This window comes from Pigmentibacter ruber (assembly GCF_009792895.1).
GTDB classification, from domain to species: Bacteria; Bdellovibrionota_B; Oligoflexia; order Silvanigrellales; family Silvanigrellaceae; genus Silvanigrella; species Silvanigrella rubra.
Map to the genome: position 1 here is coordinate 1 of NZ_WSSC01000006.1, position 57,671 is coordinate 57,671.

The 57,671-nt window shown below is 29.9% G+C and carries 60 protein-coding genes, 3 tRNA genes and 1 rRNA gene (1 of these 64 running past the window's edge); 33 read left to right on the plus strand and 31 right to left on the minus strand.

Features of this window, described 5'->3' with window-relative positions:
• Both rrf and GOY08_RS15110 read left to right on the plus strand, forming a co-directional pair.
• Window positions 1–86: ribosomal RNA gene (gene rrf, locus GOY08_RS15105) — 5S ribosomal RNA — on the plus strand; the annotation flags it as partial.
• Window positions 87–366: 280 nt separating this feature from the next.
• Window positions 367–756 (plus strand): substrate-binding periplasmic protein, encoded by a 390-nt coding sequence (locus GOY08_RS15110; RefSeq protein ID WP_158999768.1) that lies wholly within the window; start codon window positions 367–369, stop codon window positions 754–756.
• Between the two features lie 603 nt (window positions 757–1,359).
• Here the strand turns inward: GOY08_RS15110 and GOY08_RS15115 are convergent.
• Entirely contained in the window at window positions 1,360–2,004 is a 645-nt protein-coding gene (locus tag GOY08_RS15115) for a Type 1 glutamine amidotransferase-like domain-containing protein (RefSeq protein ID WP_158999769.1), read from the minus strand.
• A 340-nt stretch (window positions 2,005–2,344) separates the two neighbouring features.
• On the opposite strand from GOY08_RS15115, the gene GOY08_RS15120 reads away from it, so the two are divergent.
• Window positions 2,345–3,745, plus strand: a complete 1,401-nt coding sequence (locus GOY08_RS15120; protein ID WP_158999770.1) for a DEAD/DEAH box helicase — start codon at window positions 2,345–2,347, stop codon at window positions 3,743–3,745.
• Here GOY08_RS15120 and GOY08_RS15125 read toward each other — a convergent pair whose 3' ends face one another.
• Complete coding sequence (locus GOY08_RS15125; protein ID WP_158999771.1) at window positions 3,746–5,026, minus strand: YhjD/YihY/BrkB family envelope integrity protein; 1,281 nt, start codon at window positions 5,024–5,026, stop codon at window positions 3,746–3,748. It abuts the gene before it with no gap.
• A gap of 71 nt (window positions 5,027–5,097) precedes the next feature.
• Window positions 5,098–7,257 (minus strand): DUF455 family protein, encoded by a 2,160-nt coding sequence (locus GOY08_RS15130; RefSeq protein ID WP_158999772.1) that lies wholly within the window; start codon window positions 7,255–7,257, stop codon window positions 5,098–5,100.
• 163 nt (window positions 7,258–7,420) lie between these two features.
• Here GOY08_RS15130 and GOY08_RS15135 point away from each other — a divergent pair, with 163 nt between their 5' ends.
• From GOY08_RS15135 to GOY08_RS15210, 16 genes are all read left to right on the plus strand, one after another.
• Complete coding sequence (locus GOY08_RS15135; protein WP_158999773.1) at window positions 7,421–8,182, plus strand: flagellar basal body-associated FliL family protein; 762 nt, start codon at window positions 7,421–7,423, stop codon at window positions 8,180–8,182.
• A gap of 3 nt (window positions 8,183–8,185) precedes the next feature.
• A complete protein-coding gene (fliM, locus tag GOY08_RS15140) occupies window positions 8,186–9,160 on the plus strand; it encodes a flagellar motor switch protein FliM (protein ID WP_158999774.1) in 975 nt (324 codons plus the stop codon).
• Window positions 9,160–9,603: a flagellar motor switch protein FliN gene (gene fliN, locus GOY08_RS15145; RefSeq protein ID WP_158999775.1), complete on the plus strand. Its 444-nt coding sequence runs from the start codon at window positions 9,160–9,162 to the stop codon at window positions 9,601–9,603. The genes fliM and fliN overlap by 1 nt, the downstream gene beginning before the upstream one ends.
• A 21-nt stretch (window positions 9,604–9,624) precedes the next feature.
• Window positions 9,625–10,662 (plus strand): flagellar biosynthetic protein FliO, encoded by a 1,038-nt coding sequence (locus GOY08_RS15150; RefSeq protein WP_158999776.1) that lies wholly within the window; start codon window positions 9,625–9,627, stop codon window positions 10,660–10,662.
• A 22-nt stretch (window positions 10,663–10,684) separates the two neighbouring features.
• Window positions 10,685–11,530 carry a flagellar type III secretion system pore protein FliP gene (gene fliP / locus GOY08_RS15155; protein WP_158999777.1) on the plus strand — a complete coding sequence of 282 codons (846 nt, stop codon included), beginning with the start codon at window positions 10,685–10,687 and terminating at the stop codon, window positions 11,528–11,530.
• Window positions 11,531–11,538: 8 nt separating this feature from the next.
• Complete coding sequence (gene fliQ, locus GOY08_RS15160) at window positions 11,539–11,814, plus strand: flagellar biosynthesis protein FliQ (protein WP_158999778.1); 276 nt, start codon at window positions 11,539–11,541, stop codon at window positions 11,812–11,814.
• A gap of 9 nt (window positions 11,815–11,823) precedes the next feature.
• Entirely contained in the window at window positions 11,824–12,642 is an 819-nt protein-coding gene (locus GOY08_RS15165; protein WP_158999779.1) for a flagellar biosynthetic protein FliR, read from the plus strand.
• Window positions 12,643–12,654: 12 nt separating this feature from the next.
• Window positions 12,655–13,740, plus strand: a complete 1,086-nt coding sequence (locus tag GOY08_RS15170) for an EscU/YscU/HrcU family type III secretion system export apparatus switch protein (protein WP_158999780.1) — start codon at window positions 12,655–12,657, stop codon at window positions 13,738–13,740.
• Between the two features lie 10 nt (window positions 13,741–13,750).
• Window positions 13,751–15,859 carry a flagellar biosynthesis protein FlhA gene (gene flhA, locus GOY08_RS15175; RefSeq protein WP_158999781.1) on the plus strand — a complete coding sequence of 703 codons (2,109 nt, stop codon included), beginning with the start codon at window positions 13,751–13,753 and terminating at the stop codon, window positions 15,857–15,859.
• 25 nt (window positions 15,860–15,884) lie between these two features.
• Window positions 15,885–17,300 carry a flagellar biosynthesis protein FlhF gene (flhF, locus tag GOY08_RS15180; RefSeq protein WP_158999782.1) on the plus strand — a complete coding sequence of 472 codons (1,416 nt, stop codon included), beginning with the start codon at window positions 15,885–15,887 and terminating at the stop codon, window positions 17,298–17,300.
• A gap of 28 nt (window positions 17,301–17,328) precedes the next feature.
• A complete protein-coding gene (locus GOY08_RS15185) occupies window positions 17,329–18,246 on the plus strand; it encodes a MinD/ParA family protein (RefSeq protein WP_158999783.1) in 918 nt (305 codons plus the stop codon).
• A 26-nt stretch (window positions 18,247–18,272) separates the two neighbouring features.
• The gene (locus tag GOY08_RS15190) at window positions 18,273–19,091 is read left to right on the plus strand and encodes a sigma-70 family RNA polymerase sigma factor (RefSeq protein WP_202914075.1); all 819 of its coding nucleotides are present in this window, start codon (window positions 18,273–18,275) and stop codon (window positions 19,089–19,091) included.
• Between the two features lie 27 nt (window positions 19,092–19,118).
• Window positions 19,119–19,526, plus strand: a complete 408-nt coding sequence (locus tag GOY08_RS15195) for a response regulator (RefSeq protein WP_158999784.1) — start codon at window positions 19,119–19,121, stop codon at window positions 19,524–19,526.
• A 35-nt stretch (window positions 19,527–19,561) separates the two neighbouring features.
• Window positions 19,562–20,026: a hypothetical protein gene (locus GOY08_RS15200; protein WP_158999785.1), complete on the plus strand. Its 465-nt coding sequence runs from the start codon at window positions 19,562–19,564 to the stop codon at window positions 20,024–20,026.
• The gene (locus GOY08_RS15205; protein ID WP_158999786.1) at window positions 20,023–20,631 is read left to right on the plus strand and encodes a hypothetical protein; all 609 of its coding nucleotides are present in this window, start codon (window positions 20,023–20,025) and stop codon (window positions 20,629–20,631) included. The genes GOY08_RS15200 and GOY08_RS15205 overlap by 4 nt, the downstream gene beginning before the upstream one ends.
• 74 nt (window positions 20,632–20,705) lie before the next feature.
• Window positions 20,706–21,440: a substrate-binding periplasmic protein gene (locus tag GOY08_RS15210; RefSeq protein WP_158999787.1), complete on the plus strand. Its 735-nt coding sequence runs from the start codon at window positions 20,706–20,708 to the stop codon at window positions 21,438–21,440.
• A 20-nt stretch (window positions 21,441–21,460) separates the two neighbouring features.
• Here GOY08_RS15210 and GOY08_RS15215 read toward each other — a convergent pair whose 3' ends face one another.
• From GOY08_RS15215 to GOY08_RS15235, 5 genes are all read right to left on the minus strand, one after another.
• A complete protein-coding gene (locus GOY08_RS15215) occupies window positions 21,461–22,108 on the minus strand; it encodes a hypothetical protein (RefSeq protein WP_158999788.1) in 648 nt (215 codons plus the stop codon).
• A 125-nt stretch (window positions 22,109–22,233) separates the two neighbouring features.
• The gene (locus GOY08_RS15220; protein WP_158999789.1) at window positions 22,234–23,538 is read right to left on the minus strand and encodes a hemolysin family protein; all 1,305 of its coding nucleotides are present in this window, start codon (window positions 23,536–23,538) and stop codon (window positions 22,234–22,236) included.
• A gap of 11 nt (window positions 23,539–23,549) precedes the next feature.
• Window positions 23,550–24,116 (minus strand): rRNA maturation RNase YbeY, encoded by a 567-nt coding sequence (gene ybeY / locus GOY08_RS15225; protein ID WP_158999790.1) that lies wholly within the window; start codon window positions 24,114–24,116, stop codon window positions 23,550–23,552.
• Window positions 24,117–24,132: 16 nt separating this feature from the next.
• Window positions 24,133–25,596 carry an outer membrane protein assembly factor BamB family protein gene (locus GOY08_RS15230; protein WP_158999791.1) on the minus strand — a complete coding sequence of 488 codons (1,464 nt, stop codon included), beginning with the start codon at window positions 25,594–25,596 and terminating at the stop codon, window positions 24,133–24,135.
• A gap of 27 nt (window positions 25,597–25,623) precedes the next feature.
• Window positions 25,624–26,418, minus strand: coding sequence for a tetratricopeptide repeat protein (locus GOY08_RS15235; protein ID WP_158999792.1), 795 nt, complete (start codon window positions 26,416–26,418; stop codon window positions 25,624–25,626).
• Between the two features lie 277 nt (window positions 26,419–26,695).
• Here GOY08_RS15235 and csrA point away from each other — a divergent pair, with 277 nt between their 5' ends.
• Window positions 26,696–27,007 carry a carbon storage regulator CsrA gene (gene csrA, locus GOY08_RS15780; RefSeq protein WP_158999793.1) on the plus strand — a complete coding sequence of 104 codons (312 nt, stop codon included), beginning with the start codon at window positions 26,696–26,698 and terminating at the stop codon, window positions 27,005–27,007.
• Between the two features lie 34 nt (window positions 27,008–27,041).
• Here the strand turns inward: csrA and murA are convergent, their stop codons facing one another.
• The 6 genes from murA to GOY08_RS15270 all read right to left on the minus strand — a co-directional run bounded on the left by murA (window position 27,042) and on the right by GOY08_RS15270 (window position 31,474).
• Window positions 27,042–28,388, minus strand: coding sequence for a UDP-N-acetylglucosamine 1-carboxyvinyltransferase (gene murA / locus GOY08_RS15245; protein ID WP_158999794.1), 1,347 nt, complete (start codon window positions 28,386–28,388; stop codon window positions 27,042–27,044).
• A 225-nt stretch (window positions 28,389–28,613) separates the two neighbouring features.
• Window positions 28,614–28,690 (minus strand) — tRNA-Val (locus GOY08_RS15250).
• A 37-nt stretch (window positions 28,691–28,727) separates the two neighbouring features.
• A tRNA-Val gene (locus tag GOY08_RS15255) sits at window positions 28,728–28,804 on the minus strand.
• A 9-nt stretch (window positions 28,805–28,813) separates the two neighbouring features.
• Entirely contained in the window at window positions 28,814–29,812 is a 999-nt protein-coding gene (locus GOY08_RS15260; protein WP_158999795.1) for an amidohydrolase family protein, read from the minus strand.
• 10 nt (window positions 29,813–29,822) lie between these two features.
• A complete protein-coding gene (locus GOY08_RS15265) occupies window positions 29,823–30,503 on the minus strand; it encodes a hypothetical protein (RefSeq protein ID WP_158999796.1) in 681 nt (226 codons plus the stop codon).
• A complete protein-coding gene (locus GOY08_RS15270) occupies window positions 30,479–31,474 on the minus strand; it encodes a hypothetical protein (protein WP_158999797.1) in 996 nt (331 codons plus the stop codon). Before GOY08_RS15270 ends, GOY08_RS15265 begins: the two co-directional genes overlap by 25 nt.
• 150 nt (window positions 31,475–31,624) lie before the next feature.
• On the opposite strand from GOY08_RS15270, the gene GOY08_RS15275 reads away from it, so the two are divergent.
• From GOY08_RS15275 to GOY08_RS15285, 3 genes are all read left to right on the plus strand, one after another.
• Window positions 31,625–32,749 (plus strand): L,D-transpeptidase family protein, encoded by a 1,125-nt coding sequence (locus GOY08_RS15275; protein ID WP_158999798.1) that lies wholly within the window; start codon window positions 31,625–31,627, stop codon window positions 32,747–32,749.
• The gene (locus GOY08_RS15280; protein WP_158999799.1) at window positions 32,736–33,560 is read left to right on the plus strand and encodes a hypothetical protein; all 825 of its coding nucleotides are present in this window, start codon (window positions 32,736–32,738) and stop codon (window positions 33,558–33,560) included. Before GOY08_RS15275 ends, GOY08_RS15280 begins: the two co-directional genes overlap by 14 nt.
• Window positions 33,561–33,642: 82 nt before the next feature.
• The gene (locus GOY08_RS15285; RefSeq protein ID WP_158999800.1) at window positions 33,643–34,404 is read left to right on the plus strand and encodes a matrixin family metalloprotease; all 762 of its coding nucleotides are present in this window, start codon (window positions 33,643–33,645) and stop codon (window positions 34,402–34,404) included.
• Here GOY08_RS15285 and GOY08_RS15290 read toward each other — a convergent pair.
• From GOY08_RS15290 to GOY08_RS15300, 3 genes are read right to left on the minus strand one after another with little or no spacing between them, the layout of a single operon-like run.
• Complete coding sequence (locus tag GOY08_RS15290) at window positions 34,393–35,334, minus strand: class I SAM-dependent methyltransferase (RefSeq protein ID WP_158999801.1); 942 nt, start codon at window positions 35,332–35,334, stop codon at window positions 34,393–34,395. The two genes, GOY08_RS15285 and GOY08_RS15290, sit on opposite strands and share 12 nt — an antisense overlap.
• Window positions 35,335–35,364: 30 nt before the next feature.
• Window positions 35,365–36,291: a chemotaxis protein CheX gene (locus GOY08_RS15295; RefSeq protein ID WP_158999802.1), complete on the minus strand. Its 927-nt coding sequence runs from the start codon at window positions 36,289–36,291 to the stop codon at window positions 35,365–35,367.
• A gap of 59 nt (window positions 36,292–36,350) precedes the next feature.
• A complete protein-coding gene (locus GOY08_RS15300) occupies window positions 36,351–36,722 on the minus strand; it encodes a hypothetical protein (protein WP_158999803.1) in 372 nt (123 codons plus the stop codon).
• A 119-nt stretch (window positions 36,723–36,841) separates the two neighbouring features.
• Here GOY08_RS15300 and GOY08_RS15305 point away from each other — a divergent pair, with 119 nt between their 5' ends.
• Entirely contained in the window at window positions 36,842–38,572 is a 1,731-nt protein-coding gene (locus GOY08_RS15305) for a M3 family metallopeptidase (RefSeq protein ID WP_158999804.1), read from the plus strand.
• A gap of 219 nt (window positions 38,573–38,791) precedes the next feature.
• Complete coding sequence (locus GOY08_RS15310) at window positions 38,792–40,105, plus strand: sodium-dependent transporter (RefSeq protein WP_158999805.1); 1,314 nt, start codon at window positions 38,792–38,794, stop codon at window positions 40,103–40,105.
• On the opposite strand, the gene GOY08_RS15315 is transcribed toward GOY08_RS15310, so the two are convergent.
• The 4 genes from GOY08_RS15315 to GOY08_RS15330 form a co-directional block, all read right to left on the minus strand.
• Window positions 40,102–40,863, minus strand: a complete 762-nt coding sequence (locus GOY08_RS15315; RefSeq protein WP_158999806.1) for a substrate-binding periplasmic protein — start codon at window positions 40,861–40,863, stop codon at window positions 40,102–40,104. The two genes, GOY08_RS15310 and GOY08_RS15315, sit on opposite strands and share 4 nt — an antisense overlap.
• A 240-nt stretch (window positions 40,864–41,103) precedes the next feature.
• Window positions 41,104–41,442: a DNA primase gene (locus tag GOY08_RS15320; protein WP_158999807.1), complete on the minus strand. Its 339-nt coding sequence runs from the start codon at window positions 41,440–41,442 to the stop codon at window positions 41,104–41,106.
• A 185-nt stretch (window positions 41,443–41,627) separates the two neighbouring features.
• Window positions 41,628–43,535, minus strand: a complete 1,908-nt coding sequence (dnaX, locus tag GOY08_RS15325; protein ID WP_158999808.1) for a DNA polymerase III subunit gamma/tau — start codon at window positions 43,533–43,535, stop codon at window positions 41,628–41,630.
• A 323-nt stretch (window positions 43,536–43,858) separates the two neighbouring features.
• A tRNA-Ser gene (locus GOY08_RS15330) sits at window positions 43,859–43,949 on the minus strand.
• A gap of 174 nt (window positions 43,950–44,123) precedes the next feature.
• Between GOY08_RS15330 and rplU the strand changes: the two genes are divergently transcribed.
• The 7 genes from rplU (at window position 44,124) to GOY08_RS15365 (ending at window position 48,629) form a co-directional block, all read left to right on the plus strand.
• Window positions 44,124–44,489, plus strand: a complete 366-nt coding sequence (gene rplU / locus GOY08_RS15335) for a 50S ribosomal protein L21 (RefSeq protein ID WP_158999809.1) — start codon at window positions 44,124–44,126, stop codon at window positions 44,487–44,489.
• 91 nt (window positions 44,490–44,580) lie between these two features.
• Window positions 44,581–44,847 carry a 50S ribosomal protein L27 gene (rpmA, locus tag GOY08_RS15340; RefSeq protein WP_158999810.1) on the plus strand — a complete coding sequence of 89 codons (267 nt, stop codon included), beginning with the start codon at window positions 44,581–44,583 and terminating at the stop codon, window positions 44,845–44,847.
• Between the two features lie 215 nt (window positions 44,848–45,062).
• A complete protein-coding gene (obgE, locus tag GOY08_RS15345) occupies window positions 45,063–46,112 on the plus strand; it encodes a GTPase ObgE (RefSeq protein ID WP_158999811.1) in 1,050 nt (349 codons plus the stop codon).
• The gene (gene rsfS / locus GOY08_RS15350; RefSeq protein WP_158999812.1) at window positions 46,109–46,591 is read left to right on the plus strand and encodes a ribosome silencing factor; all 483 of its coding nucleotides are present in this window, start codon (window positions 46,109–46,111) and stop codon (window positions 46,589–46,591) included. The genes obgE and rsfS overlap by 4 nt, the downstream gene beginning before the upstream one ends.
• A gap of 34 nt (window positions 46,592–46,625) precedes the next feature.
• Window positions 46,626–47,096, plus strand: a complete 471-nt coding sequence (locus GOY08_RS15355; protein WP_158999813.1) for a 23S rRNA (pseudouridine(1915)-N(3))-methyltransferase RlmH — start codon at window positions 46,626–46,628, stop codon at window positions 47,094–47,096.
• A gap of 82 nt (window positions 47,097–47,178) precedes the next feature.
• Window positions 47,179–47,844 (plus strand): hypothetical protein, encoded by a 666-nt coding sequence (locus GOY08_RS15360; RefSeq protein WP_158999814.1) that lies wholly within the window; start codon window positions 47,179–47,181, stop codon window positions 47,842–47,844.
• Window positions 47,845–48,218: 374 nt separating this feature from the next.
• The gene (locus GOY08_RS15365) at window positions 48,219–48,629 is read left to right on the plus strand and encodes a septal ring lytic transglycosylase RlpA family protein (RefSeq protein ID WP_158999815.1); all 411 of its coding nucleotides are present in this window, start codon (window positions 48,219–48,221) and stop codon (window positions 48,627–48,629) included.
• Window positions 48,630–48,673: 44 nt separating this feature from the next.
• Here the strand turns inward: GOY08_RS15365 and lptB are convergent, their stop codons facing one another.
• Genes lptB through GOY08_RS15390 form a run of 5 tightly spaced genes read right to left on the minus strand, consistent with a single transcriptional unit; the run spans window position 48,674 to window position 52,683 of the window.
• Complete coding sequence (gene lptB / locus GOY08_RS15370; RefSeq protein WP_158999816.1) at window positions 48,674–49,405, minus strand: LPS export ABC transporter ATP-binding protein; 732 nt, start codon at window positions 49,403–49,405, stop codon at window positions 48,674–48,676.
• Window positions 49,402–50,124, minus strand: a complete 723-nt coding sequence (locus GOY08_RS15375; protein WP_158999817.1) for an LptA/OstA family protein — start codon at window positions 50,122–50,124, stop codon at window positions 49,402–49,404. Before GOY08_RS15375 ends, lptB begins: the two co-directional genes overlap by 4 nt.
• A gap of 14 nt (window positions 50,125–50,138) precedes the next feature.
• Window positions 50,139–50,762 carry an LPS export ABC transporter periplasmic protein LptC gene (gene lptC / locus GOY08_RS15380; RefSeq protein WP_158999818.1) on the minus strand — a complete coding sequence of 208 codons (624 nt, stop codon included), beginning with the start codon at window positions 50,760–50,762 and terminating at the stop codon, window positions 50,139–50,141.
• The gene (locus tag GOY08_RS15385) at window positions 50,756–51,334 is read right to left on the minus strand and encodes an aminodeoxychorismate/anthranilate synthase component II (protein WP_158999819.1); all 579 of its coding nucleotides are present in this window, start codon (window positions 51,332–51,334) and stop codon (window positions 50,756–50,758) included. The genes lptC and GOY08_RS15385 overlap by 7 nt, the downstream gene beginning before the upstream one ends.
• Window positions 51,331–52,683, minus strand: coding sequence for a chorismate-binding protein (locus tag GOY08_RS15390; protein WP_158999820.1), 1,353 nt, complete (start codon window positions 52,681–52,683; stop codon window positions 51,331–51,333). The genes GOY08_RS15385 and GOY08_RS15390 overlap by 4 nt, the downstream gene beginning before the upstream one ends.
• 271 nt (window positions 52,684–52,954) lie before the next feature.
• Between GOY08_RS15390 and GOY08_RS15395 the strand changes: the two genes are divergently transcribed.
• The gene (locus GOY08_RS15395) at window positions 52,955–53,731 is read left to right on the plus strand and encodes an AMP nucleosidase (protein ID WP_158999821.1); all 777 of its coding nucleotides are present in this window, start codon (window positions 52,955–52,957) and stop codon (window positions 53,729–53,731) included.
• A 22-nt stretch (window positions 53,732–53,753) separates the two neighbouring features.
• Here GOY08_RS15395 and GOY08_RS15400 read toward each other — a convergent pair whose 3' ends face one another.
• The 5 genes from GOY08_RS15400 to GOY08_RS15420 all read right to left on the minus strand — a co-directional run.
• Window positions 53,754–54,563, minus strand: a complete 810-nt coding sequence (locus GOY08_RS15400; protein WP_158999822.1) for a type 2 periplasmic-binding domain-containing protein — start codon at window positions 54,561–54,563, stop codon at window positions 53,754–53,756.
• Between the two features lie 40 nt (window positions 54,564–54,603).
• Window positions 54,604–55,044, minus strand: coding sequence for a hypothetical protein (locus tag GOY08_RS15405; RefSeq protein WP_158999823.1), 441 nt, complete (start codon window positions 55,042–55,044; stop codon window positions 54,604–54,606).
• Between the two features lie 128 nt (window positions 55,045–55,172).
• On the minus strand, window positions 55,173–56,126 hold the full coding sequence (locus GOY08_RS15410; protein WP_158999824.1) for a phosphatase domain-containing protein: 954 nt from the start codon (window positions 56,124–56,126) through the stop codon (window positions 55,173–55,175).
• 134 nt (window positions 56,127–56,260) lie between these two features.
• Window positions 56,261–56,992 (minus strand): 7-carboxy-7-deazaguanine synthase QueE, encoded by a 732-nt coding sequence (locus tag GOY08_RS15415; RefSeq protein ID WP_158999825.1) that lies wholly within the window; start codon window positions 56,990–56,992, stop codon window positions 56,261–56,263.
• Window positions 56,993–57,008: 16 nt separating this feature from the next.
• A protein-coding gene (locus GOY08_RS15420) for a 6-carboxytetrahydropterin synthase (protein WP_158999826.1) crosses the window boundary here: on the minus strand, window positions 57,009–57,671 show its 3' portion. The gene runs 267 nt beyond the window's last position; 663 of the gene's 930 nt are visible here — the last part of the coding sequence; its start codon lies off the right edge, out of view — the gene reads right to left on this strand; its stop codon occupies window positions 57,009–57,011.

A 57,671-nucleotide genomic window follows, 5' to 3' on the forward strand; every position in this document is an offset into this window, starting at 1 on the left:
GGATCCCATTCCGAACTCCGAAGTCAAGCCCGCCTGCGGCAATGGTACTGCACCCTTAGGTGTGGAAGAGTAGCTCTGTGCAGCCTTTCATTTCTAGCCCTCACAAACCGTGAGGGCTTTTTTTTTGATCTATTTTCCTGCTTATTTTTTTTGTTTCTTTTGTTATTTCTTTTTTAATTTGCTATATTAATATAGCATCTTTATTTTTAACCTGTTACTTTAGGTATTCAAAAACATAAACTCCTACTAATAAATATATATTTGACAATTTTTACTTGCAAAGTATCATAACTTTGATTCATCACTCTTAATTATTTTTTGCAACAGAACTTCCTTTGAACCTCTATTGGAAAGGAAATAAAAGTCGTGTCTCTTCCTACTAAATTTTATTTAAGAAATATATTCTTTTTAATCATATTTCTTGCTTTTCCGTTGAAAGTTTTTCCATCAGAAAATATTAAAGTTTGCACTGAACGTAGCCCTCCTTATGTAAAAGTAAATCAAGAAACGAATGAGTTAAAAGGAATAGATATAGAAATTTTTAAGAATATTTTTAATAAACTAAAAATAGATTATTTAATTGAAGAAATGCCATGGGCAAGATGTGAGTTATTTTTGGAAAATGGAATAATTGATGTTGGAATAAAAGTTTCAAAAACTTTGGAAAGGGAAAAGTTTTTATTTTATCCAGATGTATCTTGGGAATCAGTTTTTGTTTTATTCACAAATCTTGAGACAAAAAAAAATATAAAATAAATTCTTATGATGACTTAAAAAAATATAATTTAACAATTGGTGTTATTCATGAAAACTCATATGATGAAGATTTTTGGAAAGCTTTTCCATGGAGAAACAAAGAATACCAACTGTATCACCCACAGATTGAACCCTCAGTTAATATAGAAAGTAATTTAAAGAAACTGTCAGGAAATAGAATTCAAATATATCCTCAAAACAAAACAATTGGCATTTATACAGCTAAATATCTTAATATTTCTAATATTACTTATTATGATTTTGTTTTATTTAAAAAGAATATTTACAATGTTTTTTCAAAAAAATCTAAATTTAGAAACAGTAAATATAAAAATATAATTGAATTAATGAAAGCCTATAATAAAGAATTAAAAAAATTTAAAAAAACAAAGTCCTTTAAAGAAATTTTAGATTCAGAGACAATTTAAAGATAAGCATAAGAGAATTTTTAAATGTATATTTATGAAGTAAAAGTTTATTTTTTTGATTTTCTAAGTAATAGATTAAATAAAGATGCAATGTAAATGTTTAAAATTGTTAAATACCCGTGACTGAATTCTGGTAATTAATTTTTGCAAAAAATTAATTTTTTTTTATTTTTTATTAATTATCATAAAAAAATTCTATATCATCCTCAATTAATATCGCTGATTTATCATTTAATGTATGATGAAAAATGTTTTTCTCTTTGTAAAAATTAATAATTTTATTTATTCCGAAAGCTTCAGACTGCTCAGATTTAAAATGCGGAACAATGCAAAAAGAAATAAGATTTAATCCATCCCAAATTATTTCATTTGGATACCCATTTGGAATTATATTAGGATCATCTGCGAATTCTAGACCTTTTAATGAAGGTGTAACTACGCAAGCACCAGCACTAAAGCCACCATATATAATTTCTTTATTCTTAAGGAGATCAGGTAGAATTTGATCAAGACCGCTTTCATAAAAGGCTCTTCTTAGTATAAAGGTATTCCCTCCTGTTACCCAAATTAAGCCAAAATTTAATAGTTTTAATTTAAGAGAAACAGGATCTTTTTTAAAATAGTTTCTTAAATCAAGTTCAGTGCAATTTAATCCTAAATTATTTAGAATTAATTTACTTTCATTATAATATTTAGTTCTATTATCACCAAGAAAATCATTAGCATTAAGGATAATGGCGACATTTTTATTTTTAGTTAGCATTTTTGAAAGTTTATGAGCCGAATTGCCAAAATACATTGAAGATAAAAAAAGATTCATATAAAAATCACCTATTTTTTAATTTTTAAAGTTACTAGTTTAGAATTTTTTTTTGAAGGAATAGAAATTTTACCAATTTTCCTGCATTTGCTATTATATTCATAGGAAAAAACAAGTTAATGTATTTTTCTATTCTATAAAATATTGCTTTACTAAACTTTTTAAGTCAATTTCTTAGCTTCCTTTGAAATGCTAATAATGCATAAATATGTTGACTAGAAATATAAGTAATAATAAGCCTGTACCTAGTCTGGCTGAACTGTTAGTTTGTCTATCAATTAAAGTGTCTAACTTTTCTCGGTCCAATTGTTAAAATTCCCCTAAATAAAAGCATTTTACTATGATAAATATTGATAAATATTTGAAATTAATGAACTTAACCAAGTTGACTGCAATTCAGGAGAAGTGCATAGAACCAATCTACAATGCAGAATCTGTTTTTGCCCTAGCCCCAACTGGTTCTGGTAAAACTATGGCGTTTCTCTTACCGCTATTATTAAAATTAGATACTTCGATACGATCGCCACAAGTTATCATTCTGGTTCCTACTAGAGAATTAGGCATGCAAATTGCCAATGTAGCTCAAAATATAGCTAATTGTTTGTTAGAAGCTGAGCAAAAAAATATCTTGATCCGTTCTGTTTTTGGGGGAACCGCAATTTCAGCTCAAATTTTAGAAATGCAAAAAAATCCACATGTTATTATTGCCACCCCTGGAAGAATGATAGATCTATTGCAACGTGAATCTATTGAAACTAACCAGCTTAAAACTTTAATCTTAGATGAAGCTGATATAATGGTTGGTATGGGTTTTGCAGATCAAATTGAAGAAATAGTTAATTACGTACCAAGTCATCTGCAAATTGGTTTTTTCTCAGCGACACAAAATGAAAAAATAACTGAGCTAGAAAAACTATTTTTAAAAAATGTGAAATTTGTCAAAATTGATTTAAGAGAAAAAATAGTTAGCAGTGATAAAAATCTAATTAAACATGAATATTTAGTTACCAAAAAAGATGAAAAAAAAGATAAATTAATTCAAATTTTGTCTTCAGAACATTTTAATAAAGGAATTATCTTTTGTCACACTCGAGAAACCGTGCAAAATTTAGTAACTGAAATGAAGCAACATGGTTTAAATATAGATGGTTTGACAGGTGAGTTGGGGCAAGTTCATAGAAACAGTATCATGCGAAATTTCAAGACTGGAAATTTAAAATTTCTAGTCGCAACAAATATAGCTGCCAGAGGTATTGATGTTTCTTTGCTGCCGATAGTAATTCACTATGATATCCCTTACCAAAATGACGAGTATGTCCATCGTTCAGGAAGAACTGGTAGAGCTGGGCACTCAGGTTTATCCTTAGCACTTTGCGAAGAAAAAAATGTTAATTACTATTTAAATATGATGAAAGAATTACAAATAGAATGTTCAGAATTTAAAAAAGAGAATTTATCTAAAAAAATTCAAAAAGAAGTTTCTAGTAAAGTTGAGAAAGTTAAAAACGACATTAAATTTATTAAAGTTTTTATAAATAAAGGTAAAAAAGAAAAAATTAGACCTGCAGATATAGTGGGCTCACTTATTAAAGAACTTAATTTAGAAAAAGAAGATATTGGAAATATATTTATTTTTGATCATTTTACACATGTTGAAATAAATTCAAAAAAATATTCAGAAAAAAAAGCAATAAAAGTTAAAATAAAAAATATGCTAGCTAGTGTGACAATTGCTAAATAATTATTTAAATATTTTTTCTATTTCTTTATATTCTTTCGTCCCAATAAAATTATCTTCTAAAATTACTTTTCGTAAAAATTCAGGATTATCTTTATCATTTAATATAGAAAGATAACTTGGTAAATAATGAGGATCTTTTAATTCATTATCTGCTGAGCAAATAATATTTTTATTTAATAAATATTGAATACAATGTTCTAACTCTATAGTATCAATACCTGTCGAAGAAATTAAAAAAGATTCCGCAATTGGAGCGTTTTGATTTCGATAATAATTACGAATGGTTCTATAAATTAATATACAATCTAGTATAGATTTAACTGGAGAAAACTTTACTCTGAGTAACTCTTTAAAAAAGATAATTTTTTGTGTTGCAATAGCAAAAGAAGCTCCAATTAAAATGATTATCCAAATAAGTCTGATCCAAACAAAGAAAAGAACAGCTATAATAGCAACAGATCCATAAATATGACTTGAATCAGTTACTAGCGCTCTTTTAGCAAAATATAAATTAACAAATTGAAGGAATTCAAATAAGATATTTGAGATAAACCCTCCAACAAATGCAGCTCTTAAATTAACTCTTTTACTGGGTATTATATAAAAAATAAATGCAAAAAAGATCCATTGGAACGATAATCCTAAGCATACTCTTATAAAGTGTAAAATATAACTATTCAAAAAAGTATTTTCTTGAATGTTTATAAGTTTAAGAAAAGTATCCGATTTGAGTGAAGCGAGAGTGAAAAAGAAAGGAGTAATAGTTAAAAGAAGCCAGCACTTGACTATTCTATTAAACAATTTTGATTTATTTTTAAATTCCATGATTTCATCAATATTATCTTCTATTTTAAGGACTAGTAAGATAACTGTAATTAGAAATGTAGCAAATGAAATTATTCCTAATTCTTTTAATTTAAGATTGCTTATAATTAAATTTAAATACTCAATTATTTCATTTCCTGCACGATTGCCAAAATGTTTTGTAATTGTGGGGGCAATAAATTCATTGATTATTGTATTAAAACCTTGGAAAGCATGGATAAAAGAAAAAAGAATTGCAATTAAAGGAACGATTGATAAAATTGATACATAAGTAAGTTGAGCAGATTTTTCTGAAAATTTTGAATTTTTAAGAATAAAAAAAGATTCACGAATAATAATTTCAAATTTTTTTAACCAGATTTTTTTATTAATAGAAAATATAATTTCTCTATGTTTGGGTCTTACATTGAATTTTTTTATATATCCATTGATTTTATTTAATAACTTTAGAAGCAATTTAAATCTCGCTATAATTTTTATAGAATAGGCAGCTACGTTATTTCTATACTATAAGTAGAAATAATAATTTATATTATCTCTAAGGAAGAAAAAGTTGTAAAGTCATTTAGAACTTTTTTACCTACAATAAGAACAGTTAGAACAGAAGTAGCCATTGATGGATCATTAGTAAATAAAATACCTTCTCGAATTAAGGGCTTTGATTCTTCTGTTAAGATAATTGGAAATCTGTTTTCTGTTTCTTTAATAAATTCATTTAGAGAATTAAATCCTGTATTTTTTAAAATATCTGAAATTCGTAAATGAACCCATACTGCAAAAGCACCTGCTTGAATTCTTTTTGAGATTTCAAGAGCCACCCGCCCCATGGTATATCTAGGGTTAATTTCCGATAAAAATTTCAATCTGTAACCATATTCAGAATTTAAATCTTCATAAAGAAAAGCATCTATCCCAAACGGGCCGTAAAAATTATGTTCGATAAGTTTCTCAGCAACTTTTTGTGAAACAAAGTTCAGTATTTCTTCAATATTGGAAAAATTGGAGTATTTTTTGTATAAAAATTTAGTTACATTTTTGGGCAGATCATCTGTCTTTTTACCTACAATAGTTCCTTTATACTGCCCTCTTACATCAGTAAAAAAACGAGTTAAACCTAAATTAATATATTTACCATCATCGTTTATTTTGGCCTGATAAGATAAATCAACAACTTTATTAAACCAAGGCTCAATAATAATAGATTTTTGTGAGTTTAAAATCTTTAAAATCCAGTTTTCTTCAGCTATTGTTAATTTAGAATTATCAATTCGCAGCATATTTTGTCCAGCACATCCAAGCGGAGCTTTCATAACAACTTTTGAAAATTGACAAGATTGGAGAAAATATATGATAGCATCTAGACATTCTTTTTTTGTTAAACACACTTTTGGATTTAAATTAAACTCAGGTAGAATAGATTGAATTGAAGATAATTCTTTATAAATTTCAGGGTACAATATTGCTGAGAATTTTTTAGAATATAAAAGCATAATTTTATTTTGAAATTCTTCATTACAAAATATATTTTCATGAAAATAATTCTTTTTGATTAATTTATTTTGCCATTTAGAGAAAATAGAAATTGTTTCTGGACTCCATCCCCAAGGATAAAAATGACTAATATATTGATGATTTATAGAATTTTCTGAGTTGGATAATTCTTGAAATTCAGGAATAGGAAATCCACATCTTTGGATTTTTTGGAGAAAACCAACCGATGGCTTGTTTTTAAGAAGAATAATATCATCATTTGCAGCAAGAAATTGGAGTAGTGACGAGCAATCATTTTCTAAATTTGTTACAGATTTATTTGGCGTAAATCCAATTTTTTTCCTTGCAATTTCTTGCTCACTTGCTGGATTAAAGTAAAATAAATTAGGAGGTCTTCCTTTAGAAGAATTAAATATTGATAATTCTTTAATAAATAATTCTGATAAACCAGCTTTTTTTCTTCCAGATATATCGAAAATTATTCCCTTCGCGCGTGCTGGAGTTAATGGAAACTCAAGATTTTTTTGATATTCTGACCAATCAGAATCATCATTTTCTCTCCAGCGGTTAAACCAAGTTACTCCATGCTTAACATGTCCAATTTCTTCTTGATAAACTGTATCTAATATTTGAGCAGTTTTAATATCGTTAACTTTTTCCATCAAAGTTTTATAGAATAACGCATAATCTAAATTAGCCTGTTCAAATGTCATACTCATTTTTACAACGAAATCCATTGGTGACTTCATGTCAGATAAACAATTCCAAAAAAAATTATTGACAGGAATTTCTCCAAATGAAACATTTAGTTCTTTCATTCTTTGTATATATAGTTTCATATGCTTTTGTTCTTCAAGAATTGTATTTGCAATTCCCAAGCGAAAATTTTTTGGAGCTTTTGGAAATTTTAATAAAACTAATGCCATAATTTCCATAGCAAGTAATTCATGATTAGCAAAAAAGTGCAGGACGTAACCTCTTTGTTTTTCTTCAATGAGCTGTTGTTGATTGGGGAAAGGAATTTTTTTATTGATAGGGTAATCTTTGAATTGTAAATCTAAATTTCTACCTGGAGATTTAGGGGTAAGAATTGCATTGTATTCAATTGTATCAGTAAGCAAATTTGGTTCCAAAAGTTTGTCACTCAAAATATCTTTACCAAATAAAATAATCTCAGCAAATTCCTTTAATTCCATAAAATCAATCCTTATAAACAGGCAGATATTGCTTATTCTGGAAAAGATTGCCGATAGTTTACACGACATTAAGAACAAACCTGCTTCGTATTTTTATGGCAAACTAGTCTCAAGAAGGCAATAAAAAGTTTATTTTATCCATTAAAAATTGCAGGGTAAGCTAATGGCCGAAAAAGATGAGAAAAAAGCTGAGGCAAAGAAAGATGAAAAGCCTAAGGATCCTAATGAAAAAGAAGAGAAAAAAAGTCGTCTAGCTCTTTTTGCTGGTATTGGCGGTGTTTTGCTTGTGGCTCTTGGAGTAGGTGGTTTTTTTGTATTTAAAACCATTTCGGGAAAGAAAAACACTGAACTCGCAGCTCAAGGCACAAGTCATGATGATCATGACAAAAAAGATTCTAAAGACAGTAAAGATGACCATGGAAAAAAGGACGAAAAGAAAGACGATCAAGCTAAAAAAGACGAAAAAAAAGATGAGAAGAAAGATGATCATGGGAAGAAAGACGAAAAAAAAGATGAGAAGAAAGATGATCATGGGAAGAAAGATGAAAAAAAGGATGATAAAAAAGACGATCCAAATAAAAAAGATGATGGAAAAAAAGAAGAGCCTAAAGGAACAGCAAATTTTGGTGATACTTTTATGATCCCAAGACTAGATTTAAATCTAGGGAATTCAATTGAAAATAGATTCATTAGAATTGCAATTGCTATTGAATATCGAGGAGGAGAAAATCAAGGATTTGAATTAAAAAAACGGGAAGCTCAAATTAAAGATATTGTTATAACAGCTGTAACAAGTAAAACAAGATTAGTACTCATATCAGAAAATGGTAAAGAAAATCTTAGAAGAGAAATTTTAAATAGAATAAATGAAGTAACAGATAGGCCAGTTCAAAACGTGTATTTTACCGAATTCTTTGTGGAGTAATGCATGGATCAGGTATTAAGTCAGAATGAAGTCGACGCCTTATTAAATGCAGTTTCTGATGGAAGAAATGATAGCGATGGTGGACAAAAAGATGCATCAGGAATAGTTCATTATGATTTAGCAAATCAAGACAGAATTATTCGTGGGCGCATGCCAACGTTAGATATTATTCATGATCGTTTCATAAGATTGTTTCGTATTTCCTTATCAGCGGCATTGAGAAAAGTTGCAAATATTGGAGTGAATAGTTCGGGGCCAATTAAATTTGGCGAATTTATGAACTCCCTGCCCTTACCGAGTTGTCTTAATATTTTGAGAATAGAACCTCTTCGTGGTTCAGCAGTAATGGTTATTGAAAGTAAGTTACTTTATGCTTTGGTTGACAGTTTATTTGGAGGTTCTGATGTTCCTTACACAAAAATAGAAGGAAAAGATTTTACTCAAATAGAAATTAAAGTTGCCCGTCGTGTTGTAATGTCTGCTGTAGATGATCTTGAAAAAGCATGGGCACCAGTTTTCCCATTAAAAATAACTTATTCACGTACTGAAATTAATCCACAATTTGTTGCCATTGTTCCTCCTAGTGATGTTGTTATTTCAACAGCATTTGATGTCGAATTAGAAAAAATGAGTGGTTCAATAAAACTTGTGTTTCCTTATTCAACTCTTGAACCTATAAAATCAAAACTAAGCGTTGGATTTCAAAATGAGCAACTAGAAGTAGATCATATTTGGATAAATAGAATTAAAACTCAATTAATGGGTACCAGTGTAAATATGATTTGTAATTTAGGAAATTGTTGGATCAATTTAAGAGATTTAATGGAATTGGGTAAAGGGGATGTTCTTATTTTAGATAGAGATGCTGATAAACCTTTAGATATTATGATTGAAGGAATTCATAAATTTAGAGGAGTTCCTGGAATAATAAGAGGAAATAAAGCAATTAAAATAACAGAAATAATTGGAGATTATTAATGGCTGATTTGAACGAAGGATTTAGACCCGAAGATTTTGGTTTAGAACCAGGTGAAGAAGGAGATGCTGGAGGCACTGCTGAGGCAGCAGGTAGTGAAGCATCACCACCGGCAGCCGCAGGATCTAATCCTCCTATGGCTAAAGATGATGATTCATTAAAAAATATTGATCTTTCCAGAATGAAAATGGTTTTAGACGTCCCACTTAAAGTAACAGTGGAGCTTGGTAGAACAAAACTTCTTGTTAATGATTTACTCCAATTGGGGCAAGGCTCAGTGATTGAGTTAGATAAAATGGCAGGTGAGCCAATGGAAATTTATGTCAATGATAAGCTTGTTGCTATGGGAGAAGTTGTGGTTGTTAATGAAAAATTTGGAGTTCGGTTAACTGATGTAATGAGCGGAGTTGGAATGGATGAGGCTCATTCTGGAGAAAGTGTTTAAAATTTGAAAGAGGTATAAAATATGTCAATTAAAAAATATGGATTTATAGTAGCTTTGCTCCTATCAATTTATAATATAGCCTCTTCTGAGGAGAATTTTGAAAATTCTGTCCCACCAATTCAGTATCCAGAAAAAAAACGTGATGAAATGCAGGTAAGAAAAGAAATTAAAGATTCATTTATAAAAAGTGAGGATTTAAATAATACTTACCCTCAGGTCAATTCATTAAATCAAAATATAAATAATGAAGTCAAAAAAAGTAATTATAATCAAAATAATGATTTTATTAAAAAAGAAACAGAACAGCCGACGGATTTAAAAGGGCAAAAAACTTTTGATGAAATGATAGGACAAAATATTTCTAAAAAGAAAAATGAAGTTTCAAAGAAAAATATGAATGTTGCTCTTAAAGAATCAGAGCAGCCAACAAGACAGTCAGAGCTTTGGAAAGTATTTTTAATTTCTACAATATTTATCGCAATCCTTGCAATTCTTGGATACTTATTAACAAAAATTAGAAAAAAGGGGTTTTTATTTTCTAATAATAAAAATGAAAAAGTTATGGATATTGTGTCGACACTTTCTATTTCACCAAAAAGACAAGTTATGATATTAAAAATTAGAGATCAAGAAATTGTTGTTTCAAATACTGAAGCTGGAATACAATTTCTAACAGATATTAGTCTTTCTAATTCAAATAGGGGTTCCCAAGAAAGAAAGCAATATCAAATTAGTGATAAATTTTTATTACCTAAAAATAATGAAAAATCATTGACTGAAAAAACAGAAATGCAACAAGTACAAGTCGAAAAAATTAATGATAAAAAATCTGATATTTTATTAAGAGCTTTAAAAAGTATTAATTCAAATTCAGTTGGAACAAAAAAACAAGTAGCTAATGAAAATAATAAATCAGAAGCATTTCCAAAATATTTGGCTAATCAATTTGAAAGCGAAGGTAAAAAAGAAATTAAGAAAAAAGAAGAAGAGGTAGATAGTGTTGAAAATGTAACTAATTTGATTAGAGAAAAGTTACGTTCTATGAAACCTTTAAATTAATTTTTTTTCTTTTGGGAGTGGTATGAGAATTTTCATAATTCTAAATTTAATACTCATATCATTATTTTATGCAAATGGATCGAGTGCGCAAAATGCAAAAAATACTCCAGCGCAAGGAAATACTAATTCTATTGAAAAAAATTGGCAAAATGAAAATAGAAATGTGCAAAATAAACTAGATCTAAATAAAAATCCTTTACCAGTTTTTTCTATAAATATTGCTAATGGTGAAAATCAGGATGATTATGTACCTGCTTTAAAAGTCTTAGCTGTTTTAACCTTACTTACATTTGGACCAGCAATTCTTCTTTTAATGAGTGCATTTACAAGAATTTTAATAGTTTTATCTTTTTTAAGACAGGCATTAGGAACACCAACTATGCCACCAAATCAAATTCTAATAGCTTTGTCCCTTTTTTTAACCTACTTTGTGATGTCGCCTGCTATTTCTAAAATCTATGATCAGGCTATTGTGCCATATTTGCAAAAAGATATTACTACACAACAAGCGCTAGAAGTAGGCCAAAAACCTTTGCATGAATTTATGATGGCACAAGTGAAAACTGATGATCTAAAACTATTTTATCAAATGAGTAAAATGGAAAAACCAGTTACAAAAGAAGATGTACCTATGCGAATTTTAGTACCATCTTTTGTAATTAGTGAATTAAAAACAGCATTTCAAATTGGTTTTTTAGTATACTTACCTTTTATTGTTATAGATATGATTGTAAGTAGTGTCTTAATGGCTATGGGTATGATGATGTTACCTCCAACAGTAGTTAGTCTTCCATTAAAATTAATTTTATTTGTTGTTGTTGATGGATGGGGCTTACTAGCTGGATCATTAATTAAAAGTTTTAATTAGGATTAATTATGAACAATCAACAGGTAGTAGATGTTATATTATCCGTTTTATACATAACAGTTGAAATATCCCTACCATTATTAGGTGTTGCGATGATTATCGGGCTGTTAATTAGTATATTTCAAGCTGCAACTCAAATTAATGAATCAACTCTTAGCTTTTTACCTAAAATAGCAGCTATGATAGTTGTTTTAATTATTTTATCACCCTGGATGCTTCGTAAGTTAAATGATTATACTCATAGAATTTATGATAAAATTCCTGAGTATGCTAGGCAAAAGTAAAGAGAAATCATGGATATTTTGTCTGTCATAGAATTAAATCCCCAAACTTGGCCATTTCCTGTGATGGTATTTCTTCGTATCGTAACAATTTTTTTCTTTTTACCTATATTTGGCGATCAAGTTGTACCTGTACGATTACGAATAGTTCTTGGATTAGCTTTTACGTTTTTTGTTTATCCAGTAGTTTCAGAGAAAATATTTCAAAAAGAACATCTTTTGCAGTGGAGTAGTTTTACTTTAGCAATTGCTACTGTTCGTGAGGTTCTGTTCGGATTTGCAGTAGGTTTTGCTGCTAAATTAGTTTTATCAGGTGTATCGATTGCATCACATACAATTGGAATAAATATGGGTTTCCAAGTTGCCTCAATGTTTAGTCCAGGAATAAATGATCATGAATCATCATTCTCTGTTTTTAAAAATTGGTTTGCAATTCTTCTGATATTAACTTTAAACATTCATCATATATTCATTGAGGGACTATTTAAATCTTTCATTTATATCCCAATTGGACCTTCAGCAGATGCAACAAGCATTGCTAAAGTTGCTTTGAATATTGCTCAAGAAGCTTTTGTTCTTGGGTTAAGATTAGCTGCGCCTATAATGACTGTACAAATTCTTATAAATATATCTCTAGGTTTGTTAAATAGAACATTACCATCTCTTAACGTTTTTATAATAAGCTTTCCTATTAGTTTCGTCATTGCCTTAGTTGTTTTGTATTTATCTTTAACCTCTTATTTAAGCATATTAGGAAATTATGGAATGCAAAAAGAAGTGATGTGGTTTGATTCTATGCGGCGTGTTTTTATTCCAACTTCACCTCCTTAAAAGGAAAAAGTAATGGAGAGTAGAGAGGAAAAAGGCTTTCAGGATAAAACTGAAGAAGCGACCGAAGAAAAGAAAAATCAATTTCGTGAAGAAGGGAACGTTGCAAGCCCTAAAGAAGTAGTTTCTTTTGTCACATTAATTTTGTTTACTACATATTTTTATTTTTATGCCAATGACATGTTGAAAAGTTTTCGCTTAGTTTTTAATCGTTCATGGTTAGGTTTTCCTGCTTATTTTGTTGATTATTCAAGTTTAATTAAAGTTTTATATTATGCAACTTCACCCATACTACCTCATTTTTTCTTAATCATTTTTATTTGCACAATTTTTCCTTTGTTATTTGGACTTTTACTAACAAGATTTAATTGGTCTTGGAAAAAAATTAATTTTGATATTAATAGAATTAATCCATTATCAGGAATTGCTAGAATGTTTAGTGCTACTTTTTTAGTTGAATTTCTGAAAATATTGCTGAAATGTAGCATATTATCAGTCTTAATTTACTTGGTTTTAAAAAATGAAATAGGTCAATCCAGTGAAGATTATTTTTTTAGTAATATTGACTATTTAAAAGAATTAGGAAAATCAATTTTTCATTTGCTTTTATTAATGTGTATTGCCGGAGTTGTTATTGGCATTGCAGATTTTTCATACAATCTTTGGAAATTAAATAATGATATGAAAATGACTAAACAAGAAGTTAAAGAAGAAGTTAAAAAACATGAAGGAGATCCTCTTTTAAGATCGCAAAGAAAAAGAATGGCTAGAGATTTAGTTATGCGTAAAAGTTTGAAAGATGTTCCAAAAGCAACTTTTATCGTAACAAATCCTGAACATTTTTCTGTAGCAGTAAGGTATGTAAAAGGAATGAATGCTCCTATAGTTATTGCCAAAGGTCAAGATTTAATTGCATTTAAAATCAGAGAAATAGCAAAACAACATGACATAATGATTGTTGAAAATAAACCCTTAGCACGTACTTTATATAAAACAGTTAAAGTTGGGCAAGAAATTCCTCAATCCCTTTATCAATCAGTTATTGAAGTAATTAAATATATTTATCAAATGCGAGGCAAGAAATATTTTGATCGCTTTTAAAGGATGATTTATGGCTAAAGCAAATTCAAATATTTCAGAAATAGGTAGTTTTAAATCAAGCAATTTTTTAGCAAGAAGCCCTGATTTAATTATGGCTTCAATCATTGTTGGTACTGTACTAATGATGATATTTCCATTGCCTGCATTCTTTATTGATTTTCTATTAGCAATCAGTATTTCTTCTGCATTAATTATTTTGATGGTCAGTATCTATATCACAAAACCATTAGAATTTGGTGTTTTTCCAACGTTATTATTGATTACAACCTTATTTAGACTTTCTTTGAATGTTGCTACAACACGAAATATTTTACTGCATGGTGCTGAAGGAGATGTCGCAAATTTAGTTGTCGCATTTGGAAAAGTAGTTGTTGGAGGTAATTTTGCAGTTGGTTTTGTAATATTTATAATTCTAATGGTTATTAATTTTATTGTTATTACAAAAGGTGCTGGAAGAGTTGCTGAAGTAGCAGCTCGATTTACTTTGGATGCAATGCCAGGAAAACAAATGGCTATTGATGCGGAATTAAATGCCGGACATATCAATGCAGAAGAAGCTAAAAAAAGAAGAAAAGCGGTTGAAAATGAGGCTGATTTTTATGGTGCAATGGATGGTGCAAGTAAATTTGTGCGTGGAGATGCAATAGCTGGAATAATAATTACATTAGTTAATATTATTGTTGGTTTTGGTATTGGTGTATTAATGCATTCTCTTACACCAAGCGATGCAGCTGCTAAATTTACTTTATTTGCAGTAGGGGATGGTTTGATTAGCGCAATTCCAGCCCTAATGATTTCAACTGCTGCGGGTATAATAGTAACGAGAGCAACAAGTGAAGGAAATTTAGGATCTGAAGTTCTAAAACAAGTTCGTATCCATCCAAAAGCATTTTACATAGCAGCTGGTTTAATTTTTTTCCTAGCAATTATACCAGGATTCCCAAAAATTCCATTTTTCGTTCTTTCAGGATTACTCATTTTTTTAGGAAGAATGTCTGCACAATGGATAAAAGAAAAAAAACTTTCAGAAGAAAATTTAAAAGAAACAGATGAAAGAAAAAAGGATGAAAAAGAAAGTAGTAGTTTAGATAATTTAATGCGTGTTGATATGTTAGCTGTAGAAGTTGGTCATGGACTTGTTCCTTTAATAGATCCTGCTCAGGATGGAGAAATTGTAGATAGAATTCAAGGAATAAGAAAACAATTTGCTCAGGAAATGGGAATTATAATTCCACAAGTTCAGTTGCGTGATAATTTACAATTAGAACCAGGTGGGTATCAAATTTTGTTAAAAAGTAACAAAGTAGCGGCTGGTAATTTAATGGTGGATTATTTTTTAGCAATGGATCCTGGTGGTGTTGAATTACCAATTGGTGGGGAAGTAACAAAAGATCCTGTTTATGGTCTTCCTGCAATTTGGGTGCATAAACGTGATAAAGAAGAAGCAGTATTTAGAGGTTATACTGTAGTAAATTGTTCTACTGTTGTTGCAACTAATATTACAAAGGTGTTAAAAGAACATGCTGCAGAATTAATAACAAGGCAAGATGTTCAATATCTAATTGATAAACTGAAGGAAACTAATCCAAAAGTAGTAGAAGAGGTTATGCAATCAGATCGACTTACTTTAGGTGAAGTTGTTAAAGTCATGCAAAACTTGCTACGTGAAGACGTGTCGGTACGCGACATTCTTACCCTATTTGAGTGCCTAGCAGATCATTGTAGAATAATAAAAAATCCTGATGTTTTATCTGAACTATGCCGCAAGAGTTTTGGTAGAAATATTGTTCAAAAATACATCAATGATAAGGATGAATTAGTGGTTGTTACTTTTGATAGATTAATTGAAGATATATTATCTGGTGGTTTGGTTACAACTGAAAATGGTTCAACATATTTAAATCTTGATGCAAAAAATGCACAGGAAATTTTGCAAAAGCTGCTAAAAGGAATTCAAATTTTTGATAAAGAGGGTTCCCAACCTGTTTTATTAATAAGCGCACGAATGCGTCAAGCATTTCAAAAATTAGTATCCCGTTACATACCACAGTTGATAGTTCTTTCTTACGATGAAATTCCGCATGATATAAATATAAGAAACTTGGAATTAATTACTTAATTGTTTTATTATTAAAGGATGTAAAATGGAAATTAGAAAATTTGAATCATTTTCCCTCCAGGATGCCATAAAACTTGTTAAGTTAGAATTAGGTAGAGATGCAGTAATTTTATCTACTAAAGAAAAAGAGATTTACTCTGAAGAGTTACAAAAAAATTGCAGAATTTATGAAGTTACAGCTTCTCCAAGTGCAACTGTGCATGGAAAAGTTATAAATCCAAAATCAGCAGAACATCTCCCAAAAGTTGATTTTCCAAGAATTAAACCAAGAAATGAAGCAACTGTCGTTAAAGGAGATCCCACTCCAAATAGACAAAAAAGTACTTTAATTTCTCCTACTCTTTCGACTTTAAATCAAGAAACTAGAAATATGGCTCGATCATTAGCTAGCGCTTTAACTAAAGAGCCAGCCAAAGAACGTTTGTTTTCTAAAGAAACAATAAATAATCCAAATAATACAGAATTAAATGAGCAAACTCTTGAAGAAATGAGTGTATTAAAATCTGAAATATCTAAAGTAAGAAAAGAGCTGGAAAGTTTACCTCAAGTTGATATAACTGAGCAAATGCAAGAAATTAAAGTCTTATTACATGATATTATGCGCGAAAAATATAAAAAATCGACTGATAATGGAAATTCGCATGTAACCGATATTGGTATAAGGCTCAGAAGTGCTGGTGTATCTGAAAATTTTATAAATCATCTAACTACTTGGTTAAATACATTAGAAGATCCTAAAAATAAAGAAGAATTAATTAATTCTCCAGAGAAAACAAAAGAATTTTATTTAAGTTCTGCAATAAAATTTATATTTAAGTATTTAAAAGTAACTGGCCCATTTCGAGTAGAAAAAAGCAAGAAAAAAGTTGTCTGTTTTGTGGGGCCCACGGGTGTTGGCAAAACAACAACTTTAGCTAAAATTGCTGCTAAACTAAAATTAACTGATTTAGCTGATGTTGAATTAATATCAATGGATTCTTATAGAATAGCAGCAAGTGATCAATTAAGAGTTTATTCTAAAATATTGGATTGTCATTTTGCTGAAATTTCAGATAAAAATGAACTTGTAAATTATATTTCTAAGCATAATAATTATGATTATATTTTAATTGATACTGCTGGTAGAAGTTCTAGATTTTCTGATCAAATGGAAACTTTAAAGAAACTTGCAGAAGCTCCACTTCCAATTGAATTTCATTTAGTTTTGTCATGTACAATGAAACAAAGGGATATTGATGAAACAATTCGCGGGTTTCGATTTTTAACTCCTGCAAGTCTAATTTTCACTAAATTAGATGAATCTTGGGCATTTGGAGAGATATTAAATACTAGTGTGCAAAATAAATTACCACTCAGTTACTTTACAACTGGACAAAGAGTTCCTGAAGATATTGAAATTGCATCAAAAGAAAGAGTTGTGGAGCGCTTACTTAAACTCTAATTAATGTTCTTAGATTTTGGAGGATATTGTGTTTGATCAAGCTTCTAGTTTAAGAGAAATGATGAGAAATATTCAAAAAGAAAATTTAAATTTTTCTAAACCTGTTACATACCAACCTAAAGTACCAACTGTTCTCGCTATTTCTGGTGGTAAAGGAGGTGTTGGAAAAACTTTAACTACGGCAAATTTAGGTCTTTGTATGGCTAGGATGGGAATGCGAACATTACTTATTGATGGAGATTTTGGTTTAGCAAATTTAGATGTTGTTTTAAATTTACGACCTCAATTTACTTTAGATGATGTTCTTTGTGGAGAAAGACATTTAAAAGATATTATTATGACAGGTGTTGAAGGCGTCAGAATTATTCCTTCTTCTAGTGGTGTTATGCGTGTTCCTGAATTAGATAAATTACAGAAGTTAATGCTTCTAGATCAAATAGAATCTCTGGATGAAGAATTTGATGTTGTTTTGATTGACACTCCAGCTGGTGTATCAAAAAATGTACAATATTGGACTTCTTCATCTGCTGAAGTCATTATGGTTGTTACCCCTGAACCAACTAGTTTAGCTGATTGTTATGCAAGTATAAAAATTCTTTCTCAGACAACAGCAGAAACTAATTTTAAATTAATAGTAAATATGGTTCGAAATGATTTAGAAGCAAAAAAAATATATGATAAAATATCAACTTTATCAGATGAATATTTACAAGTAAGAGTCGAATATTTAGGGCATATCCCTTTTGATGAAGTTGTCAGAAATTCAGTTAGAGATAGAGTTCCATACGTCCAAAAATATCCATTTTCGCAAGCTTCCCAAGGTTTACGAGATATATCAAGACAAATTATTACACAAGGTACCGTTGGCCAGCTTAAAGGAACAATGCAGTTTTTTTGGAGAAAAATGGTTGCAGCAAATTCACCTGATATAATTGGGTATAAATAGTATTTCCAGGTAGAAGTGGAGGTAGCATGGCTTTTTCAGGAACAGCGCAAAAGAAAACTTTGCATGAAGAAACAAATGAAAAACAAAAAACAAAAAAAATTCCGCAAAATCAGACAAGAGCTGTTCCTTTAACCAGTGATCCCATGCGCAATCAAATTATTATGGATTATGCTCCATTGATAAAGTATATTGCGCAAAAAATTGCAGCTAGATTGCCCTCTAATATTGATTTAGATGATTTATTTTCTGCTGGTGTAATTGGCCTTATGGATGCTATTGATAAATATGATCCTAGTCGAGATAATAAATTTAAAACTTATGCTGAATTTCGTGTGCGTGGGGCAATGCTTGATGAATTGCGAAACCAAGATTGGGTACCGAGGAGTGTAAGAGAAAGTAACAAGAAAGAAGATAAAGCTAAACTTGAACTTGAACATAAATTTGGACGACCTGCAACAGAAAGAGAAATTGCGGAGTTTTTAGAAGTTCCTTTGGAAGAATACCAAGAGCGTATGGGAAGAACTCGAGTATCTATGATGAGTTTAGAAGAACTTGGTGGAACCAGTTCAAGTGACAAAAAATCTTTACTTGAATGTTTAGAAAATCCAAATTCAAAGAATCCTTTTATGCAGTTGAAAAACAAGGGAGTCCGCGATATTATTATAAAAACAGTGGAAGAATTGCCTGAAAAACAAAAGCTAGTGTTAAGTCTTTATTACTATGAAGACTTAAATTTAAAAGAAATTGGCCGAATATTAGATGTTACGGAGTCTCGAGTCTCTCAACTTCACACCCAAGCTGTGCAAAAAATGAAGTTAAAACTGAGACATCTTCTGCAGGAATAGTGTTTAGGTATAAAGGAGTATAGTTAAATGCCAAATTATAAACCTATAAATAAGGATTCACTTATACTTGTTGTAGATGACTTTCCTACAATGCGTAAAATAGTAAAAAGTGTATTAAAACAGCTTGGTTATCAAAATATCGTTGAAGCAGAAGATGGTCAATTAGCATTGAACACTTTAGCAATCAATCCGGCGATAGAATTTATTGTAAGTGACTGGAATATGCCAAATATGACTGGCATTGAGTTATTAAAAACTGTTAGAGCCCATAAAGATGAAAGAATCAAAAATCTTCCATTTTTAATGGTTACAGCAGAAGCCGATAAAGACAATATTGTTGAAGCTGTTAAAAGTGGTGTCAGCAATTATATAGTTAAGCCATTTAATGCCGCTACGATGAAGGAAAAAATTGATAAAATTTTTGCTAAGAAATAATTTTTTTTACCTTTCGCTCAAAGGTTAATATTCTTATGCATAAAAATCTTACTATTGAGGATATTGAAGAGCTCAGTCAAGCAGGTGCGACTTCAGTCCCTATTCCCACGCCATTTGATCTAAAACTAGTAACAAAAAAAATTCCGATAAAGTTTTGTGAATATAAAATATCTAATACTGCTAGTAAAATGCTCACATCTGAAAGCATAGGAATTTCAAGTAAAGGAATTATTTTTCAATCTCTATCTGAGTTTAAAAAAGGTTGTTTACTTAGAGTTTGGATAGAAATTCCCGACTACTGGTCTAGAAAATCAAAAATTGTAGAATATAGGCACACAGAAGCACCTACTTTTTTTCAAGTATTAGCACGTGTGTTAAGTGCAGAAGAAATACTTAAACGCGGCACAAAGTATCAAATATTGTGTGAAAATTTAACAATTGATGGGGTTGATGAAACAATTTTAAATGAATATTTAAACTTAAGTGGTGCTGGAAGATGAACTACGTAGCTCTTTTATTGTGTGTTGGGTTTGTCTTATTTTTGAGCCAAGTTTTCTTTTTTTTCGTATGCATTAAATGGTTAAAAAGTGGGAAAATTAAAAGAGATAAAGAATTTGCCATTCTTGATGCTGAAAGAGCAAAATTAATAGAAATTCAAGCGGTCTTAACTGAAGAAGTCAATCAAGCAAAGAAATTAGCTGGAGAAACATTAAATAAACTGATGTTAATTGGTTCTGAAGCTCATGCTGAATGGGAAGAAGTGACTAAAAAAATTAATAGTGTACTTATTGAAGTGGATAGACATTCGGAACATCTTTTAGAAGAAAATATTTCTAATTTAAACATGAAAACTATGGCTTTAGAAAAAACCATTCGAGATGCAGATGTTTTAAATCAAACTTTATTAGTTTCCATTAAAAAAGCGCAGAAAATATTAAAACTATTTGATACTTCAGTTCCTACTGAAGAAATTTTAAAAGAACTTCAAAATGAAAAATATTTAGAAGCAAAAAAACTTCTTCAGCAAGGTACTGAAGCGAGTGAAATAGTTAAAAAACTAGGAATGAGTTTATCAGAGGTTTTATTAATTTCTTCATACACTTAATTTTTATTTTCAATTTTTTAGGGTTGATATGAAAAAAGTTCTAACTCTTGTACTTTTTTTTATTTTAAGTATGAATGTTGAAGCTGTTGAAAAAAAATAAAATTAGCTACGTTAGCTTGGGAACCATATATTGGACCCGAATTAGAAAAAAATGGCCTGTTGCAGAGATTATTCGTCAAGCATTAAAATTAGAAGGTTATAATTTAGAATTAGTATTTATGCCTTGGGCTAGAGCTATGGCTGAGTCAGAAAAAGCTAGTGATAGCATAGATGGCTGTATGCCAAAATATTATGATGAAGAAGTTGTTTCAAAATTTGAATTTTCTGATCCATTTTTTGAAAGTCAAGTTGGATTTATTGGGAATAAAAAAAATAACAAAGAAATAAATTATATATATGATAAAGATGATTTAAATAAAACTTATGATAAATTAAATAATCTTTCTTTTGGAATTGTGCGAGGATATTTTAACGAAGAAAAATTTGATAAAAGGAATGATTTAAAAAAGATTGATGTTACAACTGATGAAATGAATATGAGCAATTTAATTAATAAAAAAGTTGATCTAATTTTTATTGATAATTTTGTTTTTAAGTACTTATTAAGGAAAAATTATAAATTAAATATATCTCCTGCTGATTTTACAATGCTAAATCCTCCAATAAAAGTCCATAATTTATATATTATTTTTTCTAAAAAAGCTGTTGATTATAAAGAAAAATTAAAATCTTTTAATTTGGGGATGAAGAAATTAAGTAAGCAAAAAAAACTTGGAAAAATAATTCGTGAATTTGAAGACTTTAGATAAAACATTGAAGATACAGTAAATTATTCATCTAAAGTCAAAATGGCTTTTCTAATTTCAAGATTAGATTTATCAAATATTTCAAAAGTATCTGATAGAGGTGGCATTAAACAAACTTTATACTTACCACTATTAAGTGGTGATGGGTTTCTTTCATTTTTTCCATTGTTCCTCCTTTTTAAGGAAAGCTTTTGGAGGAGAAAATTAGTATCTCTCATTTCAACTACTATTTGTCCATTAGATTGTTTTACATTAAAGTTATTTTCCAATTCTTTAAAATTTAACTCATAGGCTTGAGAATAGAATACTTCCTTTTCTTCTATTATATATACTTCAAATAAATTAGGATTGATTTTAAAATCATCAGGTGAAATATAATAGTCGCCACTTAATTTCATAGAAAGATATATATTTGGTTTCATTGGTTTCGTAACTGAAAACTTCCCTAATTCTAAATAACAAGTATACATTTTTCTTTTATTCCAGGTATCGTTGCCAATTTTTCCAAATGAAGTTTTGAAATTTTCGCTAAGGAAAGTAAATTTATTTTTATTTTCTTGATAATTTTGTAATTCATTTGCTTGTGAATTATTTTTTGAATTTTCATTTTCCTTTTTTCCACAAGAAAATGCCAGTATTGAAAATAAAGAAAACCTAATAAATTTTTTCATAAATCTCCTTTTTTATAGTAACAAAAAATAAAATTAATGATTTTTTATAATTTGTCAATAAAGTAAAAAATTTTAATTTTGAATATATATATCTGTAAAATATGTATTTATAATAAATTTATTATTTAATTAGGATCATCACTTCTTATTAAACGGACAACAACGCGTCTGACTCTTCTTTTACTGACCTCAACAATTTCCATTACCACATTATTCAGTGTTAATTTATCGCCAGATTTTGGTATTTGACCAAAGTAATGCAGAATAAGTCCAGCAAGCGTGTCGAATTCATTTGTTTCAATACCTTTAGTAAAATCTTCGACTTTAATATCAAAAAAGTCACAAAAATCATCAATATGAATTTTGCATTCTACTAAATATTGATTTGCAACTTGGGTAGGGCGAATGGCGTCTTCTTCATTATCAAATTCATCACGAACTTCACCAACTATTTCTTCAAAAATATCCTCCATAGTAACAATACCGCTTGTTCCACCGTATTCGTCTAAAACAATAGCCATATGCTGTTTATGCTTTTTCATTTCTTGAAATAAATGATCAACAGGTTTTGTTTCTGGAATGAACATAACTTCTCTTCTTATTTCTGCAACTGTAGCTTCGTTGCAAAAGTCTTCTCCTTGATGTTTTTTTAAGAAAAATAAAGCATCTTTGGCATGAATTGTTCCAGTTATATTATCAATTTTTTCATCATAGACTGGAATACGGGATAAACCAGTTTCTTTAAATTTTTCTACAGCTTCTACAATTTTCATTGATTGCGCTACTGCTGTTAAATCTATCCTATGAACCATAATTTCTCTAACTACAGTATCTCCTAGTTCAAAAATTCCAGATAACATATCATGTTTTTGTTCTGGAATAACGCCTTCCTTCTCTCCAACATTAATTAAAAATTCTAATTCTTCTTCTGTAATCTGGGGATCATTACTTTTATTTTTTTTGGAGTTAAAGGATGTGATATAATCACTTAAAGTAGTCATTAAAATTGTAAAAGGAAGAAGAATGTAATAAAAAAACTTATAAACATTAAGAACGGGAACAATAATTCTTACAGCATGAGTTTTTGCAAATGTTTTAGGAATTATTTCTGCAAAAAGAACGATTATAACAGTCATCATCCCAGTTACTAAAAGAATTTGTGTGTTACCAAAATGCGTTCTCAATAGGTCGTCAACTAAAATTGAGGCAAAAATATTTGCTAAATTGTTTCCGATTAGTAATGAGGCTAGAACTCTAGATGGTTTATTTAACCACAAATTTAAAACTTGGGCAGATTTTTTTCCAGACTCATACAAGTGTTTTGCTTTTAAGTTTGAAATACTTGTTGCAGCAGTTTCTGTAAGAGAGAAGAACGCGGAAACACATAAAATCAAAATAACAAAAAAAATTCCAGCAAACAGGCTTTCCATTCATTGATCCTTTATTTGCTTTGAATTGTTGCCTTACACCAAGAAGGTTTACCCATTTCTTTTAGAAGAACAGCTTGAATATTTTTTTCTAGCTGTGTCATAACAATCCAAGCATTTTTGTTTCTTTCGTGATCAAAACCCTTTAAGTGCAGTATTCCGTGAATAATCATTTTCTCAAGTTCTGCAGCAAAGGTTTGTTTTGCTTTTAATGCTTGATTGTAACAAATTGGTAAACAAATTAAAATATCGCCTAGATATTGGGTGTTTGATTGTATAGGCAAATTTTCTGTTGCAGGGAAACTTAAAACATCGGTTGGATATTTTTTTCCTCGATAATAGGAATTAGAGGATAACATTTCCTCACTATCACAGAAACGAATACTTAATTCAGTAGAAAAATCACAAATTAATGAAAGAATATAATTGATTCTTTTTTTTAAATCAGGTTTCTCATATTTAACAAGAAATGAAGAATTTGTTACTTCAAAAATAAAATCTTTTTTCTTTTTTAAAATAGAATATTTTTTTTGATCTAGTTGTATGTTAATTGAAAACTTTGGTTTTAAATTTTTTTTCATAAATTTTTTTTTCTTACTATTTAGCTTTTGCATAAAAACATCTGAAACCATTTTGCGAAAAACTTATACAAGCCTCTGAAGAATCATACCCTGAGAAAAACTCGCCATTTACTTCACCAATTGATTGAGTTTGAGCCAAGATTTTTCCATTTTGAGGGTCTAGCATAAATATCTCACCGTTACTTAATGCTGCTAAGATTAAGTTAGATTTTGTAATAAACAAGCTCATAACAGGTGACATATTTAAAGCAATTTTTGTTTTCCAATTTAAACTGCCATCAGTTTTATTTAAACTTATTACAAATCCATTTGTTGATCCTAGAATAATGTTATTCTGCCAAAGTTTTGCTTCAGCAACACTACCTGTTGGGTAACTCCAAACGGATGATTTAATTCCAGTGGAAATGAATTGAGTCATGCTTTCAGCATTTGAAGCAACTAATCCGTTATCTAGCAAAAGAGGAGCTGCAATAATTCCTGCAAATTTATCAGATCCTGCTGGTAGTTGATTAGCTTCTCTTTGTGTTTCGTTAGCTTCAGGAATTTGCCAAGACCACAATATGTGACCATTACTAGGATTTAAAAATAAAAGCATTCCTAAATCGTTTCCTACTACAAGTTGATTATTATACATTTTTAAGGAATTAGAAGTTAATTTTAAATTCAAATCAGGAGCAAGTCTTACTGCCCAAGCAAGTTTCCCTGTATTCCAATCAAAAGATTGAATGTAACCACTATCTGAAAGAACATATACTGAATTATTAGCTATTATAGGAGTTCCAATAAATTTAGCAGAATTTGTGTAAACCCATTTTAATCCTGGAGTTCCATCAAGAGTAAGTTGTATAATATTTTGTGAGTCAGTTTTAGATTGTATATTGTTTGAATCTTTATAGATAGTTTTGAGTCGAAAAAGATTCATATATTTTCTTGAATAATGGCCCCATAAACTTGTATTTTCTTTTCCAAGCTGCGGTAAGTATTTATTATCAGGATTTGCTTGAGTTTTTAATAAATAACCCTTTGTCGTCCCAATTAACCAATGATTGTCATAAAAAATAGGAGTTGATGAAACGGCACCAGGAATTGGATAACTCTGCAGGTATAATCCATTTTTATTTAAATCAAAACAATTTAATGTGTTTTGATAAGAAGAAGCTCCACAAATTGGCCTTGGGGTAAATAAATTAACAGAATTTTTTATAAGAACAGATTTATTTTTTTCTTCTTTTATTTTTTTTTGTTCTTCAATAGTAAAACTATTATCTGCAGTTAATCCGCCAAATTGTGAAAATGTTTTTTGAGGTGGTAAAACAACAGTTGGTCTTGTTGATTCAAACCCAGGAAAACCTGGAGAATAAGCGCCAGTTACTTCTAATATTTCTGGTTTTGAAGTGATTAATTTAACTTCTGGTAATGCATTTGCTTTTAACACACAAGAAAAAGTAACAGTAAAAAAAAATGATTTATAACAATTCATTTAATATATATCCTGGTTTTTTTAAAATTAATTTGATTCAAGAAAATTCAACCAAACTTTTGCCTGTTGTTGTATTTCAGAATTTTGGTTTTGTTTATTTTGATCTGAATTAGTAGATATAATTTGATTTAAAACTCTAATTGCTTCTTCTTTGTTACCCATAGCATAATTTATTTGAGCTTTTAGTAACCGAGCCTGATTTGGTTCAGGGTTTTGGACAATTGCTTCTACTACTGAAATTTCTGAAAGTGCCTTCTGTTCTTGCTTTTCAGATAAATATATTCCAGCAAGAGTAGTTCGAACTTTAATTTGAATAAGAGGATATTTTGCTGAATAATTTACAATAGGCTCTAATATTTCTTTTGCTTTATTATTTAGATTTTTTGAAATATAGTAAGTTGCAGATCTAATTCCTGCTTGCCAACCAATAGGTTCTTTTGCATATTTTTTAGCAAAATCAGCAAATAGAGGCATACTTTTTTCAAAATTAGGAGAAAAGTCTTTGGGAAGATTTCCTTTAAATTGTTCAATAATTTTTTGATTTTCAGCATTTTCTTTATTAAAAATTTCTTCAATATTAGCATATTCATTTGACAACTTTAAATTTTTAGAAGTTTGCATTTGATTATATATTAATAAACTAACTCCAATAAGAAGTAAAGCTATGATAAGTCCAAGTAACGTCCATTTTCTTCTTTGTGCAGTTTTGATAGCTTTGTAAGAAGTTTCTTCAAACAAATTGTTTTCAGTACTTCTTTTTGGACTAATTATTGTTTTAGAAGCATCATTATCAAAAGCAATATTTCGTAATAATCGAATCACCGTTAAACCCCTAGTAATTGAGCAGAGATAGTGCCTAAAAACATTATTCAGGCTTTTATCTAAATATTACTATCACAGATATTTTGATTTGTAAGTCTTTCCAGTTTTTCAAGGCATGAAGTGGGCGCTTTGTGTAGGATAAAATTACAGAGCGACAAAAGTCTAGCATCTTTCTTTTCTTTTGATATACCATAAGCTAGGAATTAGCTATAATGAGTTCATAAATTCAATCAATTCTGGCGGTTAGAGTTTGGTCTGGCCATGGAGGGTCTGTATCGTGTTGGTTTTAACGCGTAAAGTCGGCGACGTTATTGCTATAGGCGATAATATTAAAATTATAGTTATGGCCATTAAGGGAAAACAGGTTCGTCTAGGTATTGAAGCTGATAGATCAACGGTAGTTCACAGAGAAGAGATTTATCAAAAAATAAAACAAGAAACAAATGCAGCATCACAAGCCTCGGTTAATTCTTCTTCTGCAGCAAAAGAATTGCTTCAAAATAATGCTGAAGATTCGAATTTGAAAGAAAAAAAAGGTATCAAAATCATTAAAAGAAATTCTGAAAAAAAAGATTCAGAGAAAAAATAGATTTTTCTTTTCACTCGAAGATTTTGTGATTTATTTATTTTGTAAGTTGTCCATTTATAATTGAGACATCGGCACCCATTTGATTTAATTTATGAACTATATTATCATACTTTCTTTGTAATTCTTGAATGTTTGATAATAGAGTTGTCCCAGAAGCAACTAATCCAGCAATAACAAGGCACATTCCAGCTCGAATATCTGTAGGCATGCGAAAATTAGCGCCTGTTAAAGGAGTAGGGCCATGAATAATGGCCGAATGTACGTGGTTTTTATTTTTAAAACGGCAAGGGGCTTCTCCTAAGCAAGTTGAAAATAAATTAATATTTGCTCCCATGCTATTAAGGTAACGAGTATAACTTAGTCTGTCTTCAAATATTGTTTCATGTAATATACTTATACCGTCCGCTTGGGTAAATAATACCATAAAGGGTTGTTGCCAATCAGTCATAAAGCCTGGATGAACTTCAACTTCGATATGGCTTTGTTTTAATCTCTTACCTTTTGGGCTAGCTACAAATATTCCTTCTGAATTTACCCTAAATTCAGCTCCCATGCGTTGAATATAATTTAAAAAACTATATAAAGGGTCATGCGGAATTTTTTCTAATAAAACATTACCACCCGTAGCTAATGCGGCACATGCAAAGCTTACTGCTTGATTTCTATCTGGCATTATTCTCAGTTCACAGCCTTTTAAGCGTGAAACTCCTTGAATAACATAGGTTCTATTTGCATTTATTGTAATGTCAGCACCCATTTTTTGCAGCATTTTAACAAGTTCAATAATTTCAGGTTCAATTGCAGCGTTTTCAATAATTGTTCTGCCTTTTGCTAAGGTAGCAGCGATGATTAAATTTTCAGTGGTCATTACACTTGGAAAGGGTAAAGCAATATGAGCACCTTGTAGCCCATTTTCATCTACTGTTAAATGGTAAAGATCACCATCTAATTCTACTTGAGCACCCATTTCCTGTAGCCCTTTTATATGAAAATCAACAGGTCTTTTTCCTATTTTATCTCCACCAAGTGTTCCGTAAATGTAGGCGCTTCCAAAACGATGAAGTAAGGGGCCAACAGCAAGTATAGAAATACGATTTTTTTGGCATATTTCTCTAGAAATAGAATTTTTTGTTACTCCATATGCGCAAAGTCGAACTGCGTGCTCATCAACGTACTCAACTTCACCGCCTAAATGTGCAAATAATTCTTCTGCAATTTTTCTTTCATTCACTGCAGGGGCATTTTTTATAAGAATATGTTCATTTGTGAGTAATGAAGCAATTATGCATTTTGTTACTTGATTGCTACTGCCGGCTATTGAAACTTTACCGCCAACAAGTTTTTGTCCGCCATTTATTTTTAAGAGTTGTTCGGTTGTCATAAAAATCCTTTAATTTCTTGTATTTTTGTATCGGATACTTTTCTCTAAGGATAAGTTTAGATTTTCTTTGCAGAATGAAACCAAACCTGTTTTGATATGTACGAAGTTCTCTATAATAACGCAACGGAAGTGGAGCAACTTAATAAAAAGAAATAAGATAGTGTTGAACCAACAACTGTCTAATTTTTATAAAATTTTAGTTGTGATTTGATATGAGGAGAAAAATGGTGGGTGCTTAGGGACTCGAACCCCAGACCCTCGCCTTGTAAGGGCGACGCTCTAACCAACTGAGCTAAGCACCCAGCAACTTAAGTCGCTGATAACTGATATTCTCTGTTATGGTGGGTGCTTAGGGACTCGAACCCCAGACCCTCGCCTTGTAAGGGCGACGCTCTAACCAACTGAGCTAAGCACCCAAAGAAACATCAAGTTAGGTTTACTTCAGTAAGCGACCTGCCCAGTAATGTCAATAACGAATCTTGGTTTTTTTTAAAGTCAGCTAAATTGAACCCTAAGTATTCCTTTATTTTAAGATCTTTTTCAAATGGATTGGTTATTTGTTGTAGCGTTTTAAAAGCGTTAAACCCAAGTTTATCAATTATCAAATGCGGAATAGCTGGGACTGGCCAATCGGTTGCAAATAGAAGACGTTCGCGTAAAACAGTGTTTTTAGATTTTGCAAATAGTTTTAAAGCACTCCTGGCTCTGGTTGGATTAAATAAACCAGAGGTATCCAAAAAGAAATTTTCATATTGATTGACTAACTCTTCTGTTTCAGAAAGTTGTGTTGGTGTACCTGCATGCGCTGCAATTACCGTTACTCCCATTTCCAACGGTTTTTTGAGTTTTGATATGTGGTTATATTCTCCCCATTTTTTCACTGGAAGAGCAAAAGTATGTTCAGTATCTGTATGAGATAATAAGGGTATATTTAAAGCGCGTAAAGCTTCATAAAAAGGAAAACACAAAGGATTTTCAGGATCAATTCCCATCATTGACGGTAGCCATTTTACTAAAAAAGCTTTTTCTTTATAACAATATTCAAGTTCTTGTAATGAATCTTTTCGATAAGGATGAATTGAAGCACCAAAATCTAAAGTTTTAGGGAATTTTTTTTTAACTTCACATCCCCAAGAATTGGGAATATACATTTGAATATAGTCTTCAAGCTCTTTGCCATTTTCATTGTAAATTGAGTCTAAACATAAAGTAACAGCTTTAGAAATGTACTGGGAATTTTCAATAAAATTAGAAATTCTACGAATCCATAATAAATCAATATCTGTTACGAGTTGCTCTTTTGTGATTTTTTGCATTTTTTTTAAAAGAAAAAAAGTTGGACGTCTTTCAAATTTTTTTCCAAGAATAATTCCAGATTGACAACAACCGTTGCCTGCCAGATGAACATGAAAATCAATTAACATGAGGAAACACCTAATCTTGAAAGTGTGCGTTTGGATTTCGAACAAATAATTTAAATAAAAAATAAAAAGTTATCATTATTATAATGCCTTCCCAGCCTTCTAATTTTATAATGGGGTGTGAAGATACTAATGCAATTGCAAAACCTAAACTGCTCAAAAGCCAGCAAGCAATAAGAACCCACTTGCAGATAAAAAAAGCACGCCAAGATAAAAGAAAATTTGCTGGAAGAATTGATAAGTGTTTTTTTAATCGGTTTTCGATAATCTGTGATCGCCAAAAATGGTAATACAAAGAAATAATACAAAGTTTACTAAATCCTAAAGCTAGTATTTCTTTTACACCAGATGTGGTATACAATAAAAGAAAGTATGCACAAATAAACAATGTCATAATAATGTTTGATGGTGTTTTAGGATTTTCAAAATGATAACAAATATGTAAATATATTCGGGATAAAAAAATATTATATGCTATAAGAAAAATACTAATTAAAATAAGAATAAAAGATATTTCAATTACTGTGAAGTTTTTTGAAAGTAAAATTTTTAAAGCAATCCCTTCAGAAACGCTTAATAAGATCAGAAAAGTTACAGAAAATATTAAAACTAGAAATATAGAAAGTCTTTTTTTTAATAGATGTTGTTTTCTTTTGTAATAATCTGAACTTAGTTCCCTGATTTTGTCTTCCACTCTGAAAAAATCCTTTCAACATGATCTAGCTTATTTTGTCCTAGAGTAAGTAATTCTATTAGTCTATCAAAGGCACCTATTTTATTTGCTTCAGTAAAACGTTCATCTTTAGCAATAGTATAATTTGGTTCCATAGCTTCTTGTAATGATATTTTATTTTCATCTAAGCTTTTTTTAAACGTGATTGAATAATTAGATATATTATACAAATTATTTTTTTTATTTGAAATAAGATGTTGTTTAGAAAATACAACAAGGGAATTATTAGCTAGAATAAGATCATTAATAAATTGTTCGAATGCAAATAATTCCATATTGCTGCCAGATCTTAAACGAAAAAAAGTATCCTCAAGACTTAAAGCAATCAATTTGTCTTTAGGTAAGATATTGTGAAAAAAATGAGATTGATATTTTTTATTTTCATAATGAAGTTTTTCAATATTTTTTAAGTAATATTTTCTAATATCACTCCAAAAAAATAAAGTTGCAAATTTATTCTCGAAAAGAAAAGTAAAGGGATATTTTATTATAGAGGAATTTTGTTCGATATAAAACAATGCAGAAAGACATTTAATCATAAAAGCTATTATTTTCTGATTGACTTCCAATGTACAAGAGCAGTCTTGCCATGCAATTAATTTACTACTAACCATTCCTTTTTTTAGGGGCCAAATAGGTTCGAGTTTTTCATTAAGCAGTTGATATGCATTTTGTTTTATAATTTCTTGTTCAAATTTGGCACATTTGCAAGGTTTTTGATAAGGAGCTGATGTTGAATTTGGAAAATTTAATATATATCCTTCACACTCAGAAGAACTTAGTTTTTTATCCTTATAAGGGCAAAAATTTTCCCTAACAAATTCCCTTATGGAAGCGTTTTTCTTAGTAGATTGATTTTTTTTACTTTTCTTTATAACTTCATTAATTTCAAAAACAATAGTTTTTAATACATTTTCCTGCATGAAACTCATCGATATTTGCCCCTTACGCAGAACTCAGTTATTGAGGTAATACTCATTTTGTGACGAGTCTTTGACGATCTAGATTAATAATCATATCCACATTAAACTTTATACAATAATTTATAAGTTTTGTTTGAGTTTTTTATATGGAGTTTTGATATGAAAGTGCATTGCTTATCCTTTCAAAGTATAAGTAAGCTATATCTCCATTTTTGTTGGATTTGTCTTTTTACTTACAATCCTTTTGTTTTTTCACAAATAAAAACAGACAAAAATTGGGAAAATAAAACTGCTGAAGAGCAGAATAATACTCAAATAGTAGCAGGAAACGACATACCAGATAAGCTCTCAGGAAATCAATTATCAGAACCTATGTCTCGAAATCAAACAAAAATTCCTGCTGCATTAATAAGTTTAGGTTGGAAATCCTCAGACTATGCTCTTATTGTAGAAAAATTACTGCACAAATTAACAGTCTATCGATCTAATTTTAATGGTGGATATGATGTTATAAAAAGTTATGAAGCTATTACAGGAAAAAAACAAGGCGATAAAAAATCCCTAGGAGACAAAAAGACACCTGAGGGAGTTTATTTTATTACTGGCAAAATTTCGGGTGGAAAGTTGCCACCAAAGTATGGACCAGGAGCATTGACATTAGATTACCCAAATATTTTTGACCAAAGATCTAGCAAAACTGGCTATGGAATTTGGATTCATGGTGTTGAAGATGATACAAGGGTTTTAAAACCTTTTGATACTGATGGTTGTGTCGCATTAAGAAATCAGGATTGGAAAGATCTTGAAAAATATATTACTCTTTTTGAAACACCAGTTATAATTACGAAAGAAATGTTTTATTTAAACTCAAATGAAACACTACTAGAAGCAAAAAGTCAAATTCATTCTTTATTAGAGTCTTGGAAAAAAGCTTGGGAAAATTCTGATTTAAATTTATACTTATCTTACTATTCTGATACATTTCATACTTCAGGAAAAAATAAAAAACAATGGTTATCATACAAAACAAGTATTTCTGCAAATCGAAAAGGAAAAATAACTATTGAAATAAGTGATCCTAAAATTGTAGCATATGGAGATCAGCTATTTGTCTCATTTTTACAACGTTATAAATCTTCTGAAAAAATTGATTTTGGAAGAAAGTTTTTATACTTAAAAAAAGAAAATAATGAATTTAAAATAATTTCGGAAAAATGGTATGAAGAAGATGAGAAACCAGAATTGCTTAGTGCATTAATAAGGCAAAATAATGAATACAAGTAATCCAGGTAAAAAAATGGGTTCAAAGAAATTTAATTTAATTTTTTTTATTGATTCTGAAAAAACATATCATTTTAAATTTAACTATATATTGTTAAAAATTTTCCTTTTTTTATTATCAATCATCTTCTTATTTGCAATATTATCAATTTTAATTTCAATTAATATTTATAAAAAAAATATGAATTTTGAAAAATATATAACCTCATTTAAAAAAGAAGTGATAGAGTTTTATTTAGATAAAGAAAAAAATTATGATAATAATGAAAACCTTTCTTTTAATAATATAAAAGACGATTCAGAAAAGATAAAAGTAACTGATATTGATCAAGCAAATCCTAATCAGACAATGCTTCCTGAAAAAAATGAAGAAAATGTTTCAGATACTAACAAAAAAGTAATTGCTGAAGTAGAAAAAACTAATCGCAATGATGATATAAATGTATTAAATAATGCAATGGTTAAAATAGAAAGTTCAAAAATTATCCAGAATCAAAATGAAACAAAAATATATTTTAATTTATCAAATATAAATCAAAAAAAATCAACTATTTCAGGAAGTGTTTGTGCTGTAATATTAGGTACAAATATAAAAAAAGAAAATTTAGTTTATAAAATTCCAGAAAAATTAGTTTTGAATAATAATAATGTTCCTATAAATTGTAATGAAGGAGAAAAGGTTAAATTTAGCAGATTAAGACCAACTGAATTTACTATTAAATCTGGGAAATTAGACTTTTTAGTTAGTCAAGTAAACATATATTTTTTTCATAAAGGCCTAAATGGAATAATTCTTAATACAATTAATAATTAATATAAATATGTCAATTATTTGATATGGAAAAAAAATCCTACGTGTCGATAGCTCCTCTGTGATCCAGCAAGAGGCTATTGGTATGTTTGGCAAAAATTACATTTATATTATTGTTATGTTATTATTATTTTTCTTTGTAGTCTCTTGTGGATTAGCAGATAAATCTGTTCAATATAGTGAATCTTTTAGTGATGTTAATCAACCAATAGCTTGTAGTAATGGTTGGGGACAAAACTATAGTTATCCTATTATAGTAGATATTAGTTCTGCAATCACTAGTGAAAATTCAAATTTATCGACTTATATTCAAAATGCCATTAATACTTGGAATAGTGCAATTGGTAGAACGATTTTGTCGCTAAGAACTGGAACTGTTACTAAAACTGGTAACGACTTTAATGGGTTGTTTTCGCCCCTCAAAGATTCACATCATGCTCTTTACTTTGATCAATTATCAGGAAATAGTGGTGGATGGATATCAAATACAGCAAAGTCATCGTCAGTAATAGCAACTACTGTTTATTTGGTTGCACAAGGCACAATATTTAATGCTAGTATAAGATTTAATAGAGATACTTACTATTTTGATGACATAACTACACATTATAATGCAGCACAACAAATTGCGGATATGGAAAGTATTGTTTTACATGAATTAGGTCATTTTATAGGTCTAGGACACGTATTAACTGAAACAAACAGCGTAATGAGTCCATATTACTCACCCGGACACACTGTGGGAAGTTCTTATGATTCTGTAAGGTGTGTTTCAGCTAACGATATAACGAGAATTCGCTCTATTTATACTGGCGGCTCTGCATCTACAGCTTGTTTAAATCCCTAATTTTTTTAGAATCCATGCCTGGTGAATTTTTTCATTTCTAAAGTCTTGAGGTATTGTTTTTTTTGTAATGTTTTCTATTTGAAAGAAGTTTTTTAGATTTCCTTCCTCTAATTTAAAAGATTTTAAATTATTACTAAAAAAAATTTGACCACGTGGTTTTAGCATTTTGGAACATTGCTTTAAAAGAAATATATGATCTTGTTGAACATCAAAAGCTTCAAACATCTTTTTAGAATTAGAAAATGAAGGAGGATCTAAGAAAATAAAATCATAAATTTTTTCTTCTGTTACTTCACTTAACCATTGCAAAACATTGGCTCTAATAAATTCGTGTTTTTTAATATCTATATTATTAAGTTTAAAATTTTCTATTGCCCATTGTATATAAGTATTACTCATATCAATAGTTGTTACTTTTCGAGCGCCACCTAAAGCTGCTGCAACACTTACCGAACCAGTATATGCAAATAAATTCAGTACTGAAAGATCTTTACTCATTGAATAAATCATTTGACGAGATTTTCGGTGGTCTAAAAATAGACCACAATCAAGATAATCTGATAAATTTACAAGAAAATTCATATTTCTTTCATTTACTATTTCAGTTACTTTTTTGCTATCTTGCTTTTCGTACTGAGATAATCCTTTTTGTTTCTTTCTAGATTTTAAGAAAATTTTACTTTTTTCAATTTTAAAGAATTCACTCAATTCAGAAATACTTAAACTCAATTTTTCTGCATCTTTTTCTTCAAATTCAATTTGATATTTAGGAGTTTCATATTTATAAAGAACAATGTTACCAGAATAAAAATCTATTGTATAAGGATATTGAGGAATATCTTTATCATAAATTCTATAAGCAGTTACATTTTCTCTTTTTGCCCATTTACTTAAATTAGTATAATTTTTTTTTACTCTATTGATAAACATTGATTCCATTTTGTTCCAACTTTGAAATTTCTAAAAAAGAATAAGCTCGCCTTCTTCCACAATCACTTGTAGTTTTTCAGGCTCAACTGTAACAGGAGTGTCGTTGATTTCAAGACAAAATTCAACAAAAATTCCAGCAACTTTTTCATACAAAAATGGAATGACTAGAACTGGAGCAGAGCTTTTATAATCTAAGATATGGTATTGTTCTGAAAGTATTGTTGGTACTGTGATTTCAAAAGTCATACTTTTTTTCTTTAAAAACTGTTGTTTAGCACGACCCATAATTTGATTGCAAAGTTCTCCGCACATGTCAGAAATAGCAGCTTCATCAGCTACTGCATTTGGACCTAGCATTTTAAAAAGACAAGATGCGAGAATTTTTCTAGTAACATTTATTGACATAGATCCTTTTATTTGTGGGCTTGAAAGACTAATTACAGCACTAATTTCGCTTAAACTTTCATTTCCTGTTTTTAAGAAAGGGCGACCAGCAGCAATTGATATATTTCCAATTGAATCAAATATATGGATTGTAGATTCGAGAAATATTTTTAATATGTCTGGTTCAAATGCTCCATAATCACCTTTATTGGGATTTATAGCATATTTGATTTTATCCGAAAGAAGTTTATAACGATATGGCTTTACAAAGATATAATTTATTCCCAACCCACTAAATTTGTTTAAGTCTTCTTTATTTGGTGTTGAAGTCGTGATTATAATATGAGTATTAGAATGAATTGGATTTTTTAAAAAAGCATTTGCTATTTCTATATAAGACATATCTTTAAAATTTTGATCTATTACAGCAACATCAAATTTTCCTTGAGATAAAATTTCATTTAAAGGTTTTGATTTTTCATAAAATGTAGCTTCATGGCCTTCTGTGCTCAAGAAATGGCTTAAGTTTTCAATCGATTTTTTTGATGATTCAGCTATAAATAACTTAGCCATGTTACTTTCCAAGTTAGTCTTCCAAAAGTGTAAGAATATAATTTTGATTTTCTTTCATATTAATTATCCACTCTTGGTAAAGCATATTCTTCAAATAACGACCAGCAACGCATATCTTTGCTGTAAAATGCCAACATTATTCCAACATCAGACCAATATTTATATCTTGCATTCCAATAGGTGTAATAACGTAAAAATAAATTCGATGTTTTACCACTTACCATAGAATCAGGAGTTGGAAGAAAATCATCTATAAAGTAACATTCACCTGCTTGTTCTAATCGTAAAAATGGTAAATTAACTGGAGCAGGGGGAGGGCCTCTGACAACTGGAGGTGTGCTACAGCTATTTATTAAAAGGACAAAAAGTGTGAAAAAGACAAGTCTTTCTAGTCTTCTCTTTTTTGTGTATGTTGGAAAACGCTGTTGCATTTATAACCCTTTCCCTCTGCACGTTTCATCGGAAAGGTTTGTAATTTGCTTAATTAATTAGAAAATTACTTATTTAACAGCATGACAAATTGCTGACTTTAATCTGTAGAAAGGTGGAGATGTCGGTTTCATATAGACTCCCTGAAAGAAAAAAAAGAATTTACATCGCAGATGATTTTAACCCATTAGATAAAAATGACGTAAAATTATTGCTTAATCGGCTTGCAACAGATATTCCCACTGACTTCAAAAGTGCAGCAAATTGGTATGGTCTTTTTCATGAGGCGTCTTGCGCCATTTCGGAAGAGCATACAATTCTTGAATTAAATTTAAGTTTTAATGTTAATGATAATTTAGCAGAACAAAAGTTAATTGAATTTGAAGAGCATATTTTATCCCAACTTTTAAATATCAGAAGTGATTTAATGGATATTTATATGAATTCTCCCTGGCGTTCTGCTATGCATTCATACGATAATGATAGAATTTTATCAGATTTGAAATTGAGAAGAAAATTTACATCTCATTCCATTTCTTCTTTGCAAATAGAGGAAAATCAGATAATACGTGAATATAAAAAATTCACCCATGCAGCTAAGGCTTCTTTTGAAGGAAAACTAACTCCCGTTTCAGCAATTATTGGAAAACTTAATGATAATAATGTTGAAGTTCGAAAATCAGCTTTTTTGACCTATTGGTCTTTTGTGAAAGAAAATGAAGAACAATACCAAAATTATTTTGATCAACTTAACGAAAATAGAAGTAAGCAGGCTGAAGCTGTTCAAGCTAATAATTATGTTGATGTCGCTTTTGCTGAATTAGGGAGAATTGACTATGGAATTGCACAATGCCATGAATTTCGTAACTCTATTTATCATGAAGTTATTCCAATAGTAAAAGAACTTTCAGAGCTTCAAAAAGAATCTCTAAAAACACAAGATATTTCTCCTTGGGATGTTTCTATTTGGCCTCATTTAATGCCAGAAAAAGCGCCGGCTAATGGTAATTTAGATCAATTAATACTTTCAGTGCAAAATATTTCTTCTAAAATTCATCCCTCTTTTGGGAAATTATTCAATGAAATGCGAAAAAATAATTTATTAGATGTGTCTCCAAGACCAGGAAAAGCTCCAGGTGCTTTTTGTGTGACCTTTCAAGAAAGTGGTTACCCATTTGTTTTTGCAAATTTTGGAGGTAATTTTCGTGATTCTATGACTTTTTTGCATGAATTTGGACATGCTATACATGGATATGCTGTTTCAAATATCAACAATGTGTTACTGCGTCATCCTGGTTTTGAGTTTTGTGAAGTAGCTAGTATCGGATTAGAATTATTAGCGAGCCCTTTCTATTCTGATTTTTGGGTAAATAAAAAAGATGCTAAAAAGGCTTTAGCATTTCAGCTCTTTCATATGCTGAACTTTTGGCCATTTATGGCTATGATTGATGAATGGCAGCATAAAATATACACAAATGGAACAATGCCTACTGCATTAGAGCGTAACAAAATTTGGCGTGATATTTCAAGAAAATATAGACCACACGTAAATTGGGATGGATATGAAGATTTTGAAGAATTAGGTTGGTTGAGTAGACCACATATATTTACTTCTCCATTTTATTATATTGATTATGGAATTGCGCAGGTAGGTGCTTTACAATTGTGGAAATATAGTAAAGAAAATTATTCCAAAGCAATAGAAAATTATATCAAAGGATTAAGTTTGGGAGCCCAATTATCATTACCTTGTTTGTTTTCTGAAATGGGAATTAAATTTGATTTTGGTAGAAAATTATTAAAAGAACTTTGTTCTGATATGAAAGATGAAATATTAAAAGTAACTTTTTAATTTTTTTCCTTAATTAATTCCTCCAATTACTTCTCATTAAAAAAAACATAAATTGTATTAATTAAAAGTTTATTTCATGCTAGTATGTCTTTTCTTGATTTTTAATTATATAAATTAAGAAATTTTTAAAAAATAAATAACTTTTATGGTTTGACTAAATTTTGTTTATTTTGTAAAAATTACAAGTCACAATACTTAATCTTAAATTTAGAGGAAAGAATGGCTCGAGCGCAATGGAATTCTAAAATAGGCTTTGTTTTGGCATCATGTGGAGCGACTGTTGGTTTAGGTTCAATTTGGAAATTTCCTTACGTAGCAGCAAATAATGGTGGTGGTGCTTTTATTTTAATTTTTACTTTAATAACTTTAACGTTAGGGCTTTCTCTTCTTCTTGCTGAAATAGCTATAGGACGAGCAGCTAGCTGTGGAGCTGTTGGTGCATTTCGTAAATTAGGATCAAAATATTGGTCAATAGTTGGTTTTATTGGCGTTTTATGCGGATTTTTAGTTCTTTCTTTCTACAGTGTTGTTGGTGGATGGACAATAGGTTACTTATTGCGTTCGTTTGACGGGCGTGTGATGCATGGTGATTTATCTACTTTGGAAAAAATATTTTCAAATTATGTTTCTAATCCAATAGAACCAATTATTACACATGCAATTTTTTTGCTTTTGACGTTGCTAATTGTTATGTCTGGAATTCAAAAAGGAATTGAAAGAGCATCAAAATTTTTAATGCCAACTTTATTCTTTTTAATAGTTTTTTTAATCTTCCGTTCACTAACTTTACCAAATGCAAGTATAGGACTTATAAATTTTATTTATCCAGATTTTTCTAAAGTGACAACTAGAATGTTAGTAGATGCATTAGGTTTAGCTTTTTTTTCTCTCTCTGTCGGTGCAGGCTGTATGCTAGCATATGGTTCTTATTTAGATAATAAAGTAAAATTAAAAAACTCTGCTCTTTGGATATCTTTTCTTACTATAATTTCTTCAGTCCTAGCAGGTCTTATGATTTTTCCTGCATTAACAACTTTTGGGTTAAAACCAACTGCTGGACCTGGTCTTTCATATATAACTATGCCTGTAATCTTTTATAATTTACCATTTGGACAAATATTCGCTATTGCTTTCTTCTCTTTACTAGTAGTTGCTTCATTAACTTCAGCTGTATCATTACTAGAGTTGACAGCTATTTATTTTATTGATGAATTTAAAATGACTAGAAGAAAAGCGACTTCAATTATAAGTTTTTTTGCATTTTTAATTGGAATACCCGTTTCTTTATCTTTTGGAGTGATAGCTGATTTTAAAATATTTAATTTAAATTTTTTTGAATTACTAGACTACATTACCTCAAATCTATTATTACCAATTGGAGGTATAGGAATTTCTCTTTTCACTGGCTGGAAAGCTTGGGAAGTTATAAAAAGAGAATTGGAATTTTCTCCTCTAACTGCTTTTGCTATGGAATGGATGTGTAAATTAATAGCTCCAATTTTAATCGGATTTATTCTAATCTATAATATTTAGTAACTTTCTTTCCATAAATATTGATACTTCTCTAATATTTCTTTATATTTTTTTGTCTTTTTAAATTTTTGAATTATTATTTTCAATTCTTCGACAAATTCTTCAGAAGATTTTATTGATGCTGCTATATATAATTCATGTTTTAATTTTGTTTTTCCACAAAAAAGATTTTCTTCTTTTAAATTATTTTTTTTCCAAACATATTTTAGATAACTTCCTCCAACTACAGCATCTATTTCTTTCTTAAATAATTTTAGCATTAAATCATTAACATTTGCGGAATCAATTTTTTGTACTTTAGTTGAAATTTTTGATATAAATTCCGTTTCAGGACCGTTTCTTAAGAAACCTAATGAATTAATATTTTCAATTTCTTGTAAAGAATTAATTTTTTTATTAGGTTTTGCAGTGTAAATGCAAACGTGGTCATCAAAAATTTTATCTATCCATTTATAATATTTTTCTCTTTCTTCATTACGCGCAAAAGGAAAAATAACTGAATTTGCAGTTTTTTTTAATTCATTCTGCGTTCTTGGCCAAGGATAATTATTGATTTTATAATTACTAACATATTCTTTAGTAGCTTGAATGAAAATTTCTCCAAATAGTCCACCTATTTTTTCATTTTCTAGAATTACTAATGGCTGTAAATTATCACTAGTAAAAATTGAAATTTCTTTATATTTTTTTATATTAATTTGTGCATAAGAGATATTAAATATAGATATTATAGCTAAAAAAATGAACGTTTTTTTCATTTTTGATTCTCACTCTATGATAATTCAATAGATATTATAACTTGAGAGATATCTTTTGCAAAATTTTTTCAGTATTAGGTTTATTATTAATCAATATTGTATTTAATGATATATTCTTCTGATAATTTTTGGAGGATAGTTTTTTCTTACTGAAAAGTTTAATATTGTCAAATATATGACTTATGAGATGAATAGATTTTAGCTTTAATAAAAAAGCATGAAGATGTGAATGAATAAAAATTATTCTTCATCATCTTCTTCGTCATCATCATAATCCTCGTCATCATCATAATCATCAAAATCATCATCGTCGTAGTCGTCTAAATCCTCGTCATCATATTCATCATCATAATCGTCTTCATCGTCATCATAATCTTCATCTTCATCATCATCGTAGTCATCTTCATCGTCATCATAATCTTCATCTTCATCATCATCGTACTCATCTTCATCATCATCGTACTCGTCTTCATCATCATCGTACTCGTCTTCATCATCATCAGAAGGTCTTGCAAATTTTGTACTTGTTAATGACTTTATAACGTTTTGTTCGACACTGTTATTAGTGTAAAAAACCATCAGAACCTCCAAAAAATAAAAATATAATTGTAAAGCGTTATATATACTTTATTTACAAAAGCAACAGAGTCGCAACCCGTTGGTCACATGTTGCAAAAAAATGTAATCAAATCTTCATTCTTAGTGCAAGATCTGGATTCATTTTTATGTTGAAAAAATGAAATCTCCTTTCACATTAGGAATTTCTAGTCTACCGAAACGATTTGAATTTCAGTAGCGAGTTTTTTTAATTTTTGAACATGTTCTTTTTCAAGTAGTTCTTTTTCTTGCTGAAGAAATCCTTGATTCTTTTCATGAGTTTGGATTTCTGATAATGATATTGACTTAGTTTGTACTTTTGTCAATGCTTCATTTCCAAGATGTTTTTGAGACTGGTTGCCACTATACTTTTGAAAGCTTTGCATTAAATTTTCTGTTTTATTTACCAAATTTTTTGATGAATTTGACGTTATATTTAGGATTGGTTTTTGTTCCACTGCAATTTGCTGAGATATATTCTGTCTTATCTCAGATTTTTTGTTGGGCTTAGGAGTATATCGACCTTTAAACTCTGCTGTATTTAGTTGGATTACATCTATAGAATCCCAAAAATGTTGCAAGTCATGTTCATTAAAAGACAAAAAAGTTTCATTTTCTAGAGCGTCTGCAAATTGAACGCATCTTGAATTAAAATGTTCAATTTTTACAACAGCTAATCTAGCTGCAAGTGTTTTACTCTTTTGTTCAGCAACATTTACAAACTTTTTAAATAACTGAACATCCAATTCTTTTGAAGATAAATCAGTTAATCCTGCTATTTCTTGTTGCATATTTTGTTTAGAAATTGCTGTAGGAATTGGAGAATGATCTATTTTTCTTGTCGCAAGATTAGAAGGTAATGTTTCATGTGCCTGAAGCTTGTTAGAATTATCGTTCAGTAAAGAGATGATTTCTGAAGCTGAAAGCCAATCAGCTCTAGAAATACAATCTATGATAATAATTTCAGCCCATGCTAAGGGAACATTAGTTTTGATAAGATCCTTTGCACAGCTAGCTAATAATTTGAATATTTCGCTTAAAGCAGCAATAGATAAGTGTGTTATTGCTTTTTCAAGAGTATAGTATTCATTTGGTAATAATTGTGTTACTTTTAGAGCATTTTCTTTATTATTTAAGCTTTTAATCAGTAAGCTGTTGCGAAAAAATTGGGCTATATTGTCAAATAGAACAGAAAAGTCAATACTTGCAACATCTGCTTGTTTCAGTAAAGTAAGTGCATTAACCATATCTTTTTGACAAATACTCAAAAAAATCTGTTCTGCAATTTCTTCACCTTGCACACACAAACTTTTTTTAGTTAGTTCTGTTGTAATACTTGCGTGATTACAAATGGCTGTGATCTGTTCAAGAAGACTTAAAGCATCGCGCATAGATCCTTTCGCTTCACGTGCAATCAGAGTGATAGCATCGTTCTCAAAACTGATATTTTCTTTCAATAAGATTTGTTTTAAATGCTCTTCAATAATAGCTGTTTCTATTTTTTTAAAAGCAAATATCATACAGCGTGAACGTACTGTTATCGGTACTTTATGTAGTTCAGTAGTGGCTAAAATAAAAATTACATTTGGAGGGGGTTCTTCAAGTGTTTTTAATAACGCATTGAAGGCTCCAGTACTTAACATGTGAACTTCGTCAATAATAAATATTTTGTATCGTGCAGAATTCGGAAAAAAACGAGTCGCTTCACGTAATTCACGAATATTATCTACACCAGTGTGAGACGCCCCATCAATTTCTAAAATATCATCATGCGCACAAGCAGTAATTTGTGTACAATGAATACAAGTCTGGCAAGGGTGAATTGTTGGTCCAGAGACACAACACAATGACTTTGCTAAAATTCTTGCGCTAGAAGTTTTTCCTGTTCCACGAGTTCCAGTAAATAGAAAAGCATGGGGAATTTTTTGATGAGATAACATTTTCTCAATTGCTTTTGATACAACCTCTTGACCTACAAGATTAGAAAAGCTTTGTGGTCTTGTGCGTCTAGCAAATACGACATAATGCGAATTATCTTGCTGGGAATTCAATTGAGTTGAGTTATTTGTAGACATACGTTTAGGTACCAAAAATAAGTGATATTCAATACTAAGCAATTTTTGAAGTACAATTTTTTGTTTCTTTAATTATAGTTGAAACAAAAACTGCAAATTCTAGCTCAGTATGTGAGGTTAGGATGTAAAAATCAAGGATGAGAGAAGAGGTCTAGAAAAAGAAATAAATAAAAAAGGCCATGAGGGGTGGTTGCAAGCTGATCTTACCTATCTTTAGAAACACCGTTGCTGCCTTCCGACTCTGGCGGATTCATTAAAAAGATACTAAGGGCTAGCAACCACCTCTCATGGCCGCTTTCACAATTTACTAATAAATTGCATGGTGGCGGAGAGAGAGGGATTCGAACCCTCGTTACGGTTTTAGCGTAAACACGATTTCCAATCGTGCTCCTTCAGCCACTCGGACACCTCTCCACTTGGAATTCATTGCCTACATGACATAGCGTAAAAAAGCAAGCATCAGAGGCGCAAAAAATAAAGTTCTTGACCTTAGCGTAAAATTGCACTATGTGCTAGCTTCCGACTCGTGTGAGCCGTGTTTATGGCGTGGTAGCGCTTACCTAAAAACAATGTGACTTCTTTTTCTACATGAATCAAAAGAAGTTCGAAAAGCGTATAAGGAATCTGATTGTGAGCAATAAAAACTATGCAGTTGTCAAAATCATGGGCCGTCAACTCAAAGTTGCTGAAGGCGAAAAAGTCAAAGCAAACTTTATTGATGTAGCTGTTGGCACGCAAATACCTTTTTCTGAAGTATTAATGGTTAATAAAGGTGGGCAATTAAAAATTGGTGAGCCACTTGTAAATGGAGCTAAAGTGACAGCTACTGTTGTTGCACATGGCCGTGAAAATAAAATTCTTGTTTTCAAATATCTTCGTAAAAATAAGTCAAAGAAAATGCACGGACACCGTCAAGACTTCACTACTTTGTCTATCACAAGTATCGAAGGTTAATTTCATACTAACTGAATGAAATATTTAAGCATTTTTCTTCTAACAATCACTTCTAGAGCTCCTAGAAGAATAGAATTAAGGAATATAAACAATGGCAAGTAAGAAAGCCGGTGGTTCGACTAAAAACGGTCGTGATAGTAATCCAAAATATCGTGGTGTAAAAGCTTACGGTGGCGAGTCCGTAAGAGCTGGTAATATCATTGTGCGCCAAGTTGGTGCTAAAATTCATCCTGGCGTAAATGTTGGAATGGGAAAAGACTTTACTCTATTTGCAAGAATTGATGGTGAAGTTAAATTTGAACATGTTACTCGTGAACGTCAATGCGTTAGCGTTTATCCAGTAGACGCAAAAGCTTAAAAAGAGCTTCATAGTAAAAAATATTCTATTCTTTTTTGCCAAAAGCCAAGGTGCGTTTATAGTCTCTATGCGCATCTTGGCTTTTGTTTTTTCAACCTTTCTTTATGTAAACAAGTTACAGAAATTATTAGCTTATTTATATAAAGAAAGGTGTAAAAGAGAACATTTTACACCCAAATTCATTTCATTATTCTTAAATTTATGGTGGCAAAGTTATGAAGTTTATTGATACCGCTGAGATTAAGGTGAAAGCTGGTGATGGCGGACTCGGCATGTCGCACTTTCGTAGGGAAAAGTACGTTCCAGCAGGGGGGCCAGATGGAGGAAATGGGGGTAATGGAGGAGATGTCTATCTTGAAGCAACAGAAGGGCTCTCAACATTACTTGATTTCCGTTATCAACGATACTACGAGGCTGAAGCGGGTGGCAAAGGCGGTACAAACAATAGACAAGGTAAAACTGGGGAGACTTTAACTCTTAAAGTTCCTTGTGGAACAGTTGCATATGATATTGAATCTGGTGAATTAATTGGTGAAGTTTTATATGAAGGGCATAGATTACTTGTTGCTAAAGGTGGCAAGGGTGGAATTGGTAATACTCTCTTTGTGAATTCAAGAAACCAAGCACCAACAAAAACTATTCCGCCAGTCATTGGTGAAAATCGTAGTATAAGACTTGAACTAAAAATGATTGCAGATGTCGGTATCATTGGTAGTCCAAATGCAGGAAAAAGCACATTAATTACAGTTATTTCTGCTGCTAGGCCAAAGGTTGCTGACTATCCTTTTACTACCCTAGTTCCTACATTAGGCGTTGTAAGTCACAAAGAAGCAAACCCTTTTGTTGTGGCCGATGTCCCAGGGCTTATCCCCGGAGCAAGTCAAGGAAAGGGCTTGGGACATGATTTTTTGCGACATATTGAAAGAACTTGTGTACTTATTCACTTAATTGATGGTAGTCAGGAAACGGCTGAGGCGATGATTTCAGATTACGATGGCATACTGGAAGAATTGGCATTATATGATGTTGCCTTATTACAAAGGCCAAGAATTACTGTTATTTCCAAGGTAGATTCCTTAGCTGGGGAAGAATTGGAAGAAAACAATAATTTAGATGCTTTAATTGGATTTAAAAATTATTTAAAATTAAAAAAGACACCTTTTTTTGAAATCAGTTCTGCTTTTCGCATAGGCATTAATGAATTGCTTGACAAACTGATAGAAGTATTAAGTGAGCTTAAAAAGACGGGAGAGAATAGCAAGTGAATGAGCAAAAAACAGCGATTAAAATTGGAGACAGAGAGCTCTCCCACGAGGAAATAGCAAAATTAGCTGTGGCGGTTGCTACAGAAAAAAAAGCTGTACGTCCAACAATACTAGATTTAAGAAATTTAGGAGCATTTACTGAGCTATTTACAATTGTGAGTGCTGCAAACTCTAGACAAGTTTACGCTATAGCAGATAGCATAAAACAATTTTTTAAGCATAGTTTAGGTTTACCACCTATATCTGTGGACGGTCTTGAGTCATCTACTTGGGTATTAATTGATTATGGATTTTTGTTTATCCATGTATTTCAAGAACCAACTAGAGAAATGTATCAACTTGAGCAATTATGGAATAAAGCACATTCAATTAATGTTAACGAAGAGGAAGTTCAAACTCTTTATCAAGATATTGTAAAAATATCTCAAGAAATTAAATCGGCTTCTGAGTTAGAGCAGAATTCAAGTAATTTATTTTAACAATATGCGCTATATTTTTCTACTTCCTTGGAAAATGCCACGTGATTCTCTTTTGTATACGTTTGTAGAAGAGTTTCAAAAAAGGGTGGCAAAATTTACTCCGATCACCATCATTCAACCACATACAGTTTTATCCCAAGAAGAAATTTCAGCATTTTATGCAAAAGAAATTAAAAAATTATCTGTAGAAAACCCTTTGTGTTTTGCTTTAGATGAAAATGGGCAAAACTATTCAAGTGCTGCATTTGCAAAAAAACTTGAATTATTTGAAACTAGGGGAGAAAAAATGGTCATTTTTTGCTTTGGTGGCGCTTATGGCTTACCAAAAGAACTAAAAAATTTAGGTAGGTTAGAATTATTTTCTTTATCTCAATTAACTTTTCCGCATGAGCTTGCTTTAGCTGTTTTGTTTGAACAAATTTATAGAGCAAAATGTATTTTAGCAAAACATCCCTACCATCATGGTGAACCTTCAGCTTTAGTAAAAGAATTAAATCGAAAATAGCTTTAAAATGAAAATACTTAAAAGATGTTTTATTTGTTTTAGAACAAGATATAATTTAAATGGGTTTGCTTGTGAGAGTTGTTTGTCAAAACTAGATAATTTAAGATTTTATTCTTGTATACGTTGTGGTCTCGATAATTGTTTAGGATGTCAAAAATTAATTGAATTTAAAAAAGTATTTACGTTATATATATATTCTAATGGAATTCCTGAACTTTTATTATTAGCAAAAGAGAGTAATAATGCATTTTATATTAATTTATTTAATAATTTATTTTATTTAGAATGTAAAAATTTTTTGTCAAACTTAACCATAAATTATAAGTATAATTACATCATTTTACCTGTTTTAAAGCAAGAAAGAATTTTAAATTCATCTTGGCATCCAACAAATTTATTTTATGATATTTTTACAGAAATTTTTGCAGAAATCAAAGAATTCAGATTTGATACAAATAATATTGTTTTGTTACCTTCTCAATTTACAAAGAAATTAAAAAAACAGTCTTTAGTTCCTAAAAAAAATCGTGATCATAATTATAAAGACTTTGAACTAAAAAATATTTATTTTGATTTGAAATTATTAAAAAATTTTGACAGTAAAATTAGCAATAAAATTTTGATATTAGATGATGTTTTAACATCAGGACAAACAGCATTAATGATGCAAAAATATTTTTCAAACTTTTTTCCAAGCACGGAATGGCATTTTTTCAGTTTATTTCGTTCACCTCAGAAAATGGAGTGAAAAATAGCTCTATTTTTAGTCAAAAAATGAAAAATGCGAGTGAAAAATTGATATAAATGTATTAAAAACAATTAAATTATGAAATTTTAGATTAAATTTTAGGCATAAGTCTTTTTAAAGAACAGATTATTTGGCTTAAAAAATAAGCAAAAATTATTTATATAGCATAATTATTTACATTTTTTCTTATATATACCATATATAAAATCAATTTAATTTTAATTTTGTTACTCTAATGGATTTTTGGCGATAGGTCATTTTTGCTTTCATGCTTAATTTTGATTTGATAGGTTAGACTGGATAGGGACTATGTCTCATAATAATTATTTTTTTGTATTTTTTTCTTTTTCATTCACTAGATATAGGTAAAATTGATGGGAATTTTTAAAAATTTAGTAAAATTTGTTTTAATGTTCTTTGTTTTTGTTGGTTGTACAACGTCTAAAAAGAATAATAAGACACAAAATGAGAAAGTTTTAAGTAATTACTCGTTTTATCAAAGAGGAATAGCTTCTTTTTATCATTATAATTTGTCTGGAAGAAAAACAGCAAATGGGGAAATTTTTAACCCTAAAAAATTAACAGCTGCAAGTAGAACCTTACCTTTTAAATCGACTGTTTTGGTTAGGGATGTCAAAACTGGGAAAAGTGTTATCGTAGAAATAAATGATAGAGGTCCGTATATTGAAAACAGAGTGATTGACCTAAGTGAAGCCGCAGCAAAAAAGTTAGGTATTACTAAAAAAGGTATTGCTAAGGTTGATCTATTTCTAGTTAGTAATTAATCAAATTAATTATTTTTCTAAAACGCTTATTTCTTTGATATAAATTAAAAAGTAAAGTTTTCACCTAAATATACTTGCTTTACCTTTTCATTAGATGCGACATCATCAGGTAATCCTTCTGCAAGTATTTTTCCGCCGGCCAAAATATAAGCTCTACTACACAATGATAAGGTTTCTCTTACATTATGATCAGTTATAAGAACACCTAAGTTTTCTTCCTGAACTAATTTTTTAATTAATTCCTGAATTTCTCCTACAGTTACTGGGTCAATACCAGCAAAAGGTTCATCTAGTAATAAAAAACGAGGAGAGATAACTAAAGTTCTTGCAATTTCTAAACGTCTACGTTCTCCGCCTGATAAACTAATCCCCAAACTTTTTCTAATATGACCTATTCCGAATTGATCAATTAGTTTTTCTAAGAGACTTGTCCTTTTATTTCTTGGAATACCCCAGACTTCCATAATAGCTTTTAAATTATCTTCAACACTTAATTTTCTAAAGACGCTCGAATTTTGAGGGAGATAGCCGATTCCCATTTTAGCGCGTTTATGAATTGGTAATTCAGTAATAATATTGCCATCAATTGTAACAATTCCTGCACTTGGTTTTAATAAACCAACAGTCATATAGAAACTAGTCGTTTTACCAGCACCATTTGGTCCTAATAATCCTACTACTTCTCCACTATTTACATAAAAAGAAACATCATCAACTACAGTTCGGGTACCAAATTTACGAATTAGATTAGAAGAAACTAATTGATTGTGACTCATTTTGTAACCTTACTGCTAGATTTATTTTCTTTTGATTTATTGTAATTAGCACTAGATTTAGGATCAACTGTACCGTGTGGTTCCTTTAATTTTATATCGCCTGTTTCTAAATTCATTTCAATATATTCTGCATTAACATACTCTTGAGCTTTCCATACTTTTGCTTTTCCTTTTAAGATCATAATTTTTTGAGGGACTAAAAATTCAATTGTATTTGCGGTTGCTTTCATTTCTGGTGAATTTAAAGAACCTTTTTTATTAATATGTACATTTCCTATTGCAATGGCTTTTTGAATAGAGCGACTCCCTGATCCAAAAGTTGTTCCCGCTGTCCCAAATATTTGAGCTTTATCAGAAGTTAAAGTGGTATCATCTTGAATAATTTCGACATTACCTAATAAATTTAAAATCCCAGTTTTTCTAGAACCATCAGCAGAGTTTCCTTTAAAATAGACGGGAGCATTAACATTATGCTTTGCTATATCAGAATTCTCATTAGGTGATTTAGTTCCTTTATCAGTATTAATTTTTTCTTTTTTATCATTCTCGTATTTTTTTCTTACTGTATTACTAGGGTTAAGAGTATTTGATTGAGTTTGATTATTTTCAACTGAGTGAGGATTTATTGGAAGCTCATTATTAAAATCTGCAAATAAGCTTAATGGGTATAAGCAGGTAAGGTGCAGAAAAAATGTTTTAAATATGCGAATTAAATTCATGAAGTTACCTTTTTTCAATTCCTAGATTCTTTTATTTTCACATCACCATTAACATTAGAATTTATTTTAAATTCTTCTTCTTTAATAAAATATTTAAACCCATTTCCTCTTAAATTTCCTTGAGGTCCGTTTGATGTAAAGGGTTTTTTTGATGAAATGTATTCATTTTCCATATCAATAAAAACATGATTTGCTTTTCCAACATTACCATCAAAATCAAAAAAAACATCGCCAGGTAATATTGCATTTTTTATCCTATTATTTGTTCCTATAGGTAGTGTATCATTTTGGTATTCATTTTGTTTATTTGCTTCTATTTGACCAAATGCTTTATTTGTTTTTATTATGATAGTTTTTTTCTCTTCTACATCAAAAGCTTCATATACTAAATTGCCTTCAGCCTCAAAATGATTGTCAGTAAAATAAGTAATTTTACTTCCTGAAAAAGAATATTTTAGCCTGCCATTTTCATAGGAAAAATTCTGAAAATTCATTGCTGTACTAGTTGGAAGAATAGTGTTTTCAAATGTTAATTGCGTATTAAGCTCTTGCGCTGAGCTTTCAAGAAACTTTCGCTGATACCATAAAGCCATGATTATTGCGCAGATAAATATAACAGCATATAAGCGACCTAACATTCGATGAGCCTTAAAAATGAATGTAAAACTTTACTCCCACCAGGACTAGCAAAACTCTCTGGATGAAATTGTAATCCAATTCTTGGATAAACGATATGTTCTGTTGCTAATACAAAACTATCCTCGACGGCAAGTGCAATCATACTTTGCATAAAAATAGGATCTGTATATTTACAGCCTAAAGAATTATATAACACAAATGTTCCATGCAAATCAGCCGGTTTGAAATACCTTGAGGATGTAATTGGGGAGCAATTAATCTGTCTTCCATGGATGGGAGTTGTATGAATTTGTTCAATTTTAGCACCCTGTGAATGCAGTAAAATTTGGTGTCCAAGGCAAACTCCTAAAAAAGGAACATTGTTTGGCAGGCGCTTTAACAAATCTAAGGACTGCGGATAGTCTTGTGGATGTCCTGGGCCTGGCGAAAAGATAACAGCTTTCGCATTATTGAGATCAATATTTTCAGATATTTCATCAACTGTGAACACCTTTAAAGCTATATTTTTTGCTTGAAACCAACTTATTAAGTTGTTGCTAAATGAGTCATGATGATCGATGAAAAAAATCATACTAATGTTCCAGAAATAAACGAAGCAAATGAATTCATTTTAATATTTAGTTCATTAAATTCATCATCCGTATTTGATAGAGTAGTGATACCAGCTCCAACTCCAACATATATTCCTAATTCGCCTTTAAAAAGGCTTCTAATTAAAATGATTGAATCAAAATCTCCATTTGCTTGTAAAAAGCCACAAATTCCTGTGTAGTAGCCCCTAGGATTTTCTTCAAGTTGATGAATAAGTTGACAAACTCTTCTTTTAGGCGTGCCGCTAATTGAACCCGCTGGAAGCATTTTTTCTAAGCAGTCACCTAAGCTCATATTTTCTTTTAATTCACTAATGATAAAGCTCTGCATTTGTAATAAAGAACCAGCAATTCTTGCATAAAAAGGTTTAAATACTTGGACGGAATCAGACTTACTTACAAAATATAAATCGTTTCTTAGCAAATCTACAATCATAGTGTGTTCATAAATTTCTTTTTTATTTTCCCATAATGTTTTAGCATCATTCTGGCAGGGGAATTTTTTTTCGGATTTTAAAGTACCTTTTATTGGCTCTGTTAATAAATAGTTACCAATTTTTTGCAAAAATCTTTCAGGGCTGAATGAGGCTATTCCAATTTTATTTGAATTAAAATAAATGGCAAATCTCGATAAAACTTGAGACCAACTAGCAAAAAATTCAGTTGGAGTTGGAAATATGGAATTTTCTAACCTTTTTGTATAAGCTATATTAGCTAAATAGCACTCACCTTTATTCATCTGCATTTTTGCTAGATCAATAGCTTTTTTTATTTGATTTTCTTCTTTTTCTAACGAAGAAATATTCTCATTTCCTTTCTGATAAAAGTTTTTTCTAATAAAAGGAGCTTCGAAGATAGCTGATATATTTTTTTCTAAATTGTTGAGATTAATATTTTCATTATCAAAATTTTGAATATTAATACTAACCTTATCTGTATCTAAAGTTACAGTAATTTCTATTTTATATTTAATTATTAGATACTTTTCTTCTGAAAAATTAGAGAATGGAGTTAAATAAAAAATATTATTAAGGGTGCTTTTTTTTAGAAAATCAAAAAATTTTTTTTCATCTAAGTCTTGATAAATACTTTCCAAGTCACAGAAAAATTTAAATATTATTGAAGAATTATGATTGGAGAAAAAAAAATCGAAATTTTTAGGAATTTCATTAGTAGCTAAATAATTATTTATGTAAGGAAACTCAAATCCTGATAAACTATTTACTTTAAAATACATGATAAAATTATGCTTAAAGATAGTTTGTAGCTCATTTATTAGGCTATCAAAGTTTCCAGAATATTCATCAACTATTTTTTTTAAATTTAGCATTGAAAAGTCCATTTATTGCAATTAGAATAAATCAATAGGCTTAAGAACCAAGAAGAATTCTTAATTGAAAATCTTTGTAATTAAAAGTGATTTTTCTAGAAAAAATAATTTAGAAAAAGAATTTAAAACTTATAAAAAACTTTAGGTTCTTCGCAAGTTAGTTGAGAAGTGTAGTGGGTTCTTATATGCTATTGTAAGATGTTGATATTATATTAAAAGTACATGCGGAACAAAATTTTAAGATACTTTGGCTAATGATTAGGAGCTTTTTATGAAAACAAAAGCAGAAATATGCAAAAACTGGTTGCCAAGATACACTGGTACAAAAATAGATGATTTTGCCGATCATATTCTCCTCACTAATTTTCAAACATATGTAAATCGCTTTGCAGAAATGACTGATTCAAAGGTAGTTGGCTTAGATAGAGCTATGCCTAATGCAACATGTAAGAAATCTAATGTCTCCATTATCAATTTCGGTATGGGTTCTGCTAACGCTGCAACAATTATGGACTTACTAAGTGCACGTGCTCCTAAATCTGTTTTATTTTTAGGAAAATGTGGGGGCTTAAAGCATTCTACTGAAATAGGGCATTTTATATTGCCTATAGCGGCGATACGAGGAGAAGGAACATCTAATGACTATTTTCCACCGGAGGTTCCAGCATTACCATCATTTAAGCTACATAAATTTGTTTCGCAAAAAATTGTTGAAGGCGGACATGATTATAGAACGGGAGTTGTGTATACAACAAATAGAAGAGTTTGGGAGCATGATCAAAATTTTCTTAAATATATGCATAATATGAAATGTATTGCAGTTGATATGGAAACGGCAACTATCTTGATGGTTGGTTTCTATAATGAAATTGCGAGAGGTGCTTTATTAATTGTATCTGATGTTCCAATAACTCCTGAAGGAGTCAAAACAGAAGCTGGAGATAAGGCTATTTCAGCAAAATGGACGGATATTCATATCAAATTAGGAATTGATAGTTTAAAAGATCTTGAATCAAAAGGTGAGCAGATAAAACATTTTAAATATTAATTTTTTTATATTGCTAAAAAAATTATTTGTAACTTAATTTAGAGTATTTTTTCCATAATTGATCAACTATTTTTTCATCCAACATAACTTTTGCTAACTCCTTCCAGATCATTAATTTTTGCTCATGTGAAATGTGTGTTTTTTTAGAAAATGGAAGGTAGTTTGAACGAGCATCGTATGGAATTTTATGTATTTTTAATTTTGGTAATAGTTCTCTAAATTGATTTTCTGCAAGTCCAGGTATGTAGCCAAAATTTGCGATCACACAACCTGTATTATCGCGGAGTAATTTTTTTATATTCACTAAATCATTTTTACTAAGCTCAGCATTATCTCTATAGGTATCTTCAATTTTTTTTGCCAATGAATATCCTCTTGCAACTCTTACAGGTAAAATAAGTTTTTCTTTGTCACCTTTAAATTCAAACTTAGAATTTTTATTGGTTATAACCATATATTTAGAGCAAGTCATTTTATAAACAGAGCTACAAGGGCCAGCTATTTCATCGTCCCCAGATCCAGGTGGATATTCAACCACCTTCGCTCTTTCTTGAGTGTAAGATACATCTAGAATAGCATCTATTTGACCTTTTTCAGCATCTTTTACGCATCTATCCATAGGTTTAAAGTCAAATGTATATTCAATGTCCAGCTTGTTTTTTAATTTTCTAAACGCTGCCTTAACTATATCAACACTGGGGGTTTCATATACAGCGTCAGGATTAATAGATTTCCTAACATCGTTTGCACAAATAGAAATTGTAAGCTTCTCTGCAAAGACTTTCTTATGAGGTATAAATAATACTAATATTAAAAGTATATTTTTAAGCAAAGTAAGCTCTTTTTTAATGCTAAGAATTTCTCTTCTATAATTATTTACACAGGTCATCCAATGCAAGTCTTAAGCCATATGCACCAACAGATTGATTTTCAATACTCCAATTATTCCCCATTTTAGTACCAAGTTTAACTTTTTTATATGTGCCATTATTTTGTAATATATTACCTTCATAAATTAAGCTTCCTACATCCATAGGATATGTATAGCTTTTAAAAGGCCCTTGTTCAGCATTTTCAAGCATATTTTTATAATTTCCAGATAAATCCACTGACTTTGTTATGGAATAATTAAATTGTCCATAAGTGTTAGAAATAACGACCTTATTAGAAGCATAAATTTCACAAATATGTGCAGAATTATACCCCGGTGCAACATAACCTGTGTATTCCTTTTTTGTTAAGATAGGTAATTCTTCAGAAAAAGCAAAAAAACTATAAAATAAGCAACTAGCAGTAATGAGAGATTTTTTCATTATATTATTCCTTTGGTTTGATTTTACTTTTTAAGTAACATATGGTTTAAAAAATGTAAATATTAATATTAGATAAATTTAATTTGGATTTATTGTTTTATTATTTTAATAAAATTTATGAATTACTATCAAGGAGTTGATATTTCACATCCCTTAAATTGTGTAATTATAGATTTAATTCTTTCTGCTTTAGAAATAATTTCTAAATCTTCTTGAATAAAAGGTGTTACTAAGTTGCTCCATTCTGAAGACATATACCCTTTGCAACCGGTCATCCATTCTTGATAAAAAAGTTTTTGATTATGTCTTAATGAATAATTATTTGAATATTCTGCAGAATAGTTACTTTCATTTTTAATATTATTATAGTAAATAGGATCTATATTTTGCAAAGATTCATTGACGACTTTTAATAAATTTTCTTTTGAAATTAATCCCAAACGATAAAATTGAACAGCTAAATCGACTCCAGTGAAGTAAGGTGTTTGACCTTTATAAATTTCAAATAATTGTCTGGCACTACTTGTTGAATAATTAACAATATTTGGATTTGTAGCAGCATAAACATAATGAATAAAAACAACTAATCTTGCGCCGTATTTATCTTGTAATGTCTTATAAACATCAGGATCAAATTCACCATTATCACCAATTAAGATAAAAGTTGAATTTGGATTTCCCTCAATTAAAGGAGTAATTGCATTTAGTTTTGCATCTAATGTTTTTTCACCAATTTTTTTGTTCAGAAAATATGCTTTTGAAGGAAAAGGAAATTCATTTTTTTTCAAAAAATATGTTGATAATTTTCCTACAGGACCAGGTGCTCCAGATACAAAAAATATTTCTCTATCTGGACCATTGGAACCTAGTCCATTTTCATAAAATAATTGATAAACAGTATCTATCGAAAAAAATGCTCTAGATCTGGAACCTTGTTCAATCATTTCTTTAGTCCCAGCTTTTACACCTGTGATTTTTATAGTGTCATCTATATCTGAAATAATAAAAATCTTTTGAGGATAAGCTGTCATTGAAATTATTATAAAGAGAAGAGCAATTATAATAAATATAAATTTTTTCATACCATCTCCTATATGAATATTGCTTTATCGGTTTAATTTATTATAAATTTAGAAAGAATTTTAAGGATTAGATATTGTTATTATTAAGTTTTTTGTAAATTTTTAAAGGATTGAAAATTACTTAGGATATTAGTTTAAACTCCTCTTTTATTTCCAAATAATAAAATATGTAATCTAGGAGTGTAGTTAAAGCCATATTTTAAACATTCATCATGTAGCCATGTATTAGCTAATTGTGATTCAACGGTAATGCCTTCAGCCATTAAATAAATTCTATTTGAATCTAGTGAAAACTTATCAACGATATCTAAAACTTCGGCAATATCAGCTTCTTTAAACGCTTTTCTTACTACAAACTTAAAAAAAATATTTTGCTGCTTTTTAGATAACTCAGACCAATGATTTAAAGATTCTGGAACTATTTTTTCACCACTATTACTAAATTTAGGTGAAATATTCCATTGTAATAATGAATAATCACTGGCAAGGAAATTTTTAATTTGCATATGTGGAATGCGAGTTCCGTTACTTTCAACTTCAGCAGTATATTCTTTTCCTAAGCTTCGGAGTAAAACTCCTAAATTATGAAGCGTAGGTTCACCTCCCGATAGTATAAGGTGCTTTTGAGGATATTCTTTTATCTTTGCGAGAAGTTCATTTAAAGTATAGCGCTTAAATAATTGTCCCTTTGTTAAGTTATTTTTATCAACAGGATCGCTTTTAATAGTATGAGTATAAGGAGTATCACACCATATACAGCGCAAATTACATACTTGAAAACGGACTAGTAAGGAAGGTTTTCCACAATTAGGTCCTTCTCCTTGGAGGCAAGAATATATTTCATTCACTAAATAAGTAGCAGTCATTTACTCTCTTTAATTCTTAAGAACAGATTGAACCTTTTGCTAAACCTTCATATGCACGTATTTCTAAATCTTGATCGGTTGCTTGAAATAAACTTTTTATAAATTCTGCTATATTTTCTACTGTACTTTCTTGTTCTAATAAAAAAACGCACTCTTTTGGTAATATAACAGCAACTTCTCCTTGTGTTCCTTTATATTGAGCAACCAATAATTTATCTTTATATTCAGTGATTTCAGGACAATGTTCTATTAATTCATGAATTAGTTTAGAATTCCAATTGGTTTCTAAATAATTTCTTGAAATAATATAAGAATGATTCAGTTTTTTAGCGACAAAATTACTTTTATCAGCATCAAATTTTCCATCTTTAAACACTTCAATTATATTGCTATGGCCATGAAATCTTTGGCAATTACCATAATGATGGCATAAGCTGTGGGTATAGCTGAAGTAATTGCTTTTGGTATGATGTTCATGGGGTCTTAATTTAACAATAACGTTAGTTACGTTTTCAGGAGAATTTCGAAGAATTGATTGAGAAATTTCTTTTTCTAATAAAGAAACGTCTCCTTTGTCTAAAGATATTAATGTTTCTCTTGATATTTTTCTTACAGAATTGCTGTACGTATTTATAGCAAAAATGGAATCTTGTTCAGTTTCTTTAAAACCAGCAACAAT

Coding starts and splice junctions, on each gene's coding strand:
- GOY08_RS15295 (WP_158999802.1), bottom strand. CDS start 36,291: ATGGCTAAGTTATTTATAGCTGAATCATCAAAAAAATCGATTGAAAAC.
- GOY08_RS15300 (WP_158999803.1), bottom strand. CDS start 36,722: ATGCAACAGCGTTTTCCAACATACACAAAAAAGAGAAGACTAGAAAGA.
- GOY08_RS15415 (WP_158999825.1), bottom strand. CDS start 56,992: ATGACTGCTACTTATTTAGTGAATGAAATATATTCTTGCCTCCAAGGA.
- flhA (WP_158999781.1), top strand. CDS start 13,751: ATGGCTAAAGCAAATTCAAATATTTCAGAAATAGGTAGTTTTAAATCA.
- GOY08_RS15205 (WP_158999786.1), top strand. CDS start 20,023: ATGAACTACGTAGCTCTTTTATTGTGTGTTGGGTTTGTCTTATTTTTG.
- GOY08_RS15270 (WP_158999797.1), bottom strand. CDS start 31,474: ATGAGTTTCATGCAGGAAAATGTATTAAAAACTATTGTTTTTGAAATT.
- GOY08_RS15280 (WP_158999799.1), top strand. CDS start 32,736: ATGAATACAAGTAATCCAGGTAAAAAAATGGGTTCAAAGAAATTTAAT.
- GOY08_RS15365 (WP_158999815.1), top strand. CDS start 48,219: ATGGGAATTTTTAAAAATTTAGTAAAATTTGTTTTAATGTTCTTTGTT.
- GOY08_RS15120 (WP_158999770.1), top strand. CDS start 2,345: ATGATAAATATTGATAAATATTTGAAATTAATGAACTTAACCAAGTTG.
- obgE (WP_158999811.1), top strand. CDS start 45,063: ATGAAGTTTATTGATACCGCTGAGATTAAGGTGAAAGCTGGTGATGGC.
- GOY08_RS15390 (WP_158999820.1), bottom strand. CDS start 52,683: ATGCTAAATTTAAAAAAAATAGTTGATGAATATTCTGGAAACTTTGAT.
- GOY08_RS15130 (WP_158999772.1), bottom strand. CDS start 7,257: ATGGAATTAAAGGAATTTGCTGAGATTATTTTATTTGGTAAAGATATT.
- rpmA (WP_158999810.1), top strand. CDS start 44,581: ATGGCAAGTAAGAAAGCCGGTGGTTCGACTAAAAACGGTCGTGATAGT.
- GOY08_RS15170 (WP_158999780.1), top strand. CDS start 12,655: ATGGAGAGTAGAGAGGAAAAAGGCTTTCAGGATAAAACTGAAGAAGCG.
- GOY08_RS15355 (WP_158999813.1), top strand. CDS start 46,626: ATGCCACGTGATTCTCTTTTGTATACGTTTGTAGAAGAGTTTCAAAAA.
- GOY08_RS15195 (WP_158999784.1), top strand. CDS start 19,119: ATGCCAAATTATAAACCTATAAATAAGGATTCACTTATACTTGTTGTA.
- GOY08_RS15290 (WP_158999801.1), bottom strand. CDS start 35,334: ATGTTTATCAATAGAGTAAAAAAAAATTATACTAATTTAAGTAAATGG.
- ybeY (WP_158999790.1), bottom strand. CDS start 24,116: ATGAAAAAAAATTTAAAACCAAAGTTTTCAATTAACATACAACTAGAT.
- GOY08_RS15260 (WP_158999795.1), bottom strand. CDS start 29,812: ATGTTAATTGATTTTCATGTTCATCTGGCAGGCAACGGTTGTTGTCAA.
- murA (WP_158999794.1), bottom strand. CDS start 28,388: ATGACAACCGAACAACTCTTAAAAATAAATGGCGGACAAAAACTTGTT.
- GOY08_RS15405 (WP_158999823.1), bottom strand. CDS start 55,044: ATGAAAAAATCTCTCATTACTGCTAGTTGCTTATTTTATAGTTTTTTT.
- fliQ (WP_158999778.1), top strand. CDS start 11,539: ATGAACAATCAACAGGTAGTAGATGTTATATTATCCGTTTTATACATA.
- GOY08_RS15115 (WP_158999769.1), bottom strand. CDS start 2,004: ATGAATCTTTTTTTATCTTCAATGTATTTTGGCAATTCGGCTCATAAA.
- GOY08_RS15285 (WP_158999800.1), top strand. CDS start 33,643: ATGTTTGGCAAAAATTACATTTATATTATTGTTATGTTATTATTATTT.
- flhF (WP_158999782.1), top strand. CDS start 15,885: ATGGAAATTAGAAAATTTGAATCATTTTCCCTCCAGGATGCCATAAAA.
- GOY08_RS15210 (WP_158999787.1), top strand. CDS start 20,706: ATGTTGAAGCTGTTGAAAAAAAATAAAATTAGCTACGTTAGCTTGGGA.
- GOY08_RS15135 (WP_158999773.1), top strand. CDS start 7,421: ATGGCCGAAAAAGATGAGAAAAAAGCTGAGGCAAAGAAAGATGAAAAG.
- dnaX (WP_158999808.1), bottom strand. CDS start 43,535: ATGTCTACAAATAACTCAACTCAATTGAATTCCCAGCAAGATAATTCG.
- GOY08_RS15395 (WP_158999821.1), top strand. CDS start 52,955: ATGAAAACAAAAGCAGAAATATGCAAAAACTGGTTGCCAAGATACACT.
- fliM (WP_158999774.1), top strand. CDS start 8,186: ATGGATCAGGTATTAAGTCAGAATGAAGTCGACGCCTTATTAAATGCA.
- GOY08_RS15410 (WP_158999824.1), bottom strand. CDS start 56,126: ATGAAAAAATTTATATTTATTATAATTGCTCTTCTCTTTATAATAATT.
- GOY08_RS15385 (WP_158999819.1), bottom strand. CDS start 51,334: ATGATTTTTTTCATCGATCATCATGACTCATTTAGCAACAACTTAATA.
- fliN (WP_158999775.1), top strand. CDS start 9,160: ATGGCTGATTTGAACGAAGGATTTAGACCCGAAGATTTTGGTTTAGAA.
- GOY08_RS15310 (WP_158999805.1), top strand. CDS start 38,792: ATGGCTCGAGCGCAATGGAATTCTAAAATAGGCTTTGTTTTGGCATCA.
- GOY08_RS15165 (WP_158999779.1), top strand. CDS start 11,824: ATGGATATTTTGTCTGTCATAGAATTAAATCCCCAAACTTGGCCATTT.
- lptC (WP_158999818.1), bottom strand. CDS start 50,762: ATGTTAGGTCGCTTATATGCTGTTATATTTATCTGCGCAATAATCATG.
- GOY08_RS15220 (WP_158999789.1), bottom strand. CDS start 23,538: ATGGAAAGCCTGTTTGCTGGAATTTTTTTTGTTATTTTGATTTTATGT.
- GOY08_RS15315 (WP_158999806.1), bottom strand. CDS start 40,863: ATGAAAAAAACGTTCATTTTTTTAGCTATAATATCTATATTTAATATC.
- GOY08_RS15275 (WP_158999798.1), top strand. CDS start 31,625: ATGAAAGTGCATTGCTTATCCTTTCAAAGTATAAGTAAGCTATATCTC.
- GOY08_RS15215 (WP_158999788.1), bottom strand. CDS start 22,108: ATGAAAAAATTTATTAGGTTTTCTTTATTTTCAATACTGGCATTTTCT.
- GOY08_RS15375 (WP_158999817.1), bottom strand. CDS start 50,124: ATGAATTTAATTCGCATATTTAAAACATTTTTTCTGCACCTTACCTGC.
- fliP (WP_158999777.1), top strand. CDS start 10,685: ATGAGAATTTTCATAATTCTAAATTTAATACTCATATCATTATTTTAT.
- rplU (WP_158999809.1), top strand. CDS start 44,124: ATGAATCAAAAGAAGTTCGAAAAGCGTATAAGGAATCTGATTGTGAGC.
- GOY08_RS15190 (WP_202914075.1), top strand. CDS start 18,273: ATGGCTTTTTCAGGAACAGCGCAAAAGAAAACTTTGCATGAAGAAACA.
- lptB (WP_158999816.1), bottom strand. CDS start 49,405: ATGAGTCACAATCAATTAGTTTCTTCTAATCTAATTCGTAAATTTGGT.
- GOY08_RS15320 (WP_158999807.1), bottom strand. CDS start 41,442: ATGGTTTTTTACACTAATAACAGTGTCGAACAAAACGTTATAAAGTCA.
- GOY08_RS15230 (WP_158999791.1), bottom strand. CDS start 25,596: ATGAATTGTTATAAATCATTTTTTTTTACTGTTACTTTTTCTTGTGTG.
- GOY08_RS15150 (WP_158999776.1), top strand. CDS start 9,625: ATGTCAATTAAAAAATATGGATTTATAGTAGCTTTGCTCCTATCAATT.
- GOY08_RS15305 (WP_158999804.1), top strand. CDS start 36,842: ATGTCGGTTTCATATAGACTCCCTGAAAGAAAAAAAAGAATTTACATC.
- GOY08_RS15200 (WP_158999785.1), top strand. CDS start 19,562: ATGCATAAAAATCTTACTATTGAGGATATTGAAGAGCTCAGTCAAGCA.